This is a genomic window from Lentzea sp. NBRC 102530 (assembly GCF_030269365.1).
In the GTDB taxonomy this organism is placed as follows: Bacteria; Actinomycetota; Actinomycetes; order Mycobacteriales; family Pseudonocardiaceae; genus Lentzea.
In genome coordinates, this window is record NZ_BSTF01000028.1 from 1 (window position 1) to 54007 (window position 54007).

Below are 54007 nucleotides of genomic sequence, written 5' to 3' on the forward strand. Positions count from 1 at the left end.
CTACTACCACGAGCCTCTCACCAGCTGTAACGGGTACTGCCAGGGCATCGTCGGCGTTCCGCACCAAGGGCACAGCTGCGCATGCGAACCGGCGCCGTGGCTGGAGTGGTTCATGTCGGCTCCCGACTCCCTCCCCCAGCCCACTGTCCCCCGTGCCGACCGAAGGCACGGCGCCATCTGGGTTCCGGTGGCAGCGCCCTACCGCACGATCGCCCGGCTCCTGCTGCCGCCTGAGCGCCTCGAGCTGGCGCGGTGTGCAACACACGCGATCTGGCGAATGACGCGGCCCGTCCCCTTCACCAGTCGCCTTGTGGGCGTGGACTGGGCCGGTCATGGCGGCGCGCTGTGTGCGCTCGCGCTGACGACCTGGGAAGAGCTCCGGGAAGGCGAGCACCACGAGGACGCCCAGCGCGGCATCGCTGAGGTAGCGCGGCTCCAGTACAAGGCCGTCCACAACAGCCGCTACTGGCTCCGACCGCCCTGGTGGGGGTCAGAGGCTCACGAGCAGTACCGCGCGCTTCTGGTGGCGCGTCAGCCCGCGTACGAGGGCATTTTCGATCAGTGGTTCACGACGTCGTTCTTCTCGAAGGGGTAGGTGGGCAAGATCAGCACGGAGTTCACGACGCCGGCCGAGGAGCCCAAGGTGGCGGCGCTGGCGTTCGCGGCCGCACGGCACGCCGAGCTCGTCGACGAGTGGACGCGTGATCGTCGAGCCGAGGTCGACAGCATCCGCCCGCTGGTCAAGAGGCGTGCCGCGCTGGGGGTGTTCAACCGCAGGAGGCGAGCGTTGCTCGACAGCGGGGAAGCGTTCGGCACGGCGAGCGCGATCATCACCTTCTATGTCCTGGAGCAGTTCGAGCTCCGTGGCTGGAACAAGGCATGGCGTGTCGTGCCGGACGGCCAGGCCGAGCTGCGCGGTCGTCGGTATGGGGTGCAGAACAACCCGTTGAAGGACTGGACGGGTCTGCTGCGGATCTACCTGCCGGACGACGTCGCGGAGCAGCTGCGACGTGCGACCTGGTGGACGAGCTGGCCGGCCACGCGCGAGCTGCTGCGGCTGCGCGAGCTGGATCCGCAAGGGCTGAACGCTTCGGTGAACCGCCGGCGTCAGCGGGTGCTCGAGCGGATTGTGACCACGGGCGATGTCCTGCGGGCTGCGCTGGACGAGGCGACGAAGCCGTGGTTTCCCACGGATGCCGAGGTGCGCGATAGCCGTCTGGGTGCTGTGGCGGCGCTGCTGGAACAGCGATGATCGATGGATGTTTTGGAAGGGAACGGTCAGACGTGGTGCTGTGGGCTTGCCTGTGCGGCTTCGCGCCGCTGATCGCCCGTCTCTGCTTGGGCGTCGCGCGGTGGCACCGCATCGGCCCGCGTCCGAGCTGGCGCATCGTGGTTCCCCTGGTCGGCTATTTGGTGCCGCTGGGTGCCGGCCTGTGGCTGTTCGAGCTCTGGCGTCGGGACGTGCACTCCCAGGAGGAGGCACTGATCGGAGCCGGCCTCGGGTTCGTCGCACTGGTGGTACACATCCGGCTGCTCTGGCGCTGGGCTGGACGCGAGGGTTCGCGCTACTGGTGATCAACTAGCAGGGGTGATCAACAACGTTCAGAGGGAGGCCGGTACGGTGTCGTCGTCCGCACGTGCTCGGGCACCCTGATCATCCGAGTTAGCCCCTAAGAATTAGGCTCTAGCTCCGCCCCCCAAACGGGTGCACGCTCATGTAACTCCTCGTGACCTGTTCCTCCGCGGTCAGCATGATGCGGCACCCCCTTGCCCGGCACAGGAGGCTCGCCCGTGACGAGGCCTGCGCAGAGCGCGCCGAACGTCGAGTCCCCCACTGTTGTCCAGCGGTGGCTCCGCGGTGAGTTGAAGCGGCTCCGCAAAGAAGCCGGTTTCACTCAGGACGCTGTCGCCCGCGAGCTCCGCCGCGAGGGGCGTTGGAGCAAGGCCAAGGTCGGGCATCTCGAAACAGGCCATGTGCTGCCGCATCGCGAGGACCTGCAGCAGCTGCTGCCCGTCTACGGCGTTCGCGGCACGCGGCTGGAGTGGTACCTCGAGCTGTGCGATCGGGCCCGCGATCATGGCTGGTGGGACAACGCTCCCGGTGTGCCGAGCTGGTTCGGCCTGTACCTCGGGCTGGAGTGGGGCGCGACGGTGATGGTGTCCTACGACCTCGGGTTCATCCCGGGCTTGCTGCAGACCCGCAGGTACGTCGAGGCGGTCATCCGGGACGGCGAGACCGACGAGGACGAGGTCGCCAACCAGGTCAACCAGCGGATGCGGCGCCAGGAGGCGCTGAGCCGGCCGCGGCCGTTGAAGCTGCACGCGATCATCGACGAGGCGGCCCTGTATCGGGTCGTCGGCGACGTCGACGTGATGCGTGAGCAGATCGAGCACCTCATCGCCCTGACCGGCCAGCAGGAGCCTCGGGACACCAACCTCGATGACGACGAGCCGTTTCAGGTGTTCACCCTGCAGATCCTGCCGTTCAGCGCCGGCGCGCACCGCGGGCAGCTCGGCAGCTTCAGCTGGATGGGCTTCGACGACTCCCCCCACCCGATCCGGGACGCGCTCGACCCTGCCAAGAACGATCCCGGCGTCGGGTACGTCGAGAACCAGGCCGGCGGGCAGTACATCGACGAGCCGCAGCCGATCGCGCGGTACCTCGACACTTTCCGGCTTCTCTCTGGCCGGGCCCTGAGTCCGGCGCGCAGCGTCGGGCACCTCCGCACCCTCCTCACGAAGGACATGAGCGAATGACAGTCCCCAGCCACCACGTCGACAACGCTGACGACCTGGGCGTGCTGAGTTGGCGTAAGAGCACGCGCAGTGGCGGTCAAAGCGGGCAGTGCGTCGAAGTCGCGTATCTCGTCGACAGCCGCGTGGCTGTTCGGGACTCGAAGAACCCTTGCGGTCCTGCGTTTCTGCTGAGCTCCGCCGCGTGGGATGGATTCCGTTGTTCTCTCTGACCAGATGTCCGTCTGTCCGTCTGTCCGTCTAAACGCGATCGGCTCCGAGCCCTGAGGGTCCGGAGCCGATCGCGTTGTGGCGCAGGTCAGATGCGGTAGCCGTTCTCGGCCGCGATGAACTTCACGACGTCGTAGGTGTCGTACTCGGTGTCATTGAGTCCGTCGTGCTCGATCGTGTCCGCGAACTGGTCGACCGTGGTGAGCTCGTCGACTTCCTCCCACGCCAGGGCGATGCGTACGGCGTTGGGGCCGCTGATGCCGAACTGGTTCTCGATCTTCTGGGCCAGCGTGCGTGCTTCGTCGCTGGCGCCGTCGAGCTGCATCTGGATGCGCTCGGCCTCGATGGCGTCGGCGGTGGCGTTGTCGTGGGCGAGGCGGTAGTGCGTCACCGCGTCGGCGTAGTACTCGGCGGTGGCGACGTCGGAGCCGGTGGCACGTGACGAGCGGGCGAGCTGCGCGTAGGCCCTGGCCTCGTAGCGGGGTGCCGCGGAGCGCTTGAGCGCGTCGAGGGCGTTGACGAGCGGGGTGAAGGACTCGCTGGAGCGGCCCGCGGCGAGCATGGCGGCCGCGGTGTCGATGAGCACGCACGCGTGACCAACCGGGTCGCCCAGGCTGGTGAACAGGACGGCGGCCTGGTGCAGCTCGGTGAACGCCTCGTCGTGGCGTTGCTGGTCGGACAGGATGTTGCCGAGGTGGCGCCGGCGGATCGCGATGCGGCGCGGGTCGGCGAAGACGAGGTCGATGGCCAGGGCGTCGCGGATCTCCTGCTCGGCGGCCGCGGTCTTGCCGGCGGCGCGGTAGGTGATGGCGCGGACGCTGAGGACGGTGGCGACGGCCTGGTCGTCATCGGCTCTGCGTGCGTGGTCTTCGGCGGTGGCCAGTGCCTTCAGCGCGTTGTCGACGTCGCCCTGGCTGGTGCGCGCGAGGCCGAGCCAGGCTCCGAAGACGCTCATGCGGAGGTGGTGTCGTTGCTCGCGCTGTTCGCCTTCGGCCGACGTGGCAACGGCGACGGCGTTCCAGTGCAGTCGGTTGACAGCGAGCAGCCCGTATTGGGCGGCGCTTTCCTGGTCGTGTTGGCGGCCGGTGTAGCGGGCCAGGCCGACCACGGCTTCGGCGAGGGTCGCGCACAGCTCGAACCACTGGCGCTCGATGAGGTCTGGCAGCAGTGCCATGAGGACGTCGTGGTTGGTGTCGAACCAGTTGATCGCGTCGGCGCGCGTGTCGAACAGCGAGCTGCCCGGGATGTCGAAGGCCGGGGAGAGGTGGCGAGCGAACGGCTCGATCTTGCGGCAGGCGATGACGGCCCGGTCGGTGAGCCACGTGCTTGTGGCTTCGGCCGCGATGACGTCGGCGACCTTGTACCGGCCGCCGTGCTCGATCAGTGCGCCGTTGTGCAGCAGCTCGGCGAAGACCAGTTGTGCGGTCTCCTCGTCGCCGTCCAGGACCGCGACCACGAGCGCCAGGTCGACGTCGGCCGGTGCGTCTGGAGGGGCTGTCAGCGTGGCGAGGACGCGTTTGGCTTGGGAGGACAGCTCGGACATGGAGGTCAGCTCCGATCGATGACGAGTTCGGTCAGAGCGCTGGTGAGCTCCGACGTGGGGATGCGGGTGAGGTTGGCCAGCGGAACGAGGGCGTCGCGTGGGAGCTCGACCACTGGCGATTGGGGTTTTCCTGGTTCTGGTGGCGGGCTTTGAGCTGCCACCCACTGCTTGAGCTGGTGAAGACGGGGATCTGTGGAGGCGGAGAGTCCTGCGCGGTTGAGGAGGATCGGGCCGTTGGCGGCCGGGATCAGGTGCTCGACTGCGCGGCCCACCAGGTCGCCGGCGGATACTCCGAGCGCGGTGCAGACGTGGACGAGTTTGGCGGCGGTGATCTTGCGGGTGCCGAGCTCCCACGTGGCCAAGGTCTGCAGGGACAGGGCGGCGGCCTGGGCGTCGTCGTCGAGCTCGGGGAACATCGCGGCGCGCAGCTGCTTGCGGGTCCATCTGCGGCTCTTGCGCTCGGAGCGGATCAGCCTGCCGAGCTCGACGCCGAAGGCGTTGTCGAACTGGTCGTCGAACAGCTGCATTGAGGCTCCTGGCGCGTTGTGAACGTGTGCGGCTGCGTTGTCACCGCAGGTCATCGGGTGCGAACGCGGAAGCATGGACAGTCAGTCAGGTGTCTGTCTGTCGGTCTGGTCATCTGTCGTGATGTTGTTCTGGCGGTAGGCGTCACCGAGCAGTTCGGCGGAAGGGCCCAGGACGTACTGGCGCTTCTTCTGCAGGTGGTCGACGAGGCCGACGAGCTGCAGCTCGGACAGCAAGTGGTAGGTGGTGCTGCGGGGAAGGTCGAGTTCGGCCATGATCCGGGCGGCGGACATGGGTTGTTTGCGAACGGCCAGCAGCATCAACACGGCCAGTCCGTTACGCAGCGCGGGCGCGTAGCTCACGCTCACAGGACGGCTCCGACCAGCTGCCACACGAACGGCAACGTGCTGTTGACCTGTACCCGGCGCAGCAGCATGGAGGCCGTGGCGGGAACGGCGACCTGGTGCAGTAGGGCGTGGACGTCCCAGTACGGGCGCAGCGGCAGCCGACCGGCCGCCAGTCCCTGCATCAGCGCCGCGTACCTCCACATGTTGTGGCGCGCGGCGGGGTCGTGGCCGACGTCGACGCTGAGCGAGATCTCGCGGACCCGCGTCAGGTCACCGGCGTTGGAGGCGACCACCAGTTGCAGGCACTTGCCGACGCCGTCGAGGAACACGGCGGCGAGGGCGTCGATCTGCCCGGCTGCACGCATGAGTTCGTCGTGGGCGTTGTCTTCCAAGGGGAACAGAGCGCGGCGGAGCGCGGGGGGCTGGCGAATCAAGCCGGACTGCGGGTTGAGCAGGCTCCGCCACCAGAACTGGGGTACGGGTGCGTTGGGCCGGTAGCAGGCCGTGCGGCACTTGGGGGTGGTGCCTTCCTGGTGCCACGCGAACAGCCCGCACACCGGGCAGCGCTCGACCCGGAGGTTCGTTCCGTTCGTCACGCGCTTCTTGTCGAGGTGGTAGTGGCCGTCGTTGTCGCAGCTGCGGATCGACACCGCCGGAGCCGGTCCGGTGGGATTCGATCGACGCCACTGCGCGAGGACGTCGCGGCGGTGCGCCGCGGCGTCGTCCCAGGTCTTCCAGCCGAGTTCACCGCAGGTGCTGCACACGTGCGATGAGGCGTCTCCCCCGTGGCCCACGGCTTACTCCCTGCCTGGGCCGGAGTCGGTGGGCTCGAACTCCCAGCATCGTGGGCACCACGCTTCGCGCTGCAGGCCCTTGATCAGGCGTTCCTTGATGGGTTCGACGAGCACGTCGCAGTCGGTCCACCACAGGTCCCCCTGTGTGGGGGGAAGGCGGAGATCGATCGCGTGGATCTTGTTGTCGACCTCGCTCCAGCCGTGCCGAGCGACGGTGGGGATCGACGCGGCGGGCTGCGCTTTGGTCTCCGGGGCGGCGTGTGCGCCGGAGCTGCGGAATGCGACGTCGATCGGCAGGCCGTCCGCCCCGAGTGTGGGAAGGGCCATCGTGCGTTCGGCCGGCGTCTTGTCCGGCACTCTCACGTCCTGCTGGGGAATCGCGCTGGGCTCGATCCATGGCGTGAACAGCGGGTGATCTCCGCGGCTGCGGTCATCTCCATGCCGACCGGCCCGGCGCACCATGACCGCGGCCCTCACTCTGCGCCGCCTGAGCCGACCGGCTGCAGCCGACGAGCCCGCAGGACGATCTTCTCGACGTCGAACTTGCCGGTCACGTGAGTGCCAGCCAGGTCTTCGCCCTCTGCGAGCTTGCACCCGTGCAGGTCGTAGGTGTTGAGGATCCAGGTGTCGCCGTTGCGAGCGGGCCGAACGGACAGCATCCAACTGACCTCGGTCGGCTCGAAGTTAGGGCGCATGAGCAGCACCGGAAACTCCGACGACACCCAGCGGCCGTCGTAGGGAAGGACCTTGGCGCAGGTCGCTCCGGCGGGGATCCCGAAGCCTGACGCCAGAGCGAGGATCAGCTTCGTACCGGGTGCTGGCCGTCCGCCGCGACCGAAGTCGTGCTCGCGCCAGTAAGCCGAGGACGATGCCATCCACGCGGGCGGTTCAGTCCACGACGAGCTGGTGCGCTTGGTCGTCAGCTTCGACACCGAGCCCGACTTCGCACCCTTGCGCGAGGTCGACCTGCTGCGTGTGCTGGTGAACTCGGTCGCCGCGATCGCGGCGTTCGGCAGCGCGCTCATCAGGCGCCCCTGGTCGGCAACCAGCAGGCGCGCATCGCGGCGAGTCCTCCGCGCAACTGCTCGTCGGTCAGCCGGAGACGCTGAGGCTTCGCGAGCGTCTGCTGATCTGACGCCTGGTACACGGTTTGAGGTGCTGCGGTGAGGGGCTTCGGCTGCGACATCTCGGCTCTCCGGTCGTGGTGGCAGCTGCCTCCGCACCGGATTCAGATCACGTTCGAAGGCAGCTGCTGCTCGTGGAGGCGGCGGCCCGGCCGGTCAAGGGGGGAGGAACCGGCCGAGCCACCGCGGGAGGGCGTCCGAACCGGCGCTCCGCGGGGGAGACCGAGCGCCGGTCCCGACTGCTGCGACACGCGTTGGGAGTTTCCGACCTGCCGTCTGGCCGCTTCACCGTGCTGTTCTTCGGGGGGAGTACGGTGTGCGCACCTGCTGACTGGCTGGTCAGGGCCGCGTGTCGCAGTATGGTAAGTCTAAGATTTTGACTTACCAACTTCGAGACCCCATCTGGGTGGACACGCGCGCTACTCACAGTGGCGTTAATGCGCAAGATCCACTCGCCTCGCGCGCCAGACTGGACCTAGTGACCTGATCGAGTTGATCACTGAGAGGCCTTCTGTGACTGCACCAACCAGCCCCGTGGCTTTCCGGCGCTTCAACGCGCTCGCCGTGCAGCAGTGGCGCCTTGAGCGGGGATGGTTCGCCTCCCGCCTGGCCGAGGAGCTCAACTGCACCGTCACCAAGGTCAGCTACATCGAAGGCGCCGAACGCAGCATCTCCGTCAACGACATGGAGAAGTTGTTGCGCGTGTTCGAGATCCCCGAAGACCAGCACCCGATCTACATCAACGCGGCCAAGGCCTCGAAACAGAAGGGCTGGTGGGACAAACTCCCCGCCGGCACCATCCCGCCCTGGTTCAGCCTGTTCGTCGGGCTCGAGGCCGGCGCAGCGGAGATCCGGGCATTCGAAGGCCTGGTCATCCCTGGTCTTCTGCAGACTCCCGATTACGCCGCGGCTGTGATAGCTGGCGGTACAGCAGAACTGACCACCGCCGACATAGAACTGCGTCAGCGCGTGCGCATCGGCCGACAAAGTGTTCTTGATCGGCAACCGGAACCGCTGCGGCTGTGGGCCGTTATCGACGAAGCCGCGCTGTGGCGCGTGGTCGGCAACCCGATGATCCACCTCGCCCAGCTCGAGCATCTGCTGAGCGTGATCAAGAAGTACCCCCGGGTCACGATCCTCGTCATTCCGTTCAGCTCAGGGGCTCACGTTGGCAGCCAGGGCAGCTTCACGCTGATGGACTTCCCGTGGTCTCACGATCCCGGCGTGGTCTACCTGGAGAATCAGTACGACTCACAGTTCATGGAAGACAAGGTGCCCGGCAAGACCGTCACGGCGAACGACCAGGAGGACGGCGAGGTTACGAAGAAGCCCTCACCACTGGCTGTTCACCGCCTCGCCTGGGATCACCTTGTCGCCAAGGCGCTCGACCCGCTCGGGTCCGAGGCGAAGATCGAAGAAGTGATGAAGGAGCTGAAACGACGATGACCTCAACGTCCCCCCGGCGGCCGATCAGGACCGTCGAAGGAGGCCGCACCTGGCTCAAGGCCAGCTACAGCGGCACCAACGGGGGCAACTGCGTCGAGGTGACGCCCGGATTCGTCCGGGACTCCAAGAACCCACAGGGCGACTGGCTGCCGTTCAGCGCGGTCAGCTGGCGCCGGTTCCTCGAGAGCGTCACCGATGCCTGAGCACAACTGAATCGACCGCAGTAACCCTCACAAGCGTGGTGCCCCCGGCTAGCCGAAAGAGCCGGGGGCACCACGCCTTTTTGGGGATTGCGTTGTCCTCCCGGTCTGGCACCGTACCGGCGGAAACGCGGTCATGGCAGTGGCGGAAGTACGAGGTCACCCCTCAGGAGTCTTGGATTCTGAACAACTCCCCCGCCCCGGTTCGCGGTCGGTCTGACTGTCTGTCTGTAGGTCTGTCCTTCCTGCGAGCGCAAGTCTCTGGTGTGCGACCTGGTGGTAGTGACGGCTCATCTCGATTCCGACGAAGTGGCGTCCGGACTGCACCGCCGCGACTCCGGTCGAGCCGGAACCCGTGAACGGATCCAGCACCGTTCCCCCCGGCGGGCAGATCTGCACGAGCTCGTCCATCAGACCCTCGACAGGCTTCTGCGTGATGTGCCGGCGTTGACGGCCGCGAGGCTGCGAGGCACTGAACATGCCGGGCAGGTAGATCTCGCGCGAGGAGTCGAACGGGCCGTGAGTGCCCCACAGGATGTATTCGGCGGCGGCTTTGAAACCGCCGCGGCGTGGTCGCGCGATCGGCTTGTGCCAGACGCATGTCCCTTGCCACAGCCACCCCGCGACCTGCAGCGCGTCCGAGACCGCGGGCACTTGTCGCCAATCGCTGAACACCAGCAAGTGCCCGCCCGGCTTCGTCGCCCGCAGGCAGCGGCCCAGCACCAGGGACAACCAGGCAAGGAACCCGCGCTGGTCCCGCTGGTCTCCGGGGAAGTCTTCGAACGTCGAGGCGATGGCGCTGTCGCTGCTGACGTACTTCGTGATGGCGCTCTGGCCCCGGCGTTCGGACGCCGTGCGGCCGCCGCTGTTGTAGGGCGGGTCGGTGATCACCGCGTCGACGGAGGCTTCCGCGAGGGTGGGCAGGATTTCGAGTGCGTCGCCGCGGTGCAGTTCGACATCGGTCATGGCAGCTCCCAGGGACTTGTGATCAACTGGTGGCAGCGGCTCCTGCGTCCCTGGGGAGGAGATGAATAGGAGCCGTGGAGGTCCTGACAACCAGTTAGGTGGTTGCCAGGACCCCACCCCCAGTGTAGATCAATTGCTCCATATGGGTGATTGACTTTTGCTTTTTCTCCTCAGGGGAGTCCGAGGACGGCGTCCTCGATCGAGCAGAACGACATAGGTCAGTGCCCCGTGACCTGGGGCTGCTGGGCTGGTCACGGGGCACTGATGGGGGCATCTCCCGACCGCCGTTCTCACGGGCGATACCCCGCGCACGCGGTTGATGGTCAGGCTTGGGGGGCCTCCAGCGTGTTGGGCTGGGTCGCCTGGGCCATCTCCGCGAAGTACAGGTTCTCCGCCCACAGTTCAGCGATCTTGTGAGCGGGAAGCATGAAACCGGGGAAGCTGTTCGGATTGATGTAGATCTGCAATTTCTTATCCTGGTCGTGCTGCTCAATTGGGCCGGATCGAGTGAGTATTTCCATCCCGGATATCCGTGACCAATTCGAGTGATCAGACGGCAGCCGCTGCTGCGAGGTGAACAGTCGGAGCACCGGCAGGTCGTTCGCGCTCTTGAATACCGCCAGCTCCTCCGGGTTTTCCGGAAGGGTGGGCGCGAAGAGTTTCACGTCGGTTTCGGCAAGGGCCCGGACAAACGCGCCCAGGGTTGCGTAGCCTTCGACCAGCCGCCACACGTCGAGTTCGAACGCGTTGGTGAAGCTGGCTCTGGCTGTCACCGGGTGCGGCTGGAACTTGTCGTTGATCCACTCTTCGCCGGTGAAATGGCCGTCGGTTCCGACAACGCGGTATCCGACGATGTAGTCCATGGTCAGCGGCGCTTCGTCGGGCTGGTTGGGGTCGCCGTAGACGAGCTGACGACCGGCGTAGCGGGTGGCCCGCTCGCGCTCGCGCTCGTCGATCGGCGGCAGAGGGCTTGGCGCGAGGTAATCACCGATGTGCATTTCCGGAACCGCCGGTGTTGCCTGTGTCATGACGCCTTGCCCCGCATTCGAATCTGTTCGAGGTACTTAAATTTTTCGTTGATGATCGGGTCCGCGAGTTTGGACTCTATCAGATTGTGGTTGGCGTCGAAGTGGGTTATGCGCGGCCAGACTCGGTATACGTTCTCGGACGGCATGCCGATGGTAAGGATTTCCCCTTCCTTGTGTCCGGATGACATACCGAGATCGTGGTAGCTGGCGTTGACGTCGATGCCGCCGCGCGAATATGCCTCTTCCATGTACTGGATCCGGATGTAGGTTCCATCGGGCTGCCGGATCGGCTGGGAGTGTTCTCCCGCCCAGCGCTCGTTGCGCTGGATGGTGTGCTCGGGGCTGTTGCTCCACGAGACGTACGCGTCGCCATCGGTGCCGCGGCCTGCGCCGCCCACGTGGCCGCCGACGCTGAGGTTCGACGGGTCGCGTGGGGTGAACATGTCATCACCACGCAGGACTGGCTCCGGAGAGCGGTCGTCCATGCGCCACAGCGCGTTTTCCGGTGCCAAGAAGTCCTCGACGTCGCGGTAGACCACGGGCTGGCCGGGGCGGTCCAGGTAGATGTCCTTCGGATCGATGATGTGCCGCGGGTCGACGCCGTCTCCGATCAGGGCGTCGTCGAGGAAGTGGGCCGGCGGGGTGCGGCTGTAGCCGGGCGGCAGCTCGGGCTGGCCGGGCGTGAAGTCGGGGGTCTCAAGGCCTGGATAGTCCGCGACCCTCGGCAGGTTGTGGTCGAGCTGGCGTCGGTTCTGGCTGATGACCTCCTGGAGGTAGTCGCGATCGATCTCCTTCGGGCGCGGTGGTGGCTCCGGCGCAGCGACGCGTTCGACGTAGTAGCCATCGTTGGTGACCTCGCGGTGCAGGTTGATCCGCGCGGCCTCATCCACGGTCATGCCGGGGTGCTGTTCGGCGTAGTGGATGGCCGCGGACCGGCGCTGAGCGGCGTCGGGGGACGGCATGTGCGAGGTGGACGGCTTCGGCTGCGCGTCGCGGATCTTGGCTTGTTCCATGACCTCGCGTGCGCGGCGCTGCCAGTCCTCCACGTCGAACTTCTGCGGCTGGGGTGTCGGCGGAGGTGATGGTGCCACGGGCTCGGTGCGGCCGATGGTCGGCGGTTGCTGCACGGGCGGCTGCCACTCCGGTTGCCGTGCCGGTGGAGGAGGCTGCTGGGGGCGGTGTCCGAGCTGCGGCGGCTGGCGCACGGGCGGTTGCGGCGTCGGGGTGACGCCGGAAACCGTGGTGGTGTCGGTCTTTCTCGACGCAGCCCAGTCCGCCAGGTCGTCGATGCGGCTTCGCAGGTTGCCGCCGACGTCGCCGAGCGACTTGCCGACCTGCTCGAACACACCTGCGGAATGGCTGTCCACCTGGGTCAGCGGCGTCGTGTTCGGGTGGGCGGGATCGTGCGGGAGGTTGCGGCCGGCGCGGCCCGCGTCCTCTGCGGCGTGGCCGAGCTTGGTCGCGTCGCGGCCGAGCATCGAACCGACCTTGCGCACGCCGCCGATGCCGGCCTGTCCCAAGCCGAACAACCCGCCCGACGCAGTGTCGAGCGCGGCGGCCGCCGTGGACTTGGCCGCGGTGCGGCCGGCGAACCCGCCGCCGCCGGTGGCCACACCGAGCGCGATGTCGGGCAAGAGCTTGCCCAAAGCCTTGCCGGGGCTGTCCTTCCAGGTCTCGACGTCGAACACGGTCTTCGCGAACTCCGTCGGATGCTGCACCCCGTTCCACAAGCCGGAAGCCAGCTTGCTCATGTTCTCCAGCTGCGCGGTCGGATGGCTGATGTTGTAGGGGTCGAACGGATTGACGAGCCTCGCCATCGAGTTGATGCCCTTTACGCCCTCCCAGATGCCCTCTGCGACGTCCTGCGCGCCGGTGAGGGCGTAGCTGGAGGCATCGGCGACGTTCATGCCGAGGCGGTCCCACCAGTCGGGTTGGGCGGGCGCCTTGCCGATCCACCCGGAGATGACGCGGCCGCACGCGTAGCCGGCATCGGTGACACGGCGCCGGGCGTCCTCCAGCATCCGCTCGGCTTCCTTGCGGCCCGCTTCGCCCGCGTCCTGGTAGACGGGCTGGGGACCGGGGTCCTGGCCTGCGTCGATGGCGCTGTTGTAGACCTTGACGCGCTCGTTGTGCTCGCTGATCGACTTCTTGGTCGCCTCCTGCGCACCCCGCCACATGTGCAGCGCCCGGCCCGCGGTGTCCTTGGAGGAGTCGAGCACGACGCGGTAGGTGGTCAGCGCCGTGGAGATCTCCAGCAGCGCGGTGCCCGCGTCCATCCACTGCTTGGGCTTGCCGGCGATCCGCGATCGGAAGCCGTCCGCGGCTTGGCCGGTCCAGTCCGAGGAGTCGATCCTGGTCAGGCCTTCGCCGGCGAGAGTCATCGCCGCGCCCAGTTCGCTCATCGCGGTGGCGGATTCGGTGATCTCCGCAGGTTCGCCGGAGATCAGGTCATTGGCGTCCTTCGCGCCGGCGAACTCCTCGACGTCGCCGGCGATGTCGAGGTAGCTGCTCATCGAGGAGCCTCCGACGACGGGGCCTTCTGCTCTCCCAGCGGGTTGCCCACGGTCATGTCCACCAGCTCTTTGAGCTTGTTCACGACGCCCTCTTCGACTTGCTCGTAGGTCGACCGGGTGTCCGCCAACGCCGTGACGAACTCCTCGGTGCCCTCGATCAGGCCGCGGACCCACCAGTGCAGCCGGTCGAGGAACTCGTCCAGCCCATCCGTGATCGTCTGGTGGCCGGACTCGTCCACGTCGAGCTTCCACATGACGACGGTCTGACCGGACCTCTCCTGGCCGTGGAACCCGGCCTGGCGCAGCTCTCCGAGCGTGTCCTTGATGCCCGTCTCGGCCGCTTTCAAGGCTTCGAGGTCGACGCCGTAGCCGCCGCTCATCGAGGCACCTCGGACACGTGGTGCGGCTGGAGCTCGACGGGCTCGTAGCCGGTTGCGTTCGGATCTTGCGCTGCGCCGGCTTGGCGCAGGCGTTCCTGGTGGATCGCGTCGAGCAGCTGGGCCCCCTCGCTGATCAGCTGGTCAACGCTTTGGCTGGTGGCCCAGTAGGCAATGCTGATCGGTCCTGCGGGCACGTCACCGGAGGGCACGCGGGGCAGCATGTCGAGCTCCGCGGCGATGGAGACCAGGCCCGCGACGACGTACGCCGCCTCGGCGTTGAGGTCGGCGAGCCGGGCCAGCCTGCCGGCCAGCATCGACAGCCGCGGGTCGTGCGGTGGGTGGGTCATGTGCGCTCACCGCCGGGGAAGGGAAGCACCTTGGCGTGGGTGGTGGTGACGATGGGCTCGACCGGCGGGAACGTCATCATGTGCGCGGTGTGCGGGTCGAGGATCACGCCCAGGCCCTCGGGCAGCACCGGCAGCAGCAGGTCGAGGACCTCGGAGCCGAGCAGGGTCATGTACTCGGAGTCCGCGCCGGTCACGCTGGTCAGGTGCTCGACGGTCGTGAAGACCTGCAGCCACTGGCCCATTCCGGGCACCTCGACCGTGATCACGGCGGGTGGGCTGACCTGGCGGCAGACGTGTACGGGGGTCTCGCGGAACGCGGCGAGGAGCCGGTGCGGATCGCCGTGGCCTGCGTAGAAGGCGTGCACTTCGCGGACGACGGCCAGTTCGGTCTGGTGGTCGGTGGCAGGCATCGTCACTCCGCTTCCTCGAGGGCGATCGGTCGCACCTTGGGGCGGGCGATCATGCGTGCGTGCGGGAGTCCGTGATCAAGCTCGATTCCGACGTGCTCGGGGAGCTGGCGGCGCAGATCGGCGCCTTTGAGCTGGCGGTGCCACACCTCGTCATGGCCGTAGCGGGCGTCGGGCAGGAATCCGTACTCGCTGTAGGCGTGCACCCAGTGCTGGTCACCTGCGTTGTGGATGACGATGCGGTCGGTGTCGGGCTCGGTCGCGACGTACACGGTGGCCCAGTCGAACTGCTCGGCCAGGCCAGCGCGCCGGACCTCCTGCTGGTGCTCCTGCTGTGCGGCGCGGCGCAGGTCGGGGCCTCCGACGACGGGGTTGCGTGGCCCGTTGGCCGGTTCGAGGAAGCTCATCGTGACCACCTCCCGGTGGAATCGATCTTGTGTTGGTCGAGGGCATCGGCGCTGATGGCGGCGACGGGGATTACGACGTCGACCACGCCGGCGTCGGGGTGCAGCCAGCGCGCCTGCGGGCAGAAGCGGGTGATCAACCTTCGGGCGCGGACGTTGCCAATACCGAGGTATGCGCACAGGTACTCCTGCTGTGTCAGGGCCGTGACCTCGGCGAGCATGGCCACCATCAGCGATCCGAGGCCCTTGCTCTGCCAGGCGTCTTCGATGATCAGCGCGACCTCGGCCGTGGCCTCCCCGGTGGGCAGGATCGAGCCGGCGGCCAGCACGCGGTCGTCTTGCCAGGCCAGCACGGTGGCGTGCTGGGTGCTGCGCACGACGGTGTCCACGTACAGCTCGACCGCGGTCACCGACCTCATGTCGCCGACCAGCTCGACCAGCTCGTCTACCTCGGACGCGGTGCTGGTGGTGGCCAGGAAGCGATCTCGCAGCGTCTCGGCGGAGCAGCGGGCGAGCATCGAGCGCAGGGCCGGGCCGGCGTTCGGGGTGGCGCGGCGCAGGTAGATCGGGGCGAGCAGCGGAGGTACAGCCGTCATACCGCACGCTCCAGTTCCGCGACGTCGTCCGGGTGGACGGTGTCGTGCGGCCAGCCGAGCGCGGCCAGCACCGTGTGCACGTCGAAGTCGCGGACGAAGAAGTGGTCGCCGGCCCACTGGCGCATCGTGGCGCGGCCGGGGTGAGCGAGTTCGCTCCAGGGCTCCACCGCGGCCGGTGGGGCGTACCAGTCGCCGTTGGCGCTCCACGCGTGCAGCTGACAGCCCTGGACGAGCTGGGCGCCGGCGACGGCGGGCCGGTAGCGCTCGCAGGCGGCCAGGTCGGCGCGAACGCGGGGCAGCACCCGGTTCAAGAGCCTCTCGTCGTAGCGCAGGTCCATCGACAGGCCGCCCAGGTCGATGAGCGCGTCCACCAGGCCGCTGTCGTCGAGCTGGTGCAGCTGAACTGGCACCTCGAGGTGCGCGGCGCGCGAGCCGGAGACGATCAGGCCGTCCAGCCGCCTGTTCTGCGCTTGCAGCCGGACCGCCAGTTCGAAGGCGATCAAGGCGCCCAGGCTGTGTCCGAAACAAGCTGACCATTCGACGTCGCCGTACCTGGTGACCAGGTCATAGGCGATCTGCTCGGCGATCATCTCGACGGTGTACTCGTCGCCGCGCCACGCGGTGCTGCGTGGCAGCACGACGGTGAGCAGCTCGATCTCTTCCGGCATTTCGCGGGCCCAGCGGTGATAGACGCCAGGGCCGCCGCCGGACCACGGGATGCAGATCAGGCGGTGAGTCGCCTGCGGCCGCGAGACCGGGCGTAGCACATACGCCCGTGATGGTTCAGTCATGTTGATGCCCCCCGAGATGTGGTGGGGAGGGGAGAAAGGGTGCTCGCGGTCCGTGGCAGGGGTATTTCGTTGCCTTCCCAAGGCATGCCGACCGCGAGCGTCCTTTCTCGCCCCCACCCCCTTCTTGTGACCCCTTGCGGGGCTGCCACCTGCTACTTCGGGATGGATGTCCGGGCCCCTCGAAGTCCCCGCCCCCCGGCGGAGTTGTGGCATATCCAGGATTCAAGACAGCCGGTCTGGAATTCATCGGGAGAAGTGCCGATCTTGCCGTGCGACCAAGTGGTCTAGCTCTTGGTAGCCGCGTAGGTACTGCACGTGGCCGTCGCTCGATCCGCTTAGGTGGGGCGCCTAGGTGTATTCACCGATGCGGGTTTGGAAACGAATGATCGACGCTACCCAGAACCCCTATTGGTGGGGGCTAAAGGGCTGGTCGCGATGGCGTGGCCGGGAGCCGATGGAGGCGCGGGGTGTCAGCAACAGGCACGCTGTTCAGCAGGGAGTACTTCCGTGATCCACTGCCGACACTGAATTCGCTACGGCCACTCGGGCCGGTGCACCCGGCGGTGCTGCCGAACAAGGCGGCGGTCTGGGTCGTGACGGACTACGACCATGCCCGGATCGCCCTGACCGACCCGAGGGTCCGCAAGGCCTCGGGGCCGCTGTCGGAGATCATGGTGCGCAAGCTCGAAGAGGGCGGCGGCCATCCCGAGGTGTCGTCGTTCTTCGCCAACAACATGCTGGTCATGGACCCGCCGGACCACACCAGGCTGCGCAAGTTGCTCGCCCGCGACTTCACGCAGCGCCGGATGGAAGCGCTGCGTCCCCGAGTCGAGCAGATCGCGACCGAGCTACTCGACCAGCTGCCAATGCACGAGCCGGTCGACCTGATCGAGCGGTTCGCCTTCCAGCTGCCGATGATGGTGATCTGCGAGCTGCTCGGCGTGCCGCAGGAGTCGCGGGCGCCGATGCGGGACTGGTCGCAGGCGATGATGGGCGAGGCCTCGCAGCAGGCGGCGGTCGAGGCCGGTCAGCAGATGACGGCGCTGTTCATGGAGCTGGTCGAGCGCAAGCGCGTCGAGCCGGGCGCCGACCTGATCTCCGCGCTGACCCGCGCCAGCGATGACGAGGAACGCCTGACCGAGGCGGAGCTGGTGCAGACGGCCATCCTGCTCGTGGTGGCCGGCCACGAGACGACCGTGAACTTGATCGGGTCCGGTGCGGAGTGGCTGCTGCGCGACCACGACACGCGCCGGCGGCTGGTGGACGACCTGTCGCTGATGCCTCAGGCGGTGGAGGAGTTACTGCGGCTGACCAGCCCGTTGACGATCGCCACGGTGCGCTACACCGCGGAGCCCGTCACGTTCGGCGACGTCACGGTGCCGGCCAACGAGATCCTGCTCGTGTCGCTGAGCGGCGCGAACCGTGATCCCGCTCGGTTCGAGCGCCCGGACGAGTTCGAGCTGGGCCGCAGCACGGGCCACCTCGCGTTCGGCCACGGGATCCACCACTGCATCGGCGCCCCGCTGGCCCGGCTCGAAGGCGAGATCGCGCTGCGTCAGCTGCTGAGCCGGTTCCCAAGTTACGTCGGCGCGGTCCCCTCCGAACAGCTCCGACGCCGACGCGCCTACATGGTGTCGTCCGGCTTCCGAGAACTTCCTGTGATCCTCGATCCAGCCTGACCACACGACGAAGGGGACATGCCGTTGCACGTCCCCTTTCTCAGTCGAGCACGACACCAGCCCGGTTCTCTGCGGTTTTCGCAGGTAGCCGGGCTATTGCTATTGCTGTTGCTGTTGCTGTCCCCACCACACGCTGATGTCCACCCTGCTGCCGGCGCCGACGAGTCCGAGTTTGTTGCGGATGGACGCCAGATGAGCATCGACCGTGCGAGGGGAAACCACGAGCTTCTGGGCGATCTGCTTGGTCGTCATCGCGGCGGCGACCAGGCCGGCGATCTCGTACTCCCGCTCGGTCAGCCCGCCGGGAATGATCGGCCGGCCGTCCTGCACGGCGGCCTGCTCCTGCGCATACGCGAGCACCTGAGGGCGGCTCATGGCCGCGCCGCGCTCGGCCGCGGCCGCGAAGTCCACCATCCCGAGCCGGGCCCGCGCGATGGTCTCCCAGTGGGAGTGCAGCTTGTGCACGATGCCGACTTCCATGATTCCCACGGTGTCCTGCTGCCACTGGCGCACGGCGCCCATCAGCACCGCAGCGGCCTCGTAGCGGCCAACCTCCACGAACGCCCAGGCCAGGGCATCGAGGCTCCACGTCGGCCCCCACATGTCGCCGATGCTCATCTGGCTGCCGAGCGTTTCCACGAACGCATCGACCGCACGGTAGGCGGAGCCGTGCTTGAGCTCGGCGATCCCCCGACACCACTTCGCCCAGTTGAGACCGATGGGGGAACCGGTGCCGTAAGCGCGGGCGATGTCGTCCTCGGAGGCCTGGAAGGCCAGGTCCGGCGGTCCGACGAGAACCGCGGCCATCGGGACGAACGAGCGGGCCGGGTACACCGCGCCGTCAGGAGCGTTCTCCAGCCACAGCCGCTGAGCTTGCTCGAGCACGGCGATCGCGCCGGGGTCGGAGTCGGCGTAGACCATGATCAGCGCCTTGGCGAACAGGATCCAGCTCTCCAGGTCCGGCGGATTGCCCAGCTGTGCCGCGATCTCGATCGTCTCGTCGAGACGGGCGCGGGCCATCGTGTGGTCGCCCTGCGACACACCGATGGTCATCAGCAGCATGCGCCCCATGATGTCCAGCCGGTGAGGCTCGTCAGTCGGTGCGTCCAGGGTGCGTTCGAGCAGGCTGCGCGCCTCGTGAAGCCGTCCCAGTGCATAACCCCAGCGCGACTGTCCCAACGCCACAGCCAGCCGCTTGGCGTCGTGCACCTTGCCCTCTGCCAGGAAGATGTCCGAGGCGGCGAGGAAGGACGGCATCTCGGCCTTGATCAGCTGCAACCAGGCGATCTCGTGCGGAGACTGCACCGCGCTGGACAGCTCGGCCGCCCAGTCCCGGTAGTGCTCGGCGAACCTCAACCTGATCTGGGCTTCCTCGGGGCGTTCGCGAAGCTTCGCCTTGGCGAAGGACCGCATCGTCATCAGCATCCGGTATCGCGCGGCGCCGTCGCGGATCTCCACGACCAGCATCGACTGATCGACCAGCGACATCAGCAGCTCGGCGACGTTCTCGGCCGCGATCGTGGCGTCCGAGCACGCCTTTTCCGCGACTTCCAGCCGAAAGCTGGCCGGGAACAGCGCCAAGCGCTCCCACAGTTGCTGCTGCTCAGGACAGCACCGGTCATACGACCAGGAGATCATCGCGGACAGCGTGCTGTGGTGCGGCTGGGAGTAGTGCGTGCCGGCGGTGTCGAGCAAAGAGAACCGCTCGTCCAGGGCCAGCTTGTCCACCAGGTCCTTGATCCCCATCGTGCGCAGCCGTGTGGCGGCCAGCTCGATCGCCAGTGGGATGCCGTCGAGCAGCTGGCACAGGCGCTTGGCGTTGGGCAGGTCGCTCTCGCACAGCTCGATCCCGACCGCGCGGGCCCGGTCATAGAGCAGCTGCACAGCCTCGTAGCGGGTGCCCTCAGGGCTGGCCACGGGGTCGTCGTTGCCGGCGTCGAGTGGCGAGACGCCCAGCACCCGCTCTCCCGGCACCTGCAAGGTCTGCCGGGAGGTCGCCAGCATCCGGACGCCGGGAGCGGCCTGCAACACCCGGCGGACCAGGCCCGCGACGTCGTCAGCGAGGCGTTCGCAGTTGTCGAACAGCAGCAGCAGTTTGAGCTTGCTCAGCCTCTCCAGCAGAACCCCGAAGCTGACGCCCACCGAGGAGTTGAACGGCAACCCCAGCACCTCGGCCACGGCGGCGGCGATCTGCTCAGGCTGAGAAAGCGGGGTCAGCCAGACGACCCAGACCCCGTCTGGGAAGTCCTCGGCGGGGTTCGCCGCGATCATGGAGGCGATCCGGAGTGCCAGGCGTGTCTTGCCGACGCCGCCCGTTCCGGTCAGCGTGACCAGGCGTGACTCCCCGAGCATCCTCAGGGTGTCGGCGACAGCGTGGTGCCGGCCCACGAAGCTGGTTTCGTCAGCTGCGGGCAGGTTGCCGGGCCTCGTCCCAGTCGTAGGCGCACTGTCAGTAGTCACGTGGGTGAGGTTACGTAATCGCGGCTGCTCAGGTATGGAATTTAAGCCTGTAGCGCTCACACTCCGGTCACACCTGGCGGAGGATTGGCAAAATTGTCACCGTGCGCAGCCGCCCGATTGCATCCGTTTTGGTCATTTCTCAGGCGTGAACTGGCGTCGCTCAGGCAGTCGTGGACGCGGCCGCCGTCCGGTCGTGGTTACGGTGTGTAAGAACACGCCAGAGGACGGTCTCGCGCACCAGCGCGACGGGCACGCCCCCAAGAAGCAGGGTGGCCTGCACATGAATCACCGGGAAGTCCGCCTGCGGGCGGGTGGCGATCGTGTAGGCGAAGTGGTTCGACCGCTCGGCGTCCTCCAGCAGCTCGCCGAGCGGGATCTCCCCGGCGCGCAGTGCCTCGCGCTGCTCCAGGGTGAACGGCAGCCGATGCTCGATCACGAGCGCGGAGATCGCCGCGGCGTAGAACGCGGGGCCCGCGATCCGGGGCACCAGCCAGCCCTCCCGGTAGAGGGCGGGGTCGCCGGGGTCGACGTCGAGGAACACGGCGTCGCTGGTGGAGACCGGCCGGCGGCAGTCCTCCAGCCGCGGCTGACGTCGCAGTGGTGTGCCCAGGTAGGCGCCCAGCGACCTCGTGAACGACCTCGTTCCACGAAGACCGCGCGTCAGCCTCGCAGCCTCGGAGGCAAGAGTAGGACCGGCCTTGACCGGCCCCCGGATCGCCGCTGACGCCGCAGCATCGGCGAGCTCGAGTCGGCCGGCATCGGCAACGCCGCAGCAGGAAGTGGCAGGGGAGAGCTCCGGCGCCAACTGCATGGTCATCTTCACGCCCTCGTTTCGGGACAGCCCGAAGGGCGCGGACTGACGAGGGGCGCAAACACCCAAGACCGGGTGCGGGACCTGCCTACTATGCACCCTCAGTCGCCGAGTCGGCTGCGGTTTCGCCGACTCGGCTGCACGACCAGCTCAAACGCGTTCTGCGAGAGCGGTGAATGCCATCAGCTGTCCTTGCCGTAGATGTCCGGCGAGGCCGCCAACTTGCAGTCCCAGCACGCTCCCAGAACCTCGTCGAGCCATTTGCGTCCGATGACGCGGGCCACGGTTCCGTCCAGCAAACGCAGAGACGACATCACGATCTTGCCGACCAATTCCTCCGCGTCGGCATCAGCGTTGGTCACGAACGGCAATGTGAATTCCGCAAGTTCCTGGTAGTCCCGCTTGTTTTCGTGGCCCTCCCGCGTCTGCATGTACCGGACCGCGCCCGCGTAGTACATGCACATCTGGTGGGCCATCACTCCCAGGTCCTCGGACAGCTCAGGAGCACTGGAAAAAATCTTCCGTAGCCCGCACGTGTTCTCCTCGGTAAAAGCGACGAGTGAGATCAGCTTGACCAGACGCGAAGTGGGATCGAGGTCCATCTGACGATCATGGCAGTTCAACGCAGGCCTGTCCGGGAGTGCAGATCTCGACCAGGTGCGCGCCTCAGCGACGCGCTGCTGGTCGAGAACCTGGACGACGCCGGCGCGCAGCTCGATGCCAGAAGATCGGCGGCTGTCAGCTCTCGTGCTGGACCTGCTGCACGGCACGGCCGATGGCTGAAGCACTGGCAGCGATCTTGCCCAGCAGTACGGTGCGGCGCTGCACCTCGGCAGGGTCCTGAAGGTGCGCCGGGGCAAGCAAGCTGGCGACGACGTCGAGGATCTCCTGCACGTGCGCGGCCGCGACCGCCAGCGGCTCGGCGTCGGGCTTGATGCCGTGCCGACGAAGATCCTCGAAGACGACGTGGAGAGGCACGTTCGCGGCCGCGGCGAGCTGTTTCGCGTCCTGCGCGGCCGCGCGCCATGCGATAGCCATTAGGGAGGACCGCTGGGTTTGTGCCTGGTCATCGTGCTGAGCCCAGTTGCGCAGGGCGATGAACGCCGCTTCGCGCGTGTTCTCCTGGTCGAAAGAAGTGGTCACCGGTTGAGCGTGCCAGTCGGCGCGATTCAGGGCTCGTGGAGGCACCCGCTCATCAGATTCCGGTACTCCGCTTCGCGCTCTTCCTCGTAGGCGATTCTCTCGGCTTCCAGCTCGGCCTCGAGGGATTCGACTGTGCAGCCTTCGGTGCAGGGCCATGGATCGGCTGGAATCGTCCTGGGGTGGTCGCTGGTGTCGGCCGGGTCCACGACGGTGAGGTGGTGTCCGTGCTGGCACCACGTCCCGTAGAGCTCGGCCACGACGCCGTTGATCCGCCGCGCGCTGCCGTCGTTGGCGGCGAGGACCGCTTTGGCGTAGTCCGCGGTCTGCGGAAAGCCTGTGAGGAACGCGAGCTCGGGCAGGACGGGGTCGGCTGCGATCGCACCAGCAGGCATCTTGTCGGACATCACTCTTCCTGTCTGTCTGTCAGTCCCACTTGAGTTCGAAGGCGTCGAGCGATTCCCAGTGCCAGCCGAAGTCTTCGCCGTAGCCGCTGCATCCGGCGTGTTCAGTGCTCAGGTACTCCTCTGCGGCCTGCAGGGCGCTGTCGAGGTCGCCGGACTCGGTGGCGGTGAGGATGCTGTCGGCGAGGTCCTCGTCGATGGTGACGTTGACGGAGCGGTCGCGTTCGTCGTCGTCAGAGCTGCTCTCGCCCTTGACGCTGGCGTGGCCGCTGATCACGAGCCGCGGTGTGCGGGTCGGTCGTCCGGTCCGGTCGACGGGAATGCCAGCGCGGGTGCGGGACTCGGCCCGGTCGTGGTGGGTGACCGCTTCGGTGGCCGGTTCCGGAAGTTCGGCATCCGGGCTGGTCGTCCACGCTTCCACGGCCTCGACCGGGACGCCGATCTCTTCGGCCGCGGCTTCGGTTCCGCCCATGCGGTCGATCTGGTCGACGCGCTTGACCATCTCGGAGATGAGCGAGTGGGGCACGCGGCCCTCGTAGCGCCACCGGCGAACGGAGCGGGCGGAGCGGGCGAGGCCGAGCTCGGCGGCGATGCGCCGGACTTCGTCGGTGCCGAGTCGCTGGATCATTGCCGTCACGCTGAGGTGGTCGGCGCCGGTGTGCACGCCGTTGCGGACCACCTCGCGCTTCTGGTTGGCGATGATGGTCGGGTCGGCTTTCTGCACGGGCTTGAACTGCGGCATCACTCCACCTCCTCGTCCGTCTCGTCGAGCTCGTAGTCCTGGTCGCTGTCCTGGTCCGCGGCGTCGGCCTGGCCCTTGGCCTCCGGCGGCCAGAGAATCCGGTTGGGGCTGCTCCCCCGCAGTTCAGAGAGCCGCTCGCGGAGCTCGTCGGCGACGTCGGGCATGAACGGCTGCACCTTGTCGACCTTGAGAATGCCCAGGCGTTTGTCGTCGGCGTCCTCGAGGGCGGCGAGTTGCTCGTCGTCGACGAGGTAGGTCAGCGAGTCGGTCGCGGCCTGGATCGGCCAGACGTAGTGCTTGGCGCGGATGCGCTGGGCCTGCCACCACAACCGCGCCGTTGTGGCCGCGGTGGCGGCGGGCCACCAGATCGGCTGGTAGCGCCAGGGCTTCGGCCGGTCGCGCTTGTCGGGGTCGGCGTCGTCCTGGGCGAACTTCGAGGCGTGGCGGCCGATCGCGGCGCGCACGCTGTTCTTGCCGAAGCTCTCCAGCCAGGCCTTGAGCGCGGGATTGTCGTTTGCCGGGTCGTTGAGGTGGTCCCAGCACTTCTTCGCGCTCTTGTAGAGGCGCTGGAGCATCTGGCCGCTCTCGGGCCAGACCCAGGCGCCGCTGATGTTGAGGTGCTCGATGGTGTAGCCGCCGCCGAAGTTGTCCGGGTCGCCGGTGAGGATCTTGAGGGTGGGCGGGAACAGCCAGGCCAGCACGCCGTTGGCGTTGGTGAAGTCCGGGTGGGGCGGGAAGATGTGCTTCTCGTCCCAGGTCGGGGGCTGTGCGCGCCACAGCGCGAAGACCTGGCGGTCGGCGTCGGTGGCGAGTTTCCAGGCGAGCTTCTGGGCTTCCTCGCCGTCGACCCAGCGAGGGGTGCCGTAGCCCAGCCACAGTTCGTTGACGGCGTAGGGGTAGGCCCAGCGCTGGTCGAGCTGGATGGCCCAGGTGGCGTTCTCGATCTCGGCCTTGGTGGGCTGGCGCCACCAGTTCGTCGCGGGGAAGACGTCGTTGCTGCCGATGCCGGCGCGGCCGTCGAGCTTGGGGATGACACCGGCCTCGTCGATGGGTCGGTGCAGCTTGCGGCCCTTGGCGTCGATCATTGGGGCGCCGCGCTTGCGGGCGGCGCGGGCGATGACCTGGTCGCGGTCCAGAAGCTTCGTGGCGGCCAGCGCGGGCGTGGCCAGGGGCAGGACGTCGAGCAGCTCGTCGACGACCTCGATTCGCTCGATGATCTGCGCGGCGCGGCGCACGGGGTCGAGGTCGAGCTCGGTCACGGTGCCGTCCTGGCCGGTGACGCCGGCACCTTTGCCGTCGAGCAGCCACTGGTAGGGCTCCAGGACGATCGCGACCGAGCGCATCTTGCCGTCGACGTCGGTGCGGGAGAACGTGGCGCGGGCGCCCAGGCCGTTGCCCTGCAGCGTCCAACCGGCGTCGATGGCGCTGGCCAGGAACGGCTTGCCGGCCTTGGCCAGCTGGCGCTCGACGTCGGCGCGCTGGTGCTTGTGGGACTGGTTGGGGTCGGGCCGGAACTCCAGGCCCAGGGCGGTGACGTGCTCTGCAAGCACCCACACCTGCACGGCGGAGTTGGGATGGCCAAGAGGGACCGCCTCGACGATTCGCAGGATGTCCAGGGCGGTGGTGACGTTGAAGGCGCGCCGGTCGAACTGGTTGGGGGTGCGGTCCGAGCGGACCTGGACCCAGCCGGGGCCGACGACGGCCACGGCACGCCGGTCCGGCTTGGTGCGCTTAGGCTTGGGTGGCATCGACACATCTCCTGTTGATGCTCTGCTGGTCCGGGGAGAGCCGGTTGCGTCGGCTCTCCCCGGAGCGTTTCCAGGGGTCTACCAGGGTGGTCTGACAGTGCGCGGCGCGGGCCGCGGCTACTGCTGGGCCCCGGCGAACTCCTTGATCTGCTGACTGATCTTGTCCAAGGTGTCGACCGCGGCAGCGTGGGCCTTGAGCAGCTTGGCGACTTCCGACTCCTGCTCCCCCGCAGCCTCGTCATCGGCGTTCGACGCCTTCACCTGCTCGACGACCTGCGCGAGCATCTCCAGCAGCTCCTGGCGCTCCTTGACGGCCTTGCGGATCTGCGCCGTGGTCTCCTCGGTGATCTCCAGGCCCGCGCGCACGCGGGTGGTCAACGAGGTCGCGCGCTTCTGCTCGCCGGTCGGCGGAATCGCCAGAGGCGCGCTCAGGGCGGCGCGGATCTCGTCGAGGATGCCCTTGGCCCCGTCGGAGTGCAGCGCCTTGTAGAGGACATCCGCCTCTTCCTTGTCGAGCGTGATCACACTGCGCACTGTCGCCACGACAGCCCCCTTCGAAACACGATGTTGCTGGTAGAGGTGTTGACCAGCACACCCTAGCACAGACAGTCAGACAGACAGAGGTCTGTCTTATTAGCTGTCACCCGGTCAGGCGGTGCTCGATTCGCGGAGCAGCCGCCGGCGCGACAGCCGCGCGCTCACGCGGGATGGAGCCCCGGCGGGAAGGCAACGCCTTCGACGTACGGGGCGCCGACGTAGGGAAGGCCGTCGAGCCTTCGGATTGCGGGCGGGGTGGGGCGGATGCGCATGTCGGCGTCGCGGGTGTGCATCTCGCAGTAGGCCCGCTCATGGCCAGTGGTGTCCGTCAGTACGGCCCAGGCCTGTTCGGAGCACGGCGTGTCGTCGTGGTCGTACGGCCAGACGCGTTCGCAGCCGAGCGCCCTGCACCAGGTCATCTTCTGACCGCCCGAGGTGCTCCGGGAGCGCAGAAACCGGCCGTGTTCGGGGCAGATTCCGAAAGGCGCCTGGCAAGAGGTACTGCCGGGCTCCACTCGAATCAACACTCCAGCACTGTTCTCGTCCATTTTTCTGCCACTTTCCGATCGTGTCGCGCTTCAAAAGGAAACGCTCCGTCACACTTCATAGTATTGAGCGTGACGGAGCGTTCCACGTGCGTGACAGGCACTTTTCAAATTATTTTTCTGGCCTTCTGTTGATCTTGCTGCGCAGGTGCGTCACGGTGCTGTGCAGCGGCGTGCCGTTCCAACGTGACGAACGCTGGAACGGCACGGAACGCATCAGACCTTGGTGATGTCCGGGTGCTCCCCCTTGGCACAGGCCTTGAAGACCTTGGACACCAGAGAACGGCTGACCTTGAGCTCGCGTGCCACGTCCGCCTTGTTGAGGCGTGACGGGTCCGTTCCAGCGTTCTTCAGCTTCCACCAGTGGTAGACGACGATGTCGCTGGCGCGACGCTCGCTGGTGGTTTCGGCTGCGGACTCGCCGCTGCCGGGTACCTCGCCGTTCACCGTGTCACGGCTGTTCAGAGAGCTGTCACGCTTCTTGTCACGCTCGCCGTCACGCTCGGCACGCTTGGCGTTCCCGGACTGCTCGTCTTGGAACGTTCCGTCGAGCTGGAACACCTCGCGCAGCTGGAGATCAGTCACGCTTGCCATCTGCTCGATGTCGTTTTCGAGGTCACGGCGTGCCAGAGCGTCGAGGTCGTCACGCTCGACGTCACGCTCATCACGACCGTCACGCTCAGCCGTGATCACGCCTCCGTGACGAAGCCCGTCCGGTGGCGGCAGGGTGCTGTCCGGACGAGGTGGCGGAACGACACCGTCACGGTGCTCGTCACGCTCGTCACGCTCGGCGTTCCAGACCGTCACGCCATTGTTTGTGTCAGCGTCACTCTTTTTCTGGATTCGGTCGCGGTAGGTCTTGTGCAGACCCACGTAGTAGGGGCGCGCAGCGTACTTCCAGGCATCGCGGTAGCTGAAGTGGCTAACGCCGCGCCAGATTCCGATCGCACGCACGGAAATGACCGGATGAACGATCAGGTCAAGCACCCAGAGCAGCACGCCGAAGACGGCGTTGAGGACCAGCTGCATCGGGCTGGCGGTGCCGACCACGCCCGCGAGCAGGGACTTGCCGATGGTCGTGCCCTTGACGATCTCCGTGATCGCCACGACGAGGCTGTGGACGATGAACGGGCCGAGCAGCGACAGGGCGCCGGTGAAGCCGCCGGTCCACCAGTCGTTTTCGCCGGGCGGCTGGCCGATGGTGCTGTTGTGGCTGGTGTTGATGACGGCCGCGAAGGTGCTCAGCAGCCACATGTACTGCACGTACCGGCGCGGGTCGCGGCCGAACAGGACCATCACCACGGCCAGGGCCGTGAAGATCCAGGCGCCGCCCTCGATGGCGATCGGGATGAACTGGGGCATGTCGAGCGTGAGGTCGTTGAGCAGCTTGAGGTCGATGCGCTGCAGGGACTCGGGCAGGAAGCCGGTCCAGAAGCCGACCTGCAGGCCGATGACGACCAGGGCCATGAACAGGCCGAACGCGAGCGTGCCTGGGACCAGCACGGCGAGCGAGAGGCCGCGCCAGAACGTCCAGCGCACCCCCTGCTCGTTGGGCGCGTCAGCGGCGCTCTCAGGGCCCTTTGCGGGCCTCTGGGCGCTCTGTGCGGCGTAGGCGTCGCGCTCCTGCTGGAACTGGAGCTCGGCCCGCTCGAACTCCAGCTGCTCGCGCGCCGCTGCGAGGCGGCCGCGGCGCAACCGGGTGAACAGGCCGTAGCTCACGGCCTGTTGATCGACTTCGGGGATCGGCGCGGTTGGCCGCGCCGTATCGTTCTGGCTGGACATGAATCTCCGTTTCTCGTGTCCACCCCGGTCGGTGGCTCAATCACCGGCCGGGGGCTTTTCACCTTTTCGCAGGTCAACCTGCTATTCAGGGTCTTGGGCAGGGATGGCGACCGTGTCGTCGCGGTCGTAGCCAATGATCCGGTTGGTGCGTTCCCCCTCGACGCGCACCTCGAGGTCCCAGGTCGGGCCATCTTCCTCGATGTTGATGAGCAGAGCGGGCACCAGCTCGCCGTCCACGTCGACGATGATCGGCATTCCGGGCCGGAGCTCACGTACGTACCGTGTGTCCGCCGCGTTGATGATCGCGCTGTAGTGCGAGTTCGACGGCGGTGCCTGACCTTCGAGCACATCTGGCCGGCGCAGCAGGGGCTCGGCCTCGTTCGCTGGCACGAACAGGCCGTGGTCGAACTTCCAGTTCGGACGCAGCGAGTCAGCCAGGGCGCGATCGGCTGGTGACATCTTGTCCCGGCTCTTCTGACGCTGTTCCATCGACGGCGTCCACCAAACCTGCGCCTCGTGCACATCACCAGTGAGCATTTTGGCCATGCCGCGACCGGGGATCGATTCGTCGAGATGCTGGGTGCTGCCCGCGCCGTCGAACATCATGTCGTCGCCCTCGCGAGACATGCGGGACATGGCCAGGCGCATCGACAGGCTGTCGCGGGCCGCGCCATCTCCCCACTGCTTCGCGTCGGGCCGCTGGGTCACGATCAGGATTCGCCCGCCGATGGCGCGGATGCGCACGATCAGCAGCTTGAGCAGCTCGATCGGGTTTCGGGTACGGCCGCCATCGAAGTTGGACAAACCGGCGTTCTGCTCGCGGGTCCACTGGGTCAGCAGCGCGCTGAGAACCATGAACTCGTCGATGACGATGCAGAACAGCGGCACCTCGTTGACGTTGTTCTTGTCCAGCTGGTTTCGAGCGATCGCCCTCTCGCGAGTGACCGTTTCCTTGTCGAGGCACTCGATGAAACCAGCCACGTGATCAGGAGTGCTCGCGACGGTGAACACGCCAGGTGTGTCTACGTACTCGATCAGCTCGAAGGTCTTCGGGTCGATCAGGAACATGGGAATGTTGCGTCGCAGGCCGGACACGATCAGCGTGCGTTCGGTGCTGGTTTTGCCCTTGCCGGTTCCACCGGCGAGGAGTGCGTGCGGAGTGCCGCAGGACGGTGACACGTTCCACACTGCGGGCGTACCAAGATCGGTCAGACCGAACGGCAGCAGGATCTGGCCGGGGCTCTCCTTGAGAAAGTCGCTGTAGTCCTCGATCACCGGATGGTTCAGGAACCTGGGCAGGACGGGGACCTCGCGCAGCCACATCGTGTCTCTGCTGGGCTCCCAGCTGCTCACAAGTCGCGTACCTGATGGAGTCTCACCGACCAGTCCGGCGATCGCCTCACCAGCAACGCGTTGCCACGCGGCCTTGGTGCTGTCCGAACTCGGCTGGTACTTGACTTTGAAGCTCGTCGTCGGGGTGCCGTCGAACATCGTCTCCGGCACCGGATCCATGCTGATAACTCGAATCGGCCACGCGTCTTTGGTCGCGTCCAGGCGCTCATGTACCTCGTCGGCGTAGTGCTCTTTCTCTGTCAGGCGCACCACGTCCGACTGCACGAGCCAGGTGATCTCAAGCTGTCTTCCGTCTGGCTCTCCGACCAATGCCAAGATCGCGTTACCCACACGCTGCTGCCACGATTCCACGGTCGCGTTCGGTGTCGCGGTGTAGTGGATTTCGTACACGCATCGGTCCGGTGTCCCGTCTTCGTACGTGTGGCGCCACGCCTTGATGTCGGTCACGCTCAGTGGCAGCTCGTCGCGAACCTGGGCAAGTCGCTCGTGGACCGCGTCGATGTAGCTCTCGGGCTCGATCTCCTCGATCGTGGGATCGCGCTTCACGCGGCGCACGCGCAGCCGGTCGCGGCGTTCGTCGTGGGTGATTTCGTAAGGCTTACCCCACTTGCGGGTCAGAGCTTTGGCCGCCTCGTGCAACTGCTCAGTGGTGGCGACGTACCCCGTGGGCACGGGCACTGTGCCGCCGCGTGGAGCTCGCAGGCCGACCCGCACGGTCGCGGCGCCGCGGATCACCTTGATCTTGAGCAGCTGGGCAACCTGGTCAACCAGGCGCCGACGCTGCCGCCACGCCCACAGCGCGACGACCTGAGCCAGCAGCGCTGCGACGAGCAGGCCGATAGCCCATGGCTCGAGGACCTTGCCGAATCCGGCGGCCGCGGTGAACGCGGTCCTCAAGGCCGGCATCGTGCTCGACCCGAGCATGCCCTCCAGCAGGGGCAGCCCCCACGCGAGCAGGGTGCCCAGGCCGGCCAGCATCGTCAGCAGCCGGCGTGCCCGCCCCATCACGGATTGGTGCCGCGCGGTCTGCTGATGGCTCTCGAACTGTCCGCCGTTGTTCGGCGGTGGGGCCGCAGCCGGACCGCTCCTTGTCGCTCGTGTCACGTCCCCTCCACCTCCTGCGACTTTTTGTCGCTTTTGTCCGAACATTCCGACTTGACAGGTACGTTACGATTGGCTGTGCCGCCAGGACGGAGTCCAAGGCTTAGGACAATCGTCCCGCCCCTGCCCCGCCGGGGAGCGCTTAGCGGCTCCCCTCCAACATGGCTTGAATCCGGCCTGCAGGCGCGCGATTTTCAGCGCCCGTGCATTTTCGGGATCTGCAGCTTGTCCTGGTACTCGACCGTCTCCACGAAGCGTGCGACCGCCTCGTGAACCACGGCTACGACGGAGTTCAGGCCAGCGGGCTGACCGGTCATCTTCGAGAGCGTCGCGATGCCCTGGAGCTTGGCCTCGAGCTCGGGAGAGAGCTTCGTCGAGAAGTTCTTCCGGTTTCCGGCGTAACGCTCGTCATCGAGGAAGCGAGCGTCAGATTCGAGCAGCTTCTTCTTTGCTCCACCTCGACCTGCGGACCCGGACTTCTTCGGCTCGGGCGTCTTCTTCGTAGACTCCTGAGACTTGGTCTCCTCGGTCGTGGTTTCTTCTTCACCCGACTGCTCGAACGGGTTGTAGCCACCAACGGGCGGCTTGACTTCGTTCTGGTTCTTGTTGGTTGCCACGGGAGTTGTGCCTTTCTTATCGGGTTCCGAGGATCCGGTCGCGCACGATCGAGTCGAACAGTTGCGGAACCCCCTCGATTTCGTTTCCGTAGGTGTAGTAGGTCTGTCCCGAGTTGATCGCTCGCTCGACGGCTGCGCGGTGTGGGGTGACGCCCCAGAACCGCTCATTGGTCCGCGCGTAGAGATCGTTCTTGTTCTCGGGAGTCTCGGGAACGCCGTAGGCGTTGGCTACTGCGCGTACAACCTGGTTGGGCATGTACTCGCGGCGGTCATGGTCGGTGACAATGATTCCGCCCATGTTCATGTGCCGGTGGTCTTCGTGTTTGCGTGCCTGCTTGAACAGGGTGAACAGAGCGTCGAGCTGGTCGACGGACTGGCTCTGTCGGGCGCAGACGACGGGAACGATGAGATCCCCGGCGACCATCGCGAGCAACGTCGCGTCGGTGTCGTTGTGGCCGGGGTCGACGATGGCGGCGGCGTAGAAGATCCCGCGCTCCGCAGCTTCGCGCATCGCGCGCTGGACGAGCAGGCGCAGCGACACGAAGGTGAGGCTGTTCTCGTCCATCGCCATGTGGCTGACCCGGATGGGCCACGTCGTCGTGGGGATCAGGTGCTGGCCGGCCCACTGGCTGCGGCGCCACACCTTGGTCTGGTCCTGCTCCACCGCGGGGCTGCCCAGGTCGACGATCGCATCGAGGACGGGGTGGTGGCCGAGCAGCGCCGAACCGAGGTTCTTCTCGAACCGGCGGGGCGGGCCTCCGGTGGCCCAGCGGGTCAGGCCGCCTTCGGTGTTGGCGTCCGCCATGAGCACCGGCTGGCCGGTGTGCTTGTGCAGCGCGCCGGCGAGGCCTTCCGCGACGGCGGTCTTGCCGACGCCTCCCTTGAGGTTCATCGGCACGATGGTCGGCGGCATGCGCCAGGTCTCTGGAAGGGTCATGGCTCCTGTCCCGCGGGGGTCCGGGTCCGGGTGAAGTGATCGAACGGTAGCAGACAGATAGCCATCCTGACAGATGGGCTACCGTCTTGATGTCTGTCTTTCTGTCTGATAGACATAGGTGGGTCAGATCCGCAGTTCTACCGATGTGACGCAATGCCACGCGGCGAAGACTGAGCGTGGGCGTCGCCTACCCTGAGCGGGTTAGCGCCTAACTTTTAGGCTCTAAAACACCTGATGAGCGGTACCGGACCGTCGAATCGGTCCACGAGGGTAACGGGCTCGACACAGAGAGAGACGGACAAATGTCGCACACCATGACGCTTGCCAGCGATGTGCTGGCCCAGGGGCTGAGCACCGGCGGGTTCCGCCAGTGGATCCTCGAGAACATCATCCCGTTGCTTCTGATCATCGTCGCGCTGCTGTTGCTGTGGCTCGGTGGCGGTAAGGGCGACAACGCCGGTGTCGCGAAGCGACTGATCGGCGTGCTCGTCGCGCTAGCCATCGTCGGCCTGGCCGTCAGCGGCGCGGGCGAGGGCATCGGCAAGTGGCTCGCCGGCCTGTTCCAGCAGGGCTAGGAGCGAGGTCATGAAGGTAGGCACCGACGACGAGGTGCACCGCGTCGACTCGATCTGGCTCGGACCACCGAACGCCACGTTCCCGTTCCGGGCCCGCTACATCGCGTGGGGCTTGTTCCTCGTCCTGCTCCTGGCGCTGATGACGCTGGCCCGGCAGTTCATGGGGTTTGGCTTCTTCATGTTCATGTGGTGCGTCATCGGTGCCATCGTCCTGACCCGCTGGATCGGCAAGCTGATCAACCACGAGCGCCCGTTCGGCGCCGTCCTGGCCATGGCCATGCGCGAGCTCTACACGCCGCGCCGCCGGACCCAGGGCGTCAGCGGATCCACGTCGATCGCGCAGGTGCGGGTCCGCCGTGAGCGGCCTCGCCCCAGCGCTCCGGTCAGCAGGGACGAACGCCGCCGGCTCAAGGCTTTGCGCCGGGCCGAGGAGAGCCAGCTCGCAACCCAGCGCAAGGCCCAGGCGCAGACCGCCAGGCAACAGCAGACCAACCGGCGCACGAGCGCGTGGAGGAAGCACTGATGGCGCGGAAGACCAAGACACCGAGCGGCCCGGACCGCCGCCGGTTGGCAGGGCCGGCCGCCGCTCCTGCCCACAAGCCCCAGATCGCGCTGCGATCGATCGACGGCCACCTCACCCGCACCGGTGACAGCGTGTACGCGTGGTACCGGCTGGCCCCTCAGCGGTGGTCGTTCCGCAGCGACTCGCAGCGCGAGCAGCTGATCAACGCGATCGCCGGTCAGTACGGCGAGCTGCAGGGCCGGTGGATGCACCTGCGCGTGACCAACCGACCGTTCCCGATCAAGGACTGGGCGCGTGCACACGTGCGCAACAGCTTCAACCGGCTGCCCGACACCAACGTCGAGGGCGCGCTGTCGTTCGACGACTACATGATCGGTGAGCAGCAGCGGCTGCTGGGCCGCTCGATGTCGGACAAGGAGGTCTACCTCGGGATCGAGGTGCAGACCCGCACGGCGGTCGACCGGCTCGTGGAGCGCGCCGCGCCGCTGGTGCGCAGGCTGTTCCCTGAAGCCATGGACGCGGAGCTGGTCGCGCTCGACGGCGAGATCGACCGGCTCGACCAGCTGGTCTCCAGCGCGGGCCTGGAAGGGACGCCGGTCACCGCGGACGAGATGTGGTGGCTGATGTACCGGTCCTGCACCCTCGGACTTCCGGCACCGCTCGCGGAGCCGGCCACGGGTGAGGGCAGGTGGGAGCTCGAGGACCTCGACTCGTTCCCCGAGGCCGCGAGCTGGCACGCCGACCCGTACTCCCCCACCTTGACGGTGACCGGCCGCACGGCGGGCAACGCCGGTGTCGAGCGGCACGTCGCGGTGCTCACGGTCGGGCTGATGCAGGACCTGCGCATCCCCGAGCAGGGAGAGCCGTGGGCCCAGATCGCCGATCGGCTGCACGCGGCGGTGGAGTGGTCGGCGCGGATCTACGTGCGCAGGCCCGACGAGGTCAGCAACGAACTGCACCGCGGCGTCGGCAAGATCAAGTCGCAGCTGCGGCACTACACCCGCGAGCACGACGTCGACGCGCCGATGTCGCTCGAGCGGCAGGCGATGCAGGCCCGCCACATCGAGGACGAGATGGCCTCGGGCTTCCAGGTGCAGCACACCAGGGTCAAGTCCTGGTGGCGCGCGGCGGTGTCCGGGAACACGAGCCAGGAGGCGCTGCGCCTGGGCCAGGCCCTCATGGACCTCTACAAGCCACAGATCGCGCTGGAGCACCCTGAAGCGCAGTACGCGCTGGCGCGGGAGTTCATCCCCGGCGAGCCGCTGTCGTCGAGCGCGTACATGCGCCGGGGCAACGTGCAGTGGGCCGCGGCCGCGATGCCGACCGCCACCTCGGAGGTGGGCGACAAGCGCGGCATCCTGCTGGGCGAGACGTCGACCTCGACGCGCCGGCCGGTGGCCTGGGACCCGTGGATGGCGCAGGAGATGCGCGACCAGTCCGGGTTGACCGCCGTGGTCGCCGGCCTGGGCGCGGGCAAGTCGTTCCTGGGCGGCTCGATCGTCTACAAGACGTTGCGCTCCGGCGCGCACTGGACGCTGCTGGACCCGTCCGGTCCGCTGGCCGCGCTGTGCGAGCTGCCGGAGCTGCGCCCGTACGCCCGCGTGATCAACCTGCTGCAGGCCGAGCCGGGAATCCTCAACCCCTACCGCGTCGTCGCCGAACCGGTGCGCGCGGACTTCGACAGCGAGAAGGACTTCATCACCGAGAAGAAGCACACCGAGGCCTCCCGCCGCCGCCTGGTCCTCGACGTGCTCATGGGCTTGATGCCTCACTCGATCGCGCAGATCGCGGAGTCGAAGATCGTGCTGCTGCAGGCGGTGCGTGCCGTGGGAGGTCGCTTCGACGCGCACCCCGGCATGGTGATCGACAAGCTCAAGGACGACCAGACCGAGCACCGCAGCCACGCCAAGGCCGTCTACAACTTCCTCGACGAGATGCGCGACCGGATGACGCTGCTCATCCCCGAGCGCGGCGACGACCCGTACGCCCGCGTCCGCGACGACCGGCTCACGGTGCTCACGATGGCCGGGCTCACGCTGCCCAAGGACGGCATCGGCCGCGAACACTGGACCGACACCGAGGCGCTGGGCATCGAGCTGCTCAACCTGGCGGCCTGGCTCACCCAGCGCTCGGTCTACGAGGGCCCGGCGGGCTACGAGCGCACCACCGGCACGCGCTGGAAGGACGCTCGCAAGGGCGTGTGGATCGACGAGGCGTTCTTCCTCTCCGAGGTCCCCACCGGCCGCGTGCTGATGAACCGCTTCGCCCGCGACTCCCGCAAGTGGAACGTCCGGGTGCTGCTGTCGAGCCAGATCCCCGCGGACTTCCTGCGCATCCAGGGCTTCGTGGCCTTGCTCGACTCGGTGTTCGTCGGCCGCCTGGACGACGACGCCGCCCAGGCCGACGCGCTGCGGCTGCTCAAGGTGCCGGTCGGCACCGGCTACGAGGAAGTCGTGGCGGGCCTGGGCAAGCGCCCTGGTGCTCACCGCGGCGGCCGTGACCGCACGCCGCGCTCGTTCATCTTCGCCGATGGCACCGGTGGCGTGGAGCGCATCAAGGTCGACGTCTCGGGCGATCACCTGGCGGGTCTGCGCGCAGCGCTGGACACCACCCCGGGCGAGACGCTCGCCACGCCGGGCCAGGTGGCCACGAGCGACGACGAGCCGGAGAGCGCCGCAGTGCAGCCCGGTGTGCTGGAGCCGGAGCTCGCGGAGCTCGACGACGAACCCAATCCCGCTCTGGCGCTGGCCGCGGCGTCAGCGCGTGCGGCGCGGGTGGTGGGCGCTGACCAGTCCGAGCGCAACAGCCACGGGGAAGGTGTCGCATGAGTCTGTTCGCACGTCTGCAGGCGCCTCGAGGCGTCGGTCGGCTCGGCCGCTTCGTCACGGTCGCGCTGGTGGCGTTCCTGGTGTGCCTGTCGGGTTCGATGGGCGCGCCGGCGGCGATGGCCGCTCCGCTGGACTGCAAGGACGCTCCCAGCCTGGAGAAGCCGGGAGCGGGCATGGTCGGCTCGCTCGACCGGCCGATCGGCCTGGGCAGGCCTGACACGATCTACCTGGACTACGGGTACGCGGGGACGCGGTGGAACACCTACGACCAGGCGCCCACCCCGCCGTGCTTCGACGTGAACGCCGGCAGTGACACCGCGATCGGCAACTTCTTCTTCGACATCGGCAAGGTGATCGTCGGCGCGACGAACGCCGCCTACTGGATGTCGCTGGACTCCGGCAGCGTCTGGGTCAACCTGGACGACGTCGTCGTCGAGGGCACGCGGATCCTCTACCAGGGCTTCACGCTGCCGTTCCTGGCGCTGGCGCTGCTGCTGGTGTCGCTGTTGATGTTCAAGTTCGTGCTGAAGGGCGATCTCGCGTCCACGTCCACGGCGGCGGGGCGTGTGACGGTCGGGCTGTGGCTGGCGTCCTCGGTGTTCCTGACGCCACTGACCTACGCGACCGTCACGGACGGGATCCTCGTGCAGGGCGTCGAGGAGCTACGCCGCAACGTTCTCGGGTCGGCCGGAATCGACTACAGCGCAGGCATTCCGACGATGCTGCACGACGAGATCGTCTGGAAGACCTGGCTCACGGGCGAGTTCGGCAGTGCTGAGGGCGACCTCGCGCAGAAGTACGGCCGTCCGCTGATCGACGCACAGGCGTGGTCGACGGTCGAGATCGCCGAACAGAAGGACGGCGACCAGAAGCTGCTCGACGCCAAGCGCGAGAACTTCAAGAAGATCGCGGCCGAGCTCCAGAAGAGCGGCAGCAACTACGACACGTTCCGCGGCAAGGACGGCTCGCGCAAGGGCGCCGGGTTCGGCGCGTTCGTCAAGGCAGCCGCCTACGCGCCGTTCCAGCTGATCTCGCTGGTCGGCATCTTCCTCGCGCAGCTGCTGTTCCGCCTGGCCGTGATGCTCGGCCCGGTGCTGGGTCTGTTGATGTTCATGCCGGGCGTGGCCCGCACCGTGGGCAGGGCGATCGGCGGGGCCTTGATCCAGGGGCTGATCCTGGTCGGTGCGTCGATTGTGCACGCGATCTTGCTCAACGCCGTGCTGAAGATGCAGGTCGGCCTGTTCGCCCAGCTGCTGATCATCACCGGCCTGACGATCGTGATGTGGCAGGCGGTCAAGCCGTGGCGGCGGCTCCGCAACATGGTCACCGCGGCCGCCGGCCTGCCGTTGCGCACGCGGCACGAGGACAGCCTGGAGGACCTGCTGCGCCGCCAGGGAAGCAAGAACCGTGGTGGCGTCCTGTACGACAAGCTCGCGTGGTGGCTGCGGCCGCCGGTGGACGACCGGGTCAAGGCATCGGGGATGCAGGGCGGTCCGGCGCGGCCGGAGACGATCTACGACGCGGAGATCGTGGAGCCGACGCCTCCCGGTACGGGTGTCGTGATTTCTCAGCGCCGTGGCGGCAGGTCCGAGGGGTACGTCAACGCCGACTCCTGGGAGTCGCACGCGCCGAAGTCACGCACCGCGCGAGGTGCTCTGGCCACGGCGCGGCCGGAGATGCCTGGGGATGCGAGCGACCCGTCCGCAGGCCGGCCGCCGCGCGGCGGTGATCCCGGGGGGTCTGGTTCGGGTGGCGCGGGCGGTGGGGTCCGTGCGGAAGGCCTGACGCCGATCGCGCTTCCCGCCGGTGAGTCGCCGGAGTCGACGCCCAGCCGGGGCGATGTGCGGGAGCCGTCTCGGCCGCCCGTGGCCGAGTCCTCGACGCCGTCCTCGTCGGCGGTGTCGGGCGAGCTGGTCGTGCCGTCGCGCATGGAGAGGGAAGAAGACGCGGCGGAACGGTGGCGTGCCGCCGAAGTCCGAGATGTTCCGCAGGCAACGAGCCGCGGTGTGGGTGATCAGGAGGTGTGGCAGATCTACCGGCCGTCGACCGGTGATGTGGAGTCGTCAGGGGGAGCTGGACAGAACACGTCCGCGCACCGCCCGGAAGTGCAGGGGGACTGAGTTATGCCGATGCGAAGCGAGAGCGGCCGTGCCGCGATCTACAGGAGGTTCTGGGGGTGGCCGATCCGGTCACGCAAGAACTTCGCCATGGCGCTGCTGGCTCTGGCCGCGGTGACGATCGTTGTGACCACGGTCAGGTCGGCGGTGACGACGCCGGCCTCGTCGTCGACGAGCGTCGCGCCGTCGACCAGCAGCACGACGGTGCCGAGCTCGTCGACGTCGACACCGTCGTCGAGCTCCTCGAGCTCGTCGGCGCGGGCGAGCAGCACCGTGCCCAGTGCGCCCGGTGTGCCGCCGGTGGCCTCGACGCCTCCGGCGGACCCGACCGCGCAGGCTCTGGCGATGGCGGACAAGTTCATGCGGGCCTGGGTGACGCATCCGTCCGGGATGACGAGTGATGCCTGGGCGGCGCAGATGAAGGACTTCGCGCAGCCCGAGCTGATGGACCGGCTGAAGTCGGTCGATCCGGCGAACATCCGCGCGAGCGCGGTCGTGGCCGCGCCGGTGCTGGTCGACAAGACCGACGCCGTGGTGACCGCGGACGTGAAGACCGACAAGGACACGGTCCGGGTGATCGTGCTCAAGCAGTCTGACGGGACGTGGCGCGTCCGGTCCTATGACCAGGCAGGCACCTGATGCGGCCGCTCACGCTGACCGTGCTCGGTGCGGGCACGGCGGTCACAGCGATGGTCGCCGTCATGGTGCTGTCGCCTTCCGCCGTGCCGTGGCCGCGGGCGAACGCGAGCGAGATCTGCCAGTCCGCGGTGGGTCCGTGGACCGGCGGTAGTCAGGACCAGGGCCGAAACGATGCCGCGCGGCTCAACGAGGAGCAGCGCGGCATCGTCACCGCGATCATCGGGATCGGCAAGCAGCGCCAGGTGCCGGCGCTGGGATGGCAGGTCGCGATCCAGGCGGGCATGACCGAGAGCGGCTTGAGGAACCTGGACCACGGTGACCTCGACAGCGTGGGCATCTTCCAGATGCGCACCTCGATGGGCTGGGGCACGCCGGAGCAGTTGCAGGACGTCGACTACCAGATCAACAAGTTCTTCGACGTGCTGCTCGCGATTCCCGACTGGACGACGATGCGGCCGGGTGACGCCGCGCAGAGGGTGGAGCGCTCGGCCTACCCGGACCGCTACCACCGGTGGGAACCGATGGCCGTGTTCCTGGTCGGCGAGCTCGGAGGCGTGGTCGACCCGAGCGGCTGCGGTGGTGCTGGAGGCCTGCCTGGGCCCAACAGCGAAGCCGCGGCGAAGGCGATCGCGTTCGCCCGGGAGCAGATCGGCGACATGTACCTGTGGGGCGGCAACGGCCCGGACCGCTGGGACTGCTCCGGTCTGCTGGTCGCGGCCTACCGCGAGGCCGGCATCCTGCTGCCGCGCGTGGCCGATCAGCAGTACCACGCGGGCAAGCACGTGCCGGTCGGCCAGGCCGAGCCCGGCGACCTGGTGTTCTGGAGCGCGGACCCGAACGACCCGCGCGGGATTCACCACGTCGCCATGTACCTGGGCGCCGGCCAGGTCATCCAGGCCCCGTACGACGGGCAGCCGGTCCAGATCTCCGCGATCGACGACCCGAAGCTGGTCAAGGCCTCCGAGCTGGTGCCGATGGCCACCCGTCCGGGGACGTGACCGACATGCTCACCCTGTCGAAGGTCGCACCAAAACCGCAGGTCGCGCTACCGTTGCTCCCTTGGATCATCGAAGCGCAACCAGGATCAGGTGTGACCAGCAACGAACGAGCTGACCTTGAGTGGTGGCAGCAGGCACCGCCGGTACTGATGCCAGTGCCGGCGGTCGAGGCTGGCCCGCTGAAGGGCAAGCGCGTAGTCGTGGTCGACGCGGACCGCGGGCTGTGGCTCTATGAGCAGCGCGCGGTCACCGAGCCGCACGTGCGCAACGGCGTGCCGGTCATCGGCGTCCTCGACGAGGCGGCCTACTACCTGAGCCAGGACGAGCCGGACGCCGTCGTGGTGCCGCGGTCGCAGCCGCTGGACACGTTATGGGTCGAAAAGCCCGTCGACGTCGGCAACACCAGCCCGATTCCGCCTGCTCAGGACGACCTGGCCAAGAGCGCACGCACGAAGAGCCTGGTTGTCGACCTCGACCGTCCGCCGGTGAGATGGCTGCGGTTCGCACCACACGAGCTCGAGGTGACCGGCGCGCGGGCCTGGGTGCTCACCCGGGACGGCTACGAGTTCGGCGTCCGGGTGCTGGGCGAGCCACGCAGGCACAAGTTCGAAGGCGCGATCGACTGGTCCAAGGGCATCGAGTCCCTGGACAAGCCGGCCGTTGGCACAGCGGTGCCAGTGTGCTCGGAAATCCGCTGGTACCGGTGGCGCCGGACCGGCGAGGCACCACAGCAGGTGGAGTGGTACCCCACCGAGTTCGTCTGGCTGGAATGACCAAGGGGATTCGATGACCTACCCGACTTCAACTCCGATTCCGCAGCACTCCGGCCCGCCCATGTCTGCGCGTCCAGTGCACGACTACCTGACCTCCGCGCGCCGTCCCGGCGTGAGTGCGGACGGCGGGTACGTGGTGCTGCCGCGCGCGGTGATCGAGCAGATGCCGCTGCCGGTTCAACAGCAGCTGGCGCACGTGTTGCACCAGGTTCACCAGATCGCCGCGTCGGCGCCGTGGCCCATCTACCGGGTGCAGTCGTGCCGCTGGGCGCGGCTCAACGAGCTCGACGAGGCCGGTCTGCAGGAGGCCGGCATCATCGCGGAGCTGGACCTGGACGGCGTGCTGGTGCACCGCAACCTGAACAGCGGCGTCACGCTGTCTGACTCCGACCTTGAGCAGCAGGTCCTGGTCACCCAGGACGACCCGCTGATGCCCGTTCGCCAGCAGCAGCCGCCTGCACCAGTTCGGTAGTTCGTTCCTCCAGTAGATCCGGGTGTGCCCGCCACAGCGCTGCCGTGGCGGGCACACGTGTAAGCACCACAACCCTGCACCTGTGACCCGCATCACTTCTTTCGTGATCATGGTGAGTTCCGGGTCCGGCCACCTCGTTACTACCTCGTTCCATCCTTTTTCGTTCATGACTAAGGAGTTCGGGCCGTGGCCGGGAACGGATCGTGTGACGACGGCTGCCCTGACCGCCCCTGCCACCATGAGGTCGGCGCGGACAGCCGCAGTGATTCCGAAGCCCCCCAGCCCGAGGGCGCAGACGAAATGCAGGGATTCTCTTTTCCGGTATGCACTCAGCACCCGCTTGCAGAGTGCGAAAAAGAGATCAAGAAAAAGACCAGGCTTCTGGTCTACCATGCTTTCTCACGTGGAAACGACTGGCATCTTTCGGAAGACTTCGCCCAGGATGTAACAATCCGGGTCGCGAAGGCAAACAAGACGATGTGTGAAGTCAATTCCACGTTCTGCATGATCGCGCTTAATCGGGTGATTATCGAGTATTGGAGGAAGAAACATGACGTAATTACAGACGATCCGACAGGTGGCGGCACAGAGTTGGTCTACGAGGCGGTCGGTCCGCCTTGGCTGGAGTCGCTCACAACAGCAACGAGTGAAGCGCTGAAGTCGCTTCCCGATCGTCAGCGACAAGTGTTCATTGCGAGACACCTGGACGGCAAGACCGCCGAACAGGTAAGCGAAGAGCTAAAGCTCTCCGTCCGAACAGTGCACAACTACACATCGCTGGCATTGCGAACACTAGAGTCGTTGCTGGGAGACGTGATTTAAGAGGAGCGAATGCATGAGCGTGAATCAGCGAACTCGCAGTCACGCCGTCAGCTCCAACCCGCAGGATGAGGACGAACTGCACGCAGGATTCTGGACTGGGATGTTCAAGCTTTTTTGCACATTCCGAATTCAGGCTCCTGTCGTGCAGTCCTGCGTGACAGTCCTCGCCGTGCAGTGGGCGGGCACCATGTTCTGCGCTGGTGCCCACCTGCCCAGAAGCGGGTACTCCTTCTTTACCAGCGACTGCGGTCGCAGGAAAGAGGCAGGAGATTCGCCATCCGCAGAGTGGGTGCACATTGAACTCCATGAAGTTCGGAGTAAAGCGTCCTTCGGGGACGCTGAAAGTGCACGACGGACGGCAGAGCTGTACGAACTGCTAGACCAAGACGATGTAGCCGCGAAGTGGTGGCACGAAGCGGCACGACTCGGAGATCCTGACGCTATCGACTATGTAAACCACATCCTCAGCTGGTAGTCGGTAGACAGCTTGGCCACGACAGGAATTCCAGAGCCAAGAACAAAAAAGAGTGGAACACGCTAGTAAGTAGTGAAGCGCGATACACCCTTCGCGGGTCCGCGCATACACGCCGCCTGAGTGAGCGGCGTTTCACCCATTCCGCGAGCAGCCCCAAGCCAGGAGTTTGCTCACATAGTTGACGTGGAGAAGAGGTGACGTGGAGATGAGCACGAAATAACGGGTAGGGTAGGGTAATCAACTACCTGCCATGGCGTAAATCGCGCTCGGCTACCCAGCGTCCAGTCCGCAGGGAGAAGCTGCGAACGGATTATGGGAGCGAAACGAGCGCGGGGGGCGAAGCGGGGATGAGGGTTGCCGCCCTCATCCCCGCGTGGCAGTGAGTTTTGCAAGTCCCATCTCGTTCTCTTGTCAGAGACAGACGATCATCGGTCTGTAAGTGACAGGAGTCGTTCGATGTGGGCATGGTTTTTTCTCGGTTACGCGGGGTTCCTCGCAGTCCTGGTCGGCTACGCGGTGCACATCGCGCTGTCGTGCCCGGACTCGGACCGCCGCAAGGACGCCTACCGCGTCCTCAAGCTGATCTGGGTGACGGCCACCGGGAGCAGCGGCGTGGTCATGCTCGGCATCCAGCTGCACACCCTGGGCCTGCTCTAAGCACACTTCGATCCGTCCGGCCCGCGGGACGCGCTGACGCGCCTGCCCGGAGGCCGAAGGTGCGGCCCGGTACGCGGGCCGCACAAGACGTTCGAGTTCGCGGACCTGAACCGCAGGCACTCGACAACCGTCGTTACTCTTCGCGCTTATGCGTAAGCAGAAAGTTGCTGTCGTCCTAGTCGGCTTGGTGGTGCTGTCCGGCTGCTCGATGACAGTGGAGGAGAAGTACCAGCACCTGCGCGATGTCGCTAACAAAGGCGCGGACGCGCACTTCGTGCTGGTCAACGAGAACAAGCAGACGACCGAGGACGTGTGCACCGAGCACTACAAGGTGTTCGTTCCTGACGGCGCGCCCTTGGAAGACGGGACGAGCAGGGCGAACAACACCAAGGAGTGGGACGCGCTGTCGCTGGACTACTTCGTGGACAGCTGCGTCAAGGGCGAGCCGCGGGTGATCCAGAGCAGGTCGTCCTCCCCGTCCACGGTTCCGTCCAGCATGACCAGCGCGCCAGCCTCACCGGCTGCCGGACCCTGACACTCCAGGGCACTGCAAAAACCAGCGGTAGTCTTTCGACCAGCGCACGAGCAGAACGACCCGGTCGGCGGCCGAGAGGCTGTTTCCCTTGCGGAAGAACGTTCTGCGGCTGTGCAGAAGGGGTTGCACCCGCGTGCCGTGCGGGTGCAACCCCTTCGTCGTGTCAGCGCTTGGTGTTCAGGCGCCAGATCAACACCACGACGAGCATGAGCGCGGTCGTGGTCAGCACCCTCGAGGTGGTGCTGAACTCGTCGGTGGTCCACGAGATGGCGCAGAGCGCGGTGGCCAGGATCGCGCACAGCATGGCCGCGCCGCGGCGCCGCCGGAACGCAGGCGCGGTCATGAGCCCGTGCTCGTGGGCGGGCCGCTCTCGTCATCGAGGGTGCGATCCGGGAGCAGGCCACCGGCGCCGAACAGCGGCTTTCCCCATGCGCGGCAGATCTCGTCGGCGCGGGTCAGCCACTCTCGCCGGGTGTTGATGCCTTCCGTTGGCGTGCCCCAGATTTCGGCGATTTCGTCGGCGCGCAGCGGCCGGTCCCAGTCGTCAACGCCGATCTGGTCGGGCTGCGGGGCGCGGTCGAGCAGCTTCAGCGCGGCCTCGCGGTCTTCGGGCACCGGGCAGGGCTGGCCGGGGAAGCGCGGCCGTGGCGCGAAGATGGCCGCGATCCTGCGCTGCAGGTCGTCGTCCTCGGCTTCGGACGCGCGGACGTGCTGGCCGTAGCGTCCGCCGCGCTGGAGGTCGGCCTGGGCGGGATGGGGGCGGGCGGGACGTGGTTCGTCGGACATCAGGTTCCCTTCCACGATGGGGGCGGGGCTCAGCGGGTGGGCATGATCCCGTCGATCGGGCGTGCGCCGTCCGCGAGGGTCAGCAGCTGCCGGTGGCCGGGAGAGAGGGTGCCGCCGGCGGCCTCGATCTCGCGGGCGAGGGTGTCGGTGTCGGCGAACGGCCACCAGCGGCTTTCGATCGCGTCGTCCTGGCCGACGCTGTCGAGCTCGTCGTCGACCTCGAACTGGTGCGCCGTGGTGCATACCCAGGAGTGGTCGGTGGCGCGGTGGTCGGCGACGTAGAGCGCTTGCACGGCAACGGGTTTGGTGTCTTCGTCCAAAACGACCCGGGTTTCCTCGCGCAGTTCGCGCAGGACGGCCGTGTGTGGGTTCTCGCCGTCGTCGACCATGCCGCCGGGGGTGGCCCACCAGCCGTTGTCACCGCGCCGGATCAGCAGCACCTTGCGCGCGTCGCCGTGTCCGGTCGTGACGATCGCGTCCACGGCCTCGTTCTCGTCCCACTTGGGCAGGTTGCGGCCGATGCGTCCGGTCCGGCCGGCGGGGTTGCGCGGCCAGCGGCGCTCGTCGACCTCGAACGGGATGAGCGCCGTCCGCGCGCGACGGGTCATGTTCGGCACGTCGTTCGGAGTTTCGTAGGGCTCGGCTTTTCCCTGCTCCGCCAGCTCTTTGAGGTTCTGCCCCAGGTACCGGTCCGGGGTGATGTCCACCGGAATGTAGCCGGGCAGCGGGGCCGCCCAGGAGCGCGCGGCCGCCGGCACGGGGGCGCCGGGGTGGTCCTCCGGGCCGCGCTTGCCGGTGGCCCACAGCTCAGCAGGGTTGGGTGCCGCCTTGCACACCGCGTCGCGGCGGGTCTGGGCGGTGGCGCGCGGGATGCCCAGGACCGTGGCCAGCTGGCCGTAGGAGGCGCCTTCGCCCGCGTAGCCACGGAGGGTGGCGTGCAGGACTCCCTCGAGGAAGGCTTGCAGCTTCGTAGTGTCGGACAGGACCCAGGTGTGCCAGATGGGTGCGCTGGAGACTGGCCGGTCCTTCATGCTGCCGGAGCTGCGGATCTCCTCCAGCGTCACGTCCGGATCGTGGCCGGTGCGCAGCGCCGCGAGGGCCACCAGGACGGTGTCCACCGCCTCCGCGATCGTGTAAGCGTCCGGGCCGAGCGCGTCGGCCTGGTCGGGGGTCAAGCTCATCACCAGGTCCAGCCCGCCGCGTTTGGTGCCCTCGCCCGTGTAGTCCCGCAGCATCCCGCCACCCTTCGTTGTATGGGATTGAATACAGCAACTGTATCTATGTCCATACAAGATGAGCAAGTGTCGCCGTGTCACGGGTACCGAACGTGCATCGTCTGGCCACCTGGATGGGTGAGCAGGACCGACAAGGTGCGTTGGCCGGCGGGCCACCGTGCGACGGCCGTGCTCGCGCGCAGCTCGCCCAACACCCTGGAGGCGGGGACGGAGCCGAGCAGCAGTGGGATCGTGGACGGCGTCATCAGCGACCTCGTGGCAGGTACCGGCGCCCACAGCTGCCGCACGGGCGCGATCAGCCCGCGGGCGCGCAGGAACAGCGTCTCGTCGACTGCGGTGTGCACCTCGGCCTGCGAGCCGAGCGCGGCCTGCAGGAGCTCGCGCGAGGGAACCGGCTTGCCCGCGGCCGCCAGCTCGACTTCGGCGAGCAGCAGGTCACCGGCGCGCAGGTGGGCGAGCAGCTGCCCGGCGGCGAACAGCTGGCCATCGGTCCACTCGCCGTCCCGGGGCCACCCGAGCACGTCGACCAGTGGCGATGCGGCGTTGGCGCGCAGCCACTCGGCTACGTCGTCGAGCCGCGCGGCGAAGGCCGGGTTCGCGCGCCATTGGCGTCCCTGGACCTCTGCCAGCTGCTCGTCAGGGCTCATGTCTGGACCGTACGGCGAACAGCGATCCGAGCTCGTCGAGCTCGTCGACGGCGTTCATTGCTTCGAGGGCATCACAATCACTGTGATTCACCCCTTCTACCTGGGAATGCTTGATTTTATGTACTAAAATCAAGCGCGTTCCGGAGACGTGCGGAGGTGTGCGATGAGCAAGACCGCGTTCCTGGAGAAAGAACGTGCGCGGATCACCGACGAGTTCGCCACGGTGGAACGTCTCGAAGGCCTCGCCGATGATCTGTCCGGCGAGCCGCTGGCCGAGCTGCAGGACATCGTCCACACGCTGCTCGGCCGGATTCCGCCTGTCCGGGTGCAGATCGCCGCCGGCTTGTTGTGCCTGGCGCAGTCGACCGTGAGCCGGTGGGCGAACGCCGGCCTGCTCGCCCAGGTCGACGTGCCGAACTCCTCTGTGGTGCACCTGGATCCGCACCACCTGCACGAGGTGATGCACCTGCTGCGGGCCGTGCGCGACAAGGGCGAGAAGAACCCGGACTTCACCAAACACCTGCGCTGGGCCCTGCAGGACCGTCAGCTCGCGCAGAGCCACGCCGTGACGCAGGGCCTGGCCGAGCTCGACCGTGGTGAGTACGTCGACCTGTAGCCGTCCTGCCGCGCGACGTCGCACGGCTCGTCAGGGCTTTGTCGCGCGCGGAATGGCGTCGGTGTTGGTGCGGCTCCATCCCTTCGCCAGTGGGCCGCCGTTGCGCTGGTTCCGCGGCACGAACCCCGCCCGTTCGGGGTATAGGCGCTCGATCGGTACCGGTTCCGGTGCGCGCCTGCGGGCGGGAGTTCGGCGCTGCTGGCCAGGTTCCGGTTTGGGTTCGCCTGAGCGGGCGCGGTGCATCGTCGCGATCGGCCTGCCCAGCTTCAGCTTTGCCGCCCCAGGCTTGGACTCCACCCGGCGGCACGGCTGACCGGCGACCGAGTAGCACACCGGGCATTGCTTGTCGTTGCGCTGCAAGGGAGGCCTGCGGGGGATCCGCACGATCGACCCGCCCATCGAGGTACCGGTGTGGCCCTTCTTGCCTCGTGATCTCGGCATCGCTGCTCTCCCGTCAGGATCCGGAGTTGGTCTGCCGGAGCTGGGTGACCGCGGACGGGTCGAGCTCGGCGCGGATCGTCAGCTCGGCCGCGAGCTCCGGAGGCGCGCCGTAGAGCGCGCACACCTGGGCGGCCGCGCCGTCGAGCACCTCCTGCAGCGTCGGTGCGATCACGGCGTCGGAGTGGCTGGGCCAGCTGCCGGCGAACGAGCCGTCCGACCAGCTGACCAGCAGCCGGAACTCGACGATGGTCAGCGTCTTCCAGTTGAAGGACTTGGCCATTTCCACAGCAGGCGCGCTGGGGTGTTCGGCGCTGACGGTCCGGCTGTCGATCCAGGCCTCGACCTGGGCGAGGTCGTCCGCGACGGTGTCGGAGTCGGTGACGTGGTCGTGGCAGTAGAACTGGCCCTGCGCGGTCACGTGCAGCACCAGCAGGCCTTCGCTGAACAACCCAAAGCTCCACGTCGGCCCGCCGCCGTGCAGGTCGAAGTGCCAGCCGTGGCGGCCGGAGAGCAGGGTGCCCAACTCCCGCCACCGGTCGAGCAGCTGCCAGCCGCCGCCGAACTGGCTACAGGTGGTCTCGTAGTCGGCGTCGAAGCCGACGCGGATGTGGTCCCAAGGACGCATGCGGAAAGCGTAGGCACGCGGGCGCCGCCCCCATGCCTCCGCCGCGTCCCGGTAACCCGTTAGTGGACTACTTCCCTTACTCGTACAGGTCTTCGTCGTCGACCGCGAGGAAAACGTCGAAGTCGCAACAGATTCCGGCCCCGCGCGCCCTGCTGATCTTCGGCGCCAGAGGTGCTGGCAGGCTGTCGCGATGGCTGTTCAGGTGCGAGCGAGCACGAGCGCGAGCCGGACGATCGCGTCGTTGCGCGGCAAGGACAAGACCGCGTACGAGCAGTGGCTCGCCCGGCTCAAGACGCAGGGCTGCGCGGCGATGAAGTACCGGCTCGCCGGCGAACGCCTCAACCACCTGTGCGTCAGCCACCTGCACGGCACCATGCGCGCGGTGGTGAGGTTTGAGTCCGCGACGCGGGCGGCGATCGTTGCGATCGGCCCGCACGACCGCAAGTCCCCCAACGACATCTACACGCTGCTCTACGCCGCGCTCGGCACCGAGGACCCCGACGACGACCGCACCAAGCCGGACTGCTGCGACAGCAGCGGCCTGCCGCCGATCTGGCAGGAGGCCGTCGACGTCGTCGACCAGGTCGACGCCATCGCGCGCCGGCAACGCCGCCGCTGACAAGCTCCCTGGTCGACGCCCGACGGCGCAGCCGCGCCCCGGCGGTCAGCTCGCCAACACCGGGCGCGGTGCGCGGGCCGCGGCGGTGACGAGCTCGAGCACGGCCTCGACGGTGCCGGGCAACGTCGTGCGCACGGGCACGCCCTCCTGACCGGCGACGAAGACCAGGTACCGGTTGCGCTCCGGGTTCGGGCAGGTCTTCGGGACTCCCAGCACGACCCGGCGGCCGCGGCCGACGTCGAAGCCGAACTCGACGTTCGTCGTGTAACCGGGCAGCGTGATGATGTCGCGCGGAATCCAGTAGAGAACGACCGTGGCGCGGGCCCGTGCCACGCACTCCCAGCCGACCTGGTCCTCGTAACGGTCCGCGCGCACACCGCCGCGGGACTCCGGGGTCAACACGGTCAGCGAGCCTGTCGACTGCGCGCGGAGCTCGTCGACCGCCGCCGGCCGCCACGACTCGACCCCGGACCCGGCGTGTGCGGACGGACCCGCGAGGAACACCGCTGGACCTTCGGGGATGGGCTCGCGCGCCCACACGACGCTGATCACGCCGCCTCCTGCAGCGGCTGCGGCCACGGCATGAGCAGCCGGTCACCCAGCCGCCTGCGCAGCACGTGCTTGTGGAGGTGCGGGACGGTCTGCCCGCCGACCGGGCCGACGTTGTAGATCAGGTTCGCGTCGGTCCAGCCGAGCTCGGCTGCCAGCTGGGCGCCGCGGGTGGACACCATGCCGGTGATCACCGGGTCCTCGATCGCCGTGGCGACGTGCACGCGCGGGAGGACGAGGACGTGGTCGCCACGCTCGCCGACGCCTCCGCGCGGCAGGATTGCGAGGGCGTCGGCCCACTCCCGCACGATCGTGGCCGGGAGCTCGCCGGCGACGATGCCGCAGAAAGGGCAGTCAGCGCGGGCGTCCGGCTCGATGGAGCGCGTGGTCGTCGTGGTCATGTCACAACGGTGCGGTGCGCGGCACCGGCCTAGGTAGGTGTTGCCCGTTGACCTCCTCGAAGGTCAACGGGAGATGTTCGTCGTGATGACGGCTGGCTGATTCCTCGATGACCGCCTCGCTCAACCACCGCGGCCCCGCCCAAACTCACGTCGGGCGGGGCCGCGGTGTGTCGCGCTGGACCGTCTCAGGTGGTGGCTTCCGAGATCCACCGATCGAGCGTGGGGCGTGAGATGGCGGCCGCGCTGGCGATGTCGCGTTTCTGCTGGCCCTGCTTCCAGGCTGCGACGGCGAGGAACTTGAGCTGAGGAGCGGCGTCGGCGAGGTGGTGCAGCGCGGCGCGGCCGCACAGCTCGATCCACGCGGTGCGCAGCAGGACCGGGTCGGTGCCGGAAACGACGCGCACGAGGTGACCGCAGGCAGCCATGTACTCCGGGCCGGTCTTGCGCAGGCACGTCGCGAGTTCGCGGTACGGCGACCGGTCGGTGGTGGTGACGAGAGCGAGCTGGCGGGCGATCTTGAGCCTGTCGTTGAGCGGCATGGGCCACGACAGGGCGCGTGCCGCGGCACGGACGTCGGCGGCGTACTCCTCGTCGGCTCCCTCGGCGAGGTAGCCAGCGGCCAGTGCGGCCGCGACGACCAACTCGCTGTCGCGCCGGTCGTCGGTATCGAACCTGTTGCCAACGGCGTGGTGGGCTGCTTTGACGGTGTACCCGCTCAGCTCGTCGGCCATGGCGGAGCCGGCGGCCAGCAGCCACGTGCGGGCATGCTCGTGGTATTCGCGCATCGTCACGGCTACCGCCCCCCGGCGGCGATGAGGATGTCGAGCTCGTCGGGGCGGTCCTCCTGCTCGCGGTCCACCGCGGCGAGGATCGCGAGCTCGTCGGCGAGTGCGAGCTGCGGGCGGTCGGGGCGGTCGAAGCTGCGCAGCGCCACGAGCTGGCTGGCGAGGCGGCGGGCGGCACCGGGATGCTGCTCGACGGTCAGGGCGTCGGTGATCGCCGTCAGCTCGACCTGCACTTCGCGTTCGGTGGCGCGCTGGTCGGCCCACCGCCGGGACCAATGGACCCATGCGTTGTCGGGCAGGGGGCCGCAGCAGCGGTGCTCGGGGTCGTAGATCCGCTCGACGAGCCGACCGTCGAGGTCGAACCACATCCTCCAGCCGGGTGCGTTCGCGTTGATGGCCCGCGTCATGCGTCGCGCTGCTGTCGTCACCGTAGTCATGTAAATAAAGTTACACAGGAAGTGCCTGCATGTAAAGTTCGTTACTTGCATGCCGTGGTCTCGGGATTGCTTCAGGTAGAGGCGAGAGAACTGCTCGCGGCAAGAATCGCGGCGAGCACCGCGACGTCGCGGAACTGGTCGAACGGGTCGTCGCCGAAGGTGGATCCGCCGACCACGATCACGTCAGGGCCGCCAATGCGTGAGGCGTCGACAACGAACTTCCCGTCCTCGTCCATCCGCTCGAGGACGTACCGCGCGCCGCTCCTCGCGGCCACGCGAATCGCCTCGACGGCACTGGGACGTTCGGCAAGCTCGTCGATGATGTCGGGCTCTTCGTCCGCGATCTGCGCGACGACGTGCTCGGTGAACTCGACGTCGTCGCCGAAGTTTCCCTGGTAGCTGGCGTGGTATGCGGCTGTAGCCAGGGATCGCGCGTCTGCGTTGTCGATCGCGGCGTAGTACTCGCGTTCGGTGAGTCTCGGCAGTGCGGTGGCGACCAGGTCGGCGCCCATAACGGTTCCTCTCGATGAAGTCGTTGGTGGAGCTGACTATCAGCTGCGCGGCAGTCCGAGGACGTGGTCCAGGGCGTCGAGGGTGCGCAGGGGGCCGTGCCAGCTCCGTACGTGCTGGGCGGGTTCGCGGGGCAGGCCCCAGGCGTAGATCGTGACGTGGTTGGTGGGCGACTGCAGGGTGATCGACCGGCCGGGCCGGTGCAGGCCTGCGGGCACGGGGACGCCGGGCCAGATGGTCACGCCCTTGTCGGTGCACGGCGCGTCGCCGGTGAGCGCCCAGCCCGCGGCGATGGCGTGTTCGGCGAGCTGGTCGACGGTGAGCGGGAACGGCACGGCGTCGAGCGCACGCTGTTCGGCCAGTCCCTTCCTGATCTCGGCCGCGAGGTCGACGCGCGGGGACGTGAGCACCTGGCGCAGCTTGTCGGCGTCGACCCACCCGGTTCCGCTCCAGCTGTAGGCGATGGTGTCCGGTCCGGTGAAGAAGACGCTGACGCTTTGGTAGCCGCGCTCGAAGTCGCGCCGCCAGCCGCGCGTGCGGTCCAGCAGCGTGCCGCCGGGCGGGATGACGAGCTTGCCGTCGTTGGTCCACGGGTCCAGCTCTGTCCAGCCGTGCTCGCGCAGGTCGTCCCACACCTGCGGTGCGTGCTCGTCCTCCGGTCGCCGCTGGGCGTAGCCGCGCAGGGCGCGGCCGTGCCGGACGGTGAGCCGGTGGATCTCGTCGAGCCGTTCCACGACGCGGTCGTTGGGCGCCGGCAGGGTGACCTGCTGGTCGAGCAGGTCGGCCGTGAGGCACCGCAGCTGCTCGGCCTGGCGGTCGAGCTCCTCCTGGGCCTGTACCGCGACGTGGTCCTCGAGGGCGGTGGTCATCCTGTCCGCCAATCGCGCACCTTGGGATCGTCCGGGCAGCGCTCGATCGTCACCTGGTGCACGTCCGGGTCGGCGAGCTGCTCGGAGATCCACCTCGTCATCGCGGTGGCGCTCGCGAACGTCCTCGTCGTTCCCGTCTTCGCGACGGCTCGCGCCTCGAAGACCGGCGTCCCCGGCTCCAGGACCTCGGGAATGAGGTCGAACCTGTCAGCCACGTCCGTCACCCGCCTTGGCGGCCTGGCCCTCGATCTGGTCGATGTGCAGGTAGAGGTGGGTGTGGGCGTCGGCAGCGTTCACCTGGTGCAGCAGCTTCTGGTCGCGCAGCTCGCGGAGCGTGTTGTACGTGGTCGCGTAGCTGGCCTTGTAGCCGTTGGACTGCTGGCAGGCGCGGAAGGCCTCCATGGTGGTGAACGGCGTCGTCTGCGCCGCGGCCCACGCCGTGACGTCCGCGATCTGCGCGAGGGTCTCCGGCTTCGGCTTGCCATGCTTGCCGAACCGGGGGTGGGGGTTGGTGGTGCTCATGAGCGAGTCCTTCGGGTCGTCGTGATCTGCGGTCCGGGGTGCGAATCCCTCGCCAACACACAAAATACTAGCAGAGATACATGGACACCGTGAAGGCGGCGGCCAGCGGCACTACTCGCTTGCGGGGGCCGGCGCCTGCTCCGCGGCTTCGATGCGGGTGCGGTGCTTGAAGACGGTGTTGACGTGCACGCCCAGCCGCTGGGCGATGTCGGGGTCGCTCAGCCGCGGACCGGGTTCGTGGAGCAGTTCGCGGATGCGCTGCTCGAGCTCCTGAGATCTGCGCTGCCGGTTGCCGGTGGGGCCTTTGGGCTTCTTGAAAGCGGGCGGGTTGTCCCGGATGGCCTCGACGGTGCGCCGGTGCCACATCGGGACACCGAGCCTGTCGTCGTCACTGGGGAAGCGTCCCTGGTGGTAGGCGGACTCCCATGCGACCGGGGTCATGCCGGCGAGCTCGGCGGCTTCGAAGCGGTCCAGCAGGTCGTCCGGGGAGTCCTGGTCGGGCAGCTGCGGCACCGGCTGGCCGGCCGCGAACGCCTCGGCCTGCTCCTTGTCCCACATCTGCGGCCGGCCGTTGGTCGGCCGGTAGGTGGTGATGGGTGCGGGGTGGCCGGTCGCGTTCCAGGGCTTGCGCTTCGCGGCGACGGACGGGCTCATGTCGGCGAGCGCGGCGATCTGGAGGCGGTCGACGACGTCGCGGCCGGCGCGGATCATCGGTCACTCCCCTGCAGGTCGGTGCGAACGTCGGCCAGGACGGCGAGGCTCTCGTCGATGTTGGCCGCGCCGTCCTCGGTGCGCGCCGGCGCGAGGTAGGTGACCGGCGCGCCGTCGATCACCACGGCGAAGGGCTCGACGTGGCCGGCGCGGATCAGGTCCGCGGCCGCGTCGAGAGCCTGCCGGCGCGCGGTGGTCTCGTCGTCGGCGCCGGCGTGCGCCAGGACGCTGTCGAGCGCGGTCGCGGGGCTCAGGCGCCACTGGTGGGTAGGCATGTCCTTGCTCCTCAGAGGGTTTCCGGCGTCACTGCCGGCATGTCGGGTGCGGTCGCTGGTGATGCTGTCGTGCACTGTGATCGATCGGTGAGGGGTTCGGCGGGCGCGGTTCGGAACCTGTGGACAACTCGGGGCCTGTGGATAAGCCAGGGCGGGGGCCTCGGATGAGGCCCCCGTTTCCCGGTCACTTCTCGGGTCGGACGAGGTCACGTGCCCGTCGCCAGGCGTCCAAGGTGGACTCGTAGGCGGCCAGGTCCTTGACCACCAGGTGCAGCGCGCCCACCCGCAGTGCGAGGTGCGGCTTGTCCAGGGCGGTGCGGCCGGGAACGAGATC

Annotated in this window: 68 protein-coding genes (1 of these 68 cut by a window edge); 21 read left to right on the forward strand and 47 right to left on the reverse strand. The window is 67.7% G+C overall.

The features are described from left to right. The 5 genes from QSK25_RS42235 to QSK25_RS42255 form a co-directional block, all read left to right on the forward strand. Positions 1-595: hypothetical protein (locus QSK25_RS42235; protein WP_285647015.1), on the forward strand; the 595-nt coding region annotated here is incomplete at its 5' end. 48 nt (positions 596-643) lie between these two features. Beyond that, positions 644-1252: a hypothetical protein gene (locus QSK25_RS42240; RefSeq protein ID WP_285647017.1), complete on the forward strand. Its 609-nt coding sequence runs from the start codon at positions 644-646 to the stop codon at positions 1250-1252. 35 nt (positions 1253-1287) lie between these two features. Further along, complete coding sequence (locus QSK25_RS42245; protein ID WP_285647018.1) at positions 1288-1575, forward strand: hypothetical protein; 288 nt, start codon at positions 1288-1290, stop codon at positions 1573-1575. 216 nt (positions 1576-1791) lie between these two features. Then, complete coding sequence (locus QSK25_RS42250; protein WP_285647019.1) at positions 1792-2757, forward strand: helix-turn-helix domain-containing protein; 966 nt, start codon at positions 1792-1794, stop codon at positions 2755-2757. Continuing rightward, entirely contained in the window at positions 2754-2966 is a 213-nt protein-coding gene (locus tag QSK25_RS42255; RefSeq protein ID WP_285647021.1) for a DUF397 domain-containing protein, read from the forward strand. Before QSK25_RS42250 ends, QSK25_RS42255 begins: the two co-directional genes overlap by 4 nt. An 86-nt stretch (positions 2967-3052) precedes the next feature. On the opposite strand, the gene QSK25_RS42260 is transcribed toward QSK25_RS42255, so the two are convergent. The 7 genes from QSK25_RS42260 to QSK25_RS42290 form a co-directional block, all read right to left on the reverse strand. Continuing rightward, positions 3053-4507, reverse strand: coding sequence for a tetratricopeptide repeat protein (locus QSK25_RS42260; protein ID WP_285647022.1), 1455 nt, complete (start codon positions 4505-4507; stop codon positions 3053-3055). A gap of 5 nt (positions 4508-4512) precedes the next feature. Continuing rightward, entirely contained in the window at positions 4513-5034 is a 522-nt protein-coding gene (locus QSK25_RS42265) for a helix-turn-helix domain-containing protein (protein ID WP_285647024.1), read from the reverse strand. Between the two features lie 81 nt (positions 5035-5115). Continuing rightward, the gene (locus QSK25_RS42270) at positions 5116-5400 is read right to left on the reverse strand and encodes a helix-turn-helix domain-containing protein (RefSeq protein ID WP_285647026.1); all 285 of its coding nucleotides are present in this window, start codon (positions 5398-5400) and stop codon (positions 5116-5118) included. Beyond that, the gene (locus tag QSK25_RS42275; RefSeq protein WP_285647027.1) at positions 5397-6173 is read right to left on the reverse strand and encodes a hypothetical protein; all 777 of its coding nucleotides are present in this window, start codon (positions 6171-6173) and stop codon (positions 5397-5399) included. The genes QSK25_RS42270 and QSK25_RS42275 overlap by 4 nt, the downstream gene beginning before the upstream one ends. A 3-nt stretch (positions 6174-6176) precedes the next feature. Beyond that, on the reverse strand, positions 6177-6530 hold the full coding sequence (locus tag QSK25_RS42280) for a hypothetical protein (protein WP_285647028.1): 354 nt from the start codon (positions 6528-6530) through the stop codon (positions 6177-6179). Positions 6531-6646: 116 nt separating this feature from the next. Beyond that, positions 6647-7198 (reverse strand): hypothetical protein, encoded by a 552-nt coding sequence (locus QSK25_RS42285; RefSeq protein ID WP_285647029.1) that lies wholly within the window; start codon positions 7196-7198, stop codon positions 6647-6649. Beyond that, positions 7198-7359 (reverse strand): hypothetical protein, encoded by a 162-nt coding sequence (locus QSK25_RS42290; RefSeq protein ID WP_285647031.1) that lies wholly within the window; start codon positions 7357-7359, stop codon positions 7198-7200. Before QSK25_RS42290 ends, QSK25_RS42285 begins: the two co-directional genes overlap by 1 nt. A gap of 472 nt (positions 7360-7831) precedes the next feature. On the opposite strand from QSK25_RS42290, the gene QSK25_RS42295 reads away from it, so the two are divergent. Both QSK25_RS42295 and QSK25_RS42300 read left to right on the forward strand, forming a co-directional pair. After that, entirely contained in the window at positions 7832-8743 is a 912-nt protein-coding gene (locus QSK25_RS42295; protein ID WP_285647032.1) for a helix-turn-helix domain-containing protein, read from the forward strand. After that, on the forward strand, positions 8740-8946 hold the full coding sequence (locus tag QSK25_RS42300) for a DUF397 domain-containing protein (RefSeq protein WP_285647033.1): 207 nt from the start codon (positions 8740-8742) through the stop codon (positions 8944-8946). Before QSK25_RS42295 ends, QSK25_RS42300 begins: the two co-directional genes overlap by 4 nt. A 156-nt stretch (positions 8947-9102) precedes the next feature. Here QSK25_RS42300 and QSK25_RS42305 read toward each other — a convergent pair whose 3' ends face one another. The 9 genes from QSK25_RS42305 to QSK25_RS42345 form a co-directional block, all read right to left on the reverse strand. Beyond that, positions 9103-9909, reverse strand: coding sequence for a DNA-methyltransferase (locus QSK25_RS42305; protein WP_285647035.1), 807 nt, complete (start codon positions 9907-9909; stop codon positions 9103-9105). 323 nt (positions 9910-10232) lie between these two features. After that, positions 10233-10937 (reverse strand): hypothetical protein, encoded by a 705-nt coding sequence (locus QSK25_RS42310; RefSeq protein ID WP_285647036.1) that lies wholly within the window; start codon positions 10935-10937, stop codon positions 10233-10235. Beyond that, the gene (locus QSK25_RS42315; RefSeq protein WP_285647037.1) at positions 10934-13450 is read right to left on the reverse strand and encodes a WXG100 family type VII secretion target; all 2517 of its coding nucleotides are present in this window, start codon (positions 13448-13450) and stop codon (positions 10934-10936) included. The genes QSK25_RS42310 and QSK25_RS42315 overlap by 4 nt, the downstream gene beginning before the upstream one ends. After that, positions 13447-13830: a hypothetical protein gene (locus tag QSK25_RS42320; protein WP_285647039.1), complete on the reverse strand. Its 384-nt coding sequence runs from the start codon at positions 13828-13830 to the stop codon at positions 13447-13449. Before QSK25_RS42320 ends, QSK25_RS42315 begins: the two co-directional genes overlap by 4 nt. After that, a complete protein-coding gene (locus tag QSK25_RS42325; protein WP_285647041.1) occupies positions 13827-14177 on the reverse strand; it encodes a hypothetical protein in 351 nt (116 codons plus the stop codon). Before QSK25_RS42325 ends, QSK25_RS42320 begins: the two co-directional genes overlap by 4 nt. Beyond that, complete coding sequence (locus QSK25_RS42330) at positions 14174-14587, reverse strand: SseB family protein (RefSeq protein ID WP_285647043.1); 414 nt, start codon at positions 14585-14587, stop codon at positions 14174-14176. The genes QSK25_RS42325 and QSK25_RS42330 overlap by 4 nt, the downstream gene beginning before the upstream one ends. 2 nt (positions 14588-14589) lie before the next feature. Further along, positions 14590-14991, reverse strand: a complete 402-nt coding sequence (locus QSK25_RS42335) for a hypothetical protein (RefSeq protein ID WP_285647045.1) — start codon at positions 14989-14991, stop codon at positions 14590-14592. After that, the gene (locus QSK25_RS42340) at positions 14988-15584 is read right to left on the reverse strand and encodes a GNAT family N-acetyltransferase (protein ID WP_285647046.1); all 597 of its coding nucleotides are present in this window, start codon (positions 15582-15584) and stop codon (positions 14988-14990) included. The genes QSK25_RS42335 and QSK25_RS42340 overlap by 4 nt, the downstream gene beginning before the upstream one ends. After that, positions 15581-16588, reverse strand: a complete 1008-nt coding sequence (locus QSK25_RS42345; protein ID WP_352237031.1) for a thioesterase II family protein — start codon at positions 16586-16588, stop codon at positions 15581-15583. The genes QSK25_RS42340 and QSK25_RS42345 overlap by 4 nt, the downstream gene beginning before the upstream one ends. 338 nt (positions 16589-16926) lie before the next feature. Between QSK25_RS42345 and QSK25_RS42350 the strand changes: the two genes are divergently transcribed. Further along, positions 16927-18054 (forward strand): cytochrome P450 family protein, encoded by a 1128-nt coding sequence (locus QSK25_RS42350; protein ID WP_285647049.1) that lies wholly within the window; start codon positions 16927-16929, stop codon positions 18052-18054. A 99-nt stretch (positions 18055-18153) separates the two neighbouring features. Here QSK25_RS42350 and QSK25_RS42355 read toward each other — a convergent pair whose 3' ends face one another. The 13 genes from QSK25_RS42355 to QSK25_RS42415 form a co-directional block, all read right to left on the reverse strand. Next, positions 18154-20514: a helix-turn-helix transcriptional regulator gene (locus QSK25_RS42355; protein ID WP_285647050.1), complete on the reverse strand. Its 2361-nt coding sequence runs from the start codon at positions 20512-20514 to the stop codon at positions 18154-18156. A gap of 160 nt (positions 20515-20674) precedes the next feature. Beyond that, entirely contained in the window at positions 20675-21331 is a 657-nt protein-coding gene (locus QSK25_RS42360; protein WP_285647051.1) for a hypothetical protein, read from the reverse strand. A gap of 176 nt (positions 21332-21507) precedes the next feature. After that, positions 21508-21927, reverse strand: a complete 420-nt coding sequence (locus tag QSK25_RS42365) for a hypothetical protein (RefSeq protein ID WP_285647052.1) — start codon at positions 21925-21927, stop codon at positions 21508-21510. Between the two features lie 136 nt (positions 21928-22063). Further along, positions 22064-22468, reverse strand: a complete 405-nt coding sequence (locus QSK25_RS42370; protein WP_285647053.1) for a hypothetical protein — start codon at positions 22466-22468, stop codon at positions 22064-22066. A 26-nt stretch (positions 22469-22494) separates the two neighbouring features. Beyond that, a complete protein-coding gene (locus QSK25_RS42375; RefSeq protein WP_285647054.1) occupies positions 22495-22872 on the reverse strand; it encodes a hypothetical protein in 378 nt (125 codons plus the stop codon). A gap of 19 nt (positions 22873-22891) precedes the next feature. After that, positions 22892-23611, reverse strand: coding sequence for a hypothetical protein (locus QSK25_RS42380; protein ID WP_285647055.1), 720 nt, complete (start codon positions 23609-23611; stop codon positions 22892-22894). Then, positions 23611-25359 (reverse strand): hypothetical protein, encoded by a 1749-nt coding sequence (locus QSK25_RS42385; RefSeq protein ID WP_285647056.1) that lies wholly within the window; start codon positions 25357-25359, stop codon positions 23611-23613. The genes QSK25_RS42380 and QSK25_RS42385 overlap by 1 nt, the downstream gene beginning before the upstream one ends. Positions 25360-25476: 117 nt before the next feature. Beyond that, complete coding sequence (locus QSK25_RS42390; protein ID WP_285647057.1) at positions 25477-25902, reverse strand: hypothetical protein; 426 nt, start codon at positions 25900-25902, stop codon at positions 25477-25479. Between the two features lie 155 nt (positions 25903-26057). Continuing rightward, positions 26058-26444 (reverse strand): hypothetical protein, encoded by a 387-nt coding sequence (locus QSK25_RS42395; RefSeq protein WP_285647058.1) that lies wholly within the window; start codon positions 26442-26444, stop codon positions 26058-26060. Between the two features lie 213 nt (positions 26445-26657). Next, positions 26658-28223: a hypothetical protein gene (locus tag QSK25_RS42400; protein ID WP_285647059.1), complete on the reverse strand. Its 1566-nt coding sequence runs from the start codon at positions 28221-28223 to the stop codon at positions 26658-26660. A gap of 81 nt (positions 28224-28304) precedes the next feature. Further along, the gene (locus tag QSK25_RS42405; protein ID WP_285647060.1) at positions 28305-30680 is read right to left on the reverse strand and encodes an FtsK/SpoIIIE domain-containing protein; all 2376 of its coding nucleotides are present in this window, start codon (positions 30678-30680) and stop codon (positions 28305-28307) included. Between the two features lie 191 nt (positions 30681-30871). After that, the gene (locus QSK25_RS42410; RefSeq protein WP_285647061.1) at positions 30872-31294 is read right to left on the reverse strand and encodes a hypothetical protein; all 423 of its coding nucleotides are present in this window, start codon (positions 31292-31294) and stop codon (positions 30872-30874) included. 16 nt (positions 31295-31310) lie between these two features. Continuing rightward, entirely contained in the window at positions 31311-32231 is a 921-nt protein-coding gene (locus QSK25_RS42415) for a ParA family protein (protein WP_285647062.1), read from the reverse strand. Positions 32232-32545: 314 nt separating this feature from the next. Here QSK25_RS42415 and QSK25_RS42420 point away from each other — a divergent pair, with 314 nt between their 5' ends. The 4 genes from QSK25_RS42420 to QSK25_RS42435 are packed head-to-tail and all read left to right on the forward strand — an operon-like array spanning position 32546 to position 38277. Beyond that, on the forward strand, positions 32546-32806 hold the full coding sequence (locus QSK25_RS42420) for a hypothetical protein (RefSeq protein ID WP_285647063.1): 261 nt from the start codon (positions 32546-32548) through the stop codon (positions 32804-32806). Between the two features lie 10 nt (positions 32807-32816). Then, positions 32817-33329, forward strand: coding sequence for a hypothetical protein (locus QSK25_RS42425; protein WP_285647064.1), 513 nt, complete (start codon positions 32817-32819; stop codon positions 33327-33329). Continuing rightward, positions 33329-36157 (forward strand): ATP-binding protein, encoded by a 2829-nt coding sequence (locus tag QSK25_RS42430; RefSeq protein ID WP_285647065.1) that lies wholly within the window; start codon positions 33329-33331, stop codon positions 36155-36157. Before QSK25_RS42425 ends, QSK25_RS42430 begins: the two co-directional genes overlap by 1 nt. Continuing rightward, entirely contained in the window at positions 36154-38277 is a 2124-nt protein-coding gene (locus tag QSK25_RS42435; RefSeq protein WP_285647066.1) for a hypothetical protein, read from the forward strand. The genes QSK25_RS42430 and QSK25_RS42435 overlap by 4 nt, the downstream gene beginning before the upstream one ends. 38 nt (positions 38278-38315) lie before the next feature. Here the strand turns inward: QSK25_RS42435 and QSK25_RS42440 are convergent, their stop codons facing one another. Next, positions 38316-38636: a hypothetical protein gene (locus QSK25_RS42440; RefSeq protein ID WP_285647067.1), complete on the reverse strand. Its 321-nt coding sequence runs from the start codon at positions 38634-38636 to the stop codon at positions 38316-38318. Between QSK25_RS42440 and QSK25_RS42445 the strand changes: the two genes are divergently transcribed. The 7 genes from QSK25_RS42445 (at position 38620) to QSK25_RS42475 (ending at position 43645) form a co-directional block, all read left to right on the forward strand. After that, positions 38620-38913 (forward strand): hypothetical protein, encoded by a 294-nt coding sequence (locus QSK25_RS42445; RefSeq protein ID WP_285647068.1) that lies wholly within the window; start codon positions 38620-38622, stop codon positions 38911-38913. The genes QSK25_RS42440 and QSK25_RS42445 overlap by 17 nt on opposite strands. Continuing rightward, positions 38913-39911, forward strand: coding sequence for a C40 family peptidase (locus tag QSK25_RS42450; protein ID WP_285647069.1), 999 nt, complete (start codon positions 38913-38915; stop codon positions 39909-39911). Before QSK25_RS42445 ends, QSK25_RS42450 begins: the two co-directional genes overlap by 1 nt. After that, positions 39908-40684, forward strand: coding sequence for a hypothetical protein (locus QSK25_RS42455; protein ID WP_285647070.1), 777 nt, complete (start codon positions 39908-39910; stop codon positions 40682-40684). The genes QSK25_RS42450 and QSK25_RS42455 overlap by 4 nt, the downstream gene beginning before the upstream one ends. A gap of 61 nt (positions 40685-40745) precedes the next feature. Continuing rightward, positions 40746-41156: a hypothetical protein gene (locus QSK25_RS42460; protein WP_285647071.1), complete on the forward strand. Its 411-nt coding sequence runs from the start codon at positions 40746-40748 to the stop codon at positions 41154-41156. 186 nt (positions 41157-41342) lie between these two features. Next, positions 41343-41978: an RNA polymerase sigma factor gene (locus QSK25_RS42465; RefSeq protein ID WP_285647072.1), complete on the forward strand. Its 636-nt coding sequence runs from the start codon at positions 41343-41345 to the stop codon at positions 41976-41978. 931 nt (positions 41979-42909) lie between these two features. Next, positions 42910-43110, forward strand: a complete 201-nt coding sequence (locus QSK25_RS42470) for a hypothetical protein (RefSeq protein WP_285647073.1) — start codon at positions 42910-42912, stop codon at positions 43108-43110. Between the two features lie 148 nt (positions 43111-43258). Beyond that, entirely contained in the window at positions 43259-43645 is a 387-nt protein-coding gene (locus QSK25_RS42475) for a hypothetical protein (protein ID WP_285647074.1), read from the forward strand. Positions 43646-43808: 163 nt separating this feature from the next. Here QSK25_RS42475 and QSK25_RS42480 read toward each other — a convergent pair whose 3' ends face one another. The 4 genes from QSK25_RS42480 to QSK25_RS42495 all read right to left on the reverse strand — a co-directional run bounded on the left by QSK25_RS42480 (position 43809) and on the right by QSK25_RS42495 (position 46313). Then, on the reverse strand, positions 43809-43988 hold the full coding sequence (locus tag QSK25_RS42480; RefSeq protein WP_285647075.1) for a hypothetical protein: 180 nt from the start codon (positions 43986-43988) through the stop codon (positions 43809-43811). Further along, entirely contained in the window at positions 43985-44431 is a 447-nt protein-coding gene (locus QSK25_RS42485; RefSeq protein WP_285647076.1) for a hypothetical protein, read from the reverse strand. Before QSK25_RS42485 ends, QSK25_RS42480 begins: the two co-directional genes overlap by 4 nt. A 29-nt stretch (positions 44432-44460) precedes the next feature. Next, positions 44461-45666 (reverse strand): NUDIX domain-containing protein, encoded by a 1206-nt coding sequence (locus QSK25_RS42490; RefSeq protein WP_285647077.1) that lies wholly within the window; start codon positions 45664-45666, stop codon positions 44461-44463. A gap of 77 nt (positions 45667-45743) precedes the next feature. Continuing rightward, positions 45744-46313, reverse strand: a complete 570-nt coding sequence (locus QSK25_RS42495; protein ID WP_285647079.1) for a hypothetical protein — start codon at positions 46311-46313, stop codon at positions 45744-45746. A 163-nt stretch (positions 46314-46476) separates the two neighbouring features. On the opposite strand from QSK25_RS42495, the gene QSK25_RS42500 reads away from it, so the two are divergent. After that, positions 46477-46929, forward strand: coding sequence for a hypothetical protein (locus tag QSK25_RS42500; RefSeq protein ID WP_285647081.1), 453 nt, complete (start codon positions 46477-46479; stop codon positions 46927-46929). A gap of 30 nt (positions 46930-46959) precedes the next feature. On the opposite strand, the gene QSK25_RS42505 is transcribed toward QSK25_RS42500, so the two are convergent. Both QSK25_RS42505 and QSK25_RS42510 read right to left on the reverse strand, forming a co-directional pair. Beyond that, positions 46960-47370 carry a hypothetical protein gene (locus tag QSK25_RS42505; protein ID WP_285647083.1) on the reverse strand — a complete coding sequence of 137 codons (411 nt, stop codon included), beginning with the start codon at positions 47368-47370 and terminating at the stop codon, positions 46960-46962. A 13-nt stretch (positions 47371-47383) separates the two neighbouring features. Continuing rightward, positions 47384-47995, reverse strand: coding sequence for a hypothetical protein (locus tag QSK25_RS42510; protein ID WP_285647085.1), 612 nt, complete (start codon positions 47993-47995; stop codon positions 47384-47386). A 190-nt stretch (positions 47996-48185) separates the two neighbouring features. On the opposite strand from QSK25_RS42510, the gene QSK25_RS42515 reads away from it, so the two are divergent. Continuing rightward, positions 48186-48614 carry a hypothetical protein gene (locus QSK25_RS42515; RefSeq protein WP_285647086.1) on the forward strand — a complete coding sequence of 143 codons (429 nt, stop codon included), beginning with the start codon at positions 48186-48188 and terminating at the stop codon, positions 48612-48614. 45 nt (positions 48615-48659) lie between these two features. Here QSK25_RS42515 and QSK25_RS42520 read toward each other — a convergent pair whose 3' ends face one another. The 11 genes from QSK25_RS42520 to QSK25_RS42570 all read right to left on the reverse strand — a co-directional run. Further along, positions 48660-49166, reverse strand: coding sequence for a nucleoside 2-deoxyribosyltransferase domain-containing protein (locus QSK25_RS42520; protein ID WP_285647087.1), 507 nt, complete (start codon positions 49164-49166; stop codon positions 48660-48662). Next, a complete protein-coding gene (locus tag QSK25_RS42525; RefSeq protein ID WP_285647088.1) occupies positions 49163-49564 on the reverse strand; it encodes an HIT family protein in 402 nt (133 codons plus the stop codon). Before QSK25_RS42525 ends, QSK25_RS42520 begins: the two co-directional genes overlap by 4 nt. A gap of 185 nt (positions 49565-49749) precedes the next feature. Then, positions 49750-50355: a hypothetical protein gene (locus tag QSK25_RS42530; RefSeq protein WP_285647089.1), complete on the reverse strand. Its 606-nt coding sequence runs from the start codon at positions 50353-50355 to the stop codon at positions 49750-49752. 2 nt (positions 50356-50357) lie between these two features. After that, positions 50358-50786, reverse strand: a complete 429-nt coding sequence (locus tag QSK25_RS42535) for a hypothetical protein (RefSeq protein WP_285647090.1) — start codon at positions 50784-50786, stop codon at positions 50358-50360. A 71-nt stretch (positions 50787-50857) separates the two neighbouring features. Continuing rightward, positions 50858-51298 (reverse strand): hypothetical protein, encoded by a 441-nt coding sequence (locus QSK25_RS42540; protein ID WP_285647091.1) that lies wholly within the window; start codon positions 51296-51298, stop codon positions 50858-50860. Positions 51299-51337: 39 nt separating this feature from the next. Continuing rightward, positions 51338-52177 carry a hypothetical protein gene (locus QSK25_RS42545; protein ID WP_285647092.1) on the reverse strand — a complete coding sequence of 280 codons (840 nt, stop codon included), beginning with the start codon at positions 52175-52177 and terminating at the stop codon, positions 51338-51340. Then, positions 52162-52380: a hypothetical protein gene (locus QSK25_RS42550; RefSeq protein WP_285647094.1), complete on the reverse strand. Its 219-nt coding sequence runs from the start codon at positions 52378-52380 to the stop codon at positions 52162-52164. Before QSK25_RS42550 ends, QSK25_RS42545 begins: the two co-directional genes overlap by 16 nt. Then, complete coding sequence (locus tag QSK25_RS42555; protein ID WP_285647095.1) at positions 52373-52687, reverse strand: hypothetical protein; 315 nt, start codon at positions 52685-52687, stop codon at positions 52373-52375. Before QSK25_RS42555 ends, QSK25_RS42550 begins: the two co-directional genes overlap by 8 nt. A gap of 111 nt (positions 52688-52798) precedes the next feature. Beyond that, positions 52799-53398: a helix-turn-helix domain-containing protein gene (locus QSK25_RS42560; RefSeq protein ID WP_285647096.1), complete on the reverse strand. Its 600-nt coding sequence runs from the start codon at positions 53396-53398 to the stop codon at positions 52799-52801. After that, positions 53395-53673, reverse strand: a complete 279-nt coding sequence (locus tag QSK25_RS42565) for a hypothetical protein (RefSeq protein ID WP_285647097.1) — start codon at positions 53671-53673, stop codon at positions 53395-53397. The genes QSK25_RS42560 and QSK25_RS42565 overlap by 4 nt, the downstream gene beginning before the upstream one ends. A gap of 184 nt (positions 53674-53857) precedes the next feature. Further along, a protein-coding gene (locus QSK25_RS42570) for a hypothetical protein (protein ID WP_285647099.1) crosses the window boundary here: on the reverse strand, positions 53858-54007 show its final stretch. Its footprint extends 300 nt past the window's final position; only the last 150 of its 450 coding nucleotides appear in the window; the start codon falls outside the window, past its right edge; its stop codon occupies positions 53858-53860.

Bases quoted from the DNA above. Each gene is read 5' to 3' on its own strand.
- QSK25_RS42540 (WP_285647091.1), bottom strand. From the start codon at position 51,298: ATGGGCGCCGACCTGGTCGCCACCGCACTGCCGAGACTCACCGAACGC.
- QSK25_RS42560 (WP_285647096.1), bottom strand. From the start codon at position 53,398: ATGATCCGCGCCGGCCGCGACGTCGTCGACCGCCTCCAGATCGCCGCG.
- QSK25_RS42365 (WP_285647052.1), bottom strand. From the start codon at position 21,927: ATGGACCTCGATCCCACTTCGCGTCTGGTCAAGCTGATCTCACTCGTC.
- QSK25_RS42510 (WP_285647085.1), bottom strand. From the start codon at position 47,995: ATGCGTCCTTGGGACCACATCCGCGTCGGCTTCGACGCCGACTACGAG.
- QSK25_RS42385 (WP_285647056.1), bottom strand. From the start codon at position 25,359: ATGCCACCCAAGCCTAAGCGCACCAAGCCGGACCGGCGTGCCGTGGCC.
- QSK25_RS42265 (WP_285647024.1), bottom strand. From the start codon at position 5,034: ATGCAGCTGTTCGACGACCAGTTCGACAACGCCTTCGGCGTCGAGCTC.
- QSK25_RS42535 (WP_285647090.1), bottom strand. From the start codon at position 50,786: ATGACTACGGTGACGACAGCAGCGCGACGCATGACGCGGGCCATCAAC.
- QSK25_RS42425 (WP_285647064.1), top strand. From the start codon at position 32,817: ATGAAGGTAGGCACCGACGACGAGGTGCACCGCGTCGACTCGATCTGG.
- QSK25_RS42475 (WP_285647074.1), top strand. From the start codon at position 43,259: ATGCGTAAGCAGAAAGTTGCTGTCGTCCTAGTCGGCTTGGTGGTGCTG.
- QSK25_RS42460 (WP_285647071.1), top strand. From the start codon at position 40,746: ATGTCTGCGCGTCCAGTGCACGACTACCTGACCTCCGCGCGCCGTCCC.
- QSK25_RS42395 (WP_285647058.1), bottom strand. From the start codon at position 26,444: ATGGACGAGAACAGTGCTGGAGTGTTGATTCGAGTGGAGCCCGGCAGT.
- QSK25_RS42445 (WP_285647068.1), top strand. From the start codon at position 38,620: ATGGCGGACAAGTTCATGCGGGCCTGGGTGACGCATCCGTCCGGGATG.
- QSK25_RS42440 (WP_285647067.1), bottom strand. From the start codon at position 38,636: ATGAACTTGTCCGCCATCGCCAGAGCCTGCGCGGTCGGGTCCGCCGGA.
- QSK25_RS42375 (WP_285647054.1), bottom strand. From the start codon at position 22,872: ATGTCCGACAAGATGCCTGCTGGTGCGATCGCAGCCGACCCCGTCCTG.
- QSK25_RS42435 (WP_285647066.1), top strand. From the start codon at position 36,154: ATGAGTCTGTTCGCACGTCTGCAGGCGCCTCGAGGCGTCGGTCGGCTC.
- QSK25_RS42305 (WP_285647035.1), bottom strand. From the start codon at position 9,909: ATGACCGATGTCGAACTGCACCGCGGCGACGCACTCGAAATCCTGCCC.
- QSK25_RS42500 (WP_285647081.1), top strand. From the start codon at position 46,477: ATGAGCAAGACCGCGTTCCTGGAGAAAGAACGTGCGCGGATCACCGAC.
- QSK25_RS42335 (WP_285647045.1), bottom strand. From the start codon at position 14,991: ATGAGCTTCCTCGAACCGGCCAACGGGCCACGCAACCCCGTCGTCGGA.
- QSK25_RS42565 (WP_285647097.1), bottom strand. From the start codon at position 53,673: ATGCCTACCCACCAGTGGCGCCTGAGCCCCGCGACCGCGCTCGACAGC.
- QSK25_RS42515 (WP_285647086.1), top strand. From the start codon at position 48,186: ATGGCTGTTCAGGTGCGAGCGAGCACGAGCGCGAGCCGGACGATCGCG.
- QSK25_RS42360 (WP_285647051.1), bottom strand. From the start codon at position 21,331: ATGACCATGCAGTTGGCGCCGGAGCTCTCCCCTGCCACTTCCTGCTGC.
- QSK25_RS42255 (WP_285647021.1), top strand. From the start codon at position 2,754: ATGACAGTCCCCAGCCACCACGTCGACAACGCTGACGACCTGGGCGTG.
- QSK25_RS42285 (WP_285647029.1), bottom strand. From the start codon at position 7,198: ATGAGCGCGCTGCCGAACGCCGCGATCGCGGCGACCGAGTTCACCAGC.
- QSK25_RS42470 (WP_285647073.1), top strand. From the start codon at position 42,910: ATGTGGGCATGGTTTTTTCTCGGTTACGCGGGGTTCCTCGCAGTCCTG.
- QSK25_RS42330 (WP_285647043.1), bottom strand. From the start codon at position 14,587: ATGCCTGCCACCGACCACCAGACCGAACTGGCCGTCGTCCGCGAAGTG.
- QSK25_RS42420 (WP_285647063.1), top strand. From the start codon at position 32,546: ATGACGCTTGCCAGCGATGTGCTGGCCCAGGGGCTGAGCACCGGCGGG.
- QSK25_RS42290 (WP_285647031.1), bottom strand. From the start codon at position 7,359: ATGTCGCAGCCGAAGCCCCTCACCGCAGCACCTCAAACCGTGTACCAG.
- QSK25_RS42345 (WP_352237031.1), bottom strand. From the start codon at position 16,588: ATGCCACAACTCCGCCGGGGGGCGGGGACTTCGAGGGGCCCGGACATC.
- QSK25_RS42340 (WP_285647046.1), bottom strand. From the start codon at position 15,584: ATGACGGCTGTACCTCCGCTGCTCGCCCCGATCTACCTGCGCCGCGCC.
- QSK25_RS42495 (WP_285647079.1), bottom strand. From the start codon at position 46,313: ATGAGCCCTGACGAGCAGCTGGCAGAGGTCCAGGGACGCCAATGGCGC.
- QSK25_RS42525 (WP_285647088.1), bottom strand. From the start codon at position 49,564: ATGACCACGACGACCACGCGCTCCATCGAGCCGGACGCCCGCGCTGAC.
- QSK25_RS42300 (WP_285647033.1), top strand. From the start codon at position 8,740: ATGACCTCAACGTCCCCCCGGCGGCCGATCAGGACCGTCGAAGGAGGC.
- QSK25_RS42415 (WP_285647062.1), bottom strand. From the start codon at position 32,231: ATGACCCTTCCAGAGACCTGGCGCATGCCGCCGACCATCGTGCCGATG.
- QSK25_RS42260 (WP_285647022.1), bottom strand. From the start codon at position 4,507: ATGTCCGAGCTGTCCTCCCAAGCCAAACGCGTCCTCGCCACGCTGACA.
- QSK25_RS42315 (WP_285647037.1), bottom strand. From the start codon at position 13,450: ATGAGCAGCTACCTCGACATCGCCGGCGACGTCGAGGAGTTCGCCGGC.
- QSK25_RS42450 (WP_285647069.1), top strand. From the start codon at position 38,913: ATGCGGCCGCTCACGCTGACCGTGCTCGGTGCGGGCACGGCGGTCACA.
- QSK25_RS42320 (WP_285647039.1), bottom strand. From the start codon at position 13,830: ATGAGCGGCGGCTACGGCGTCGACCTCGAAGCCTTGAAAGCGGCCGAG.
- QSK25_RS42310 (WP_285647036.1), bottom strand. From the start codon at position 10,937: ATGACACAGGCAACACCGGCGGTTCCGGAAATGCACATCGGTGATTAC.
- QSK25_RS42490 (WP_285647077.1), bottom strand. From the start codon at position 45,666: ATGCTGCGGGACTACACGGGCGAGGGCACCAAACGCGGCGGGCTGGAC.
- QSK25_RS42400 (WP_285647059.1), bottom strand. From the start codon at position 28,223: ATGTCCAGCCAGAACGATACGGCGCGGCCAACCGCGCCGATCCCCGAA.
- QSK25_RS42505 (WP_285647083.1), bottom strand. From the start codon at position 47,370: ATGCCGAGATCACGAGGCAAGAAGGGCCACACCGGTACCTCGATGGGC.
- QSK25_RS42430 (WP_285647065.1), top strand. From the start codon at position 33,329: ATGGCGCGGAAGACCAAGACACCGAGCGGCCCGGACCGCCGCCGGTTG.
- QSK25_RS42325 (WP_285647041.1), bottom strand. From the start codon at position 14,177: ATGACCCACCCACCGCACGACCCGCGGCTGTCGATGCTGGCCGGCAGG.
- QSK25_RS42480 (WP_285647075.1), bottom strand. From the start codon at position 43,988: ATGACCGCGCCTGCGTTCCGGCGGCGCCGCGGCGCGGCCATGCTGTGC.
- QSK25_RS42485 (WP_285647076.1), bottom strand. From the start codon at position 44,431: ATGTCCGACGAACCACGTCCCGCCCGCCCCCATCCCGCCCAGGCCGAC.
- QSK25_RS42380 (WP_285647055.1), bottom strand. From the start codon at position 23,611: ATGCCGCAGTTCAAGCCCGTGCAGAAAGCCGACCCGACCATCATCGCC.
- QSK25_RS42555 (WP_285647095.1), bottom strand. From the start codon at position 52,687: ATGAGCACCACCAACCCCCACCCCCGGTTCGGCAAGCATGGCAAGCCG.